Annotated in this window: 39 protein-coding genes, 5 tRNA genes and 2 rRNA genes; 40 read left to right on the top strand and 6 right to left on the bottom strand. The window is 31.7% G+C overall.

Annotation, left to right across the window (positions count from 1 at the left end; all coding sequences use genetic code 11):
- Positions 1-349: 349 nt before the first annotated feature.
- The 9 genes from rpoB to HLB29_RS08440 all read left to right on the top strand — a co-directional run bounded on the left by rpoB (position 350) and on the right by HLB29_RS08440 (position 15,836).
- Positions 350-4,051, top strand: a complete 3,702-nt coding sequence (rpoB, locus tag HLB29_RS08480) for a DNA-directed RNA polymerase subunit beta (protein WP_185624737.1) — start codon at positions 350-352, stop codon at positions 4,049-4,051.
- Between the two features lie 142 nt (positions 4,052-4,193).
- Positions 4,194-7,694: a DNA-directed RNA polymerase subunit beta' gene (gene rpoC / locus HLB29_RS08475; RefSeq protein ID WP_185624733.1), complete on the top strand. Its 3,501-nt coding sequence runs from the start codon at positions 4,194-4,196 to the stop codon at positions 7,692-7,694.
- Between the two features lie 98 nt (positions 7,695-7,792).
- Entirely contained in the window at positions 7,793-8,233 is a 441-nt protein-coding gene (locus tag HLB29_RS08470; RefSeq protein ID WP_185624732.1) for a GNAT family N-acetyltransferase, read from the top strand.
- Between the two features lie 62 nt (positions 8,234-8,295).
- Positions 8,296-9,426 (top strand): Mbeg1-like protein, encoded by a 1,131-nt coding sequence (locus HLB29_RS08465; protein ID WP_185624731.1) that lies wholly within the window; start codon positions 8,296-8,298, stop codon positions 9,424-9,426.
- A gap of 280 nt (positions 9,427-9,706) precedes the next feature.
- Positions 9,707-10,429, top strand: a complete 723-nt coding sequence (gene pyrF / locus HLB29_RS08460) for an orotidine-5'-phosphate decarboxylase (protein ID WP_185624730.1) — start codon at positions 9,707-9,709, stop codon at positions 10,427-10,429.
- Positions 10,430-10,438: 9 nt separating this feature from the next.
- Positions 10,439-11,464: a glutamine-hydrolyzing carbamoyl-phosphate synthase small subunit gene (carA, locus tag HLB29_RS08455; RefSeq protein WP_185624729.1), complete on the top strand. Its 1,026-nt coding sequence runs from the start codon at positions 10,439-10,441 to the stop codon at positions 11,462-11,464.
- Between the two features lie 56 nt (positions 11,465-11,520).
- Positions 11,521-14,736: a carbamoyl-phosphate synthase large subunit gene (gene carB / locus HLB29_RS08450; protein ID WP_185624728.1), complete on the top strand. Its 3,216-nt coding sequence runs from the start codon at positions 11,521-11,523 to the stop codon at positions 14,734-14,736.
- A gap of 229 nt (positions 14,737-14,965) precedes the next feature.
- Positions 14,966-15,304, top strand: a complete 339-nt coding sequence (locus HLB29_RS08445) for a PadR family transcriptional regulator (protein ID WP_185624727.1) — start codon at positions 14,966-14,968, stop codon at positions 15,302-15,304.
- A complete protein-coding gene (locus tag HLB29_RS08440) occupies positions 15,288-15,836 on the top strand; it encodes a DUF2812 domain-containing protein (RefSeq protein ID WP_185624726.1) in 549 nt (182 codons plus the stop codon). Before HLB29_RS08445 ends, HLB29_RS08440 begins: the two co-directional genes overlap by 17 nt.
- Before the next feature lie 184 nt (positions 15,837-16,020).
- Here HLB29_RS08440 and cysE read toward each other — a convergent pair whose 3' ends face one another.
- Positions 16,021-16,620 carry a serine O-acetyltransferase gene (gene cysE / locus HLB29_RS08435; protein WP_185624725.1) on the bottom strand — a complete coding sequence of 200 codons (600 nt, stop codon included), beginning with the start codon at positions 16,618-16,620 and terminating at the stop codon, positions 16,021-16,023.
- A gap of 40 nt (positions 16,621-16,660) precedes the next feature.
- Positions 16,661-17,548, bottom strand: a complete 888-nt coding sequence (cysK, locus tag HLB29_RS08430) for a cysteine synthase A (protein ID WP_185624724.1) — start codon at positions 17,546-17,548, stop codon at positions 16,661-16,663.
- 760 nt (positions 17,549-18,308) lie between these two features.
- Here cysK and HLB29_RS08425 point away from each other — a divergent pair.
- Positions 18,309-18,674 (top strand): DUF3021 family protein, encoded by a 366-nt coding sequence (locus tag HLB29_RS08425; protein WP_185624723.1) that lies wholly within the window; start codon positions 18,309-18,311, stop codon positions 18,672-18,674.
- Positions 18,675-18,754: 80 nt separating this feature from the next.
- Here the strand turns inward: HLB29_RS08425 and HLB29_RS08420 are convergent, their stop codons facing one another.
- Entirely contained in the window at positions 18,755-19,231 is a 477-nt protein-coding gene (locus HLB29_RS08420) for a glutathione peroxidase (RefSeq protein ID WP_185624722.1), read from the bottom strand.
- 313 nt (positions 19,232-19,544) lie between these two features.
- On the opposite strand from HLB29_RS08420, the gene HLB29_RS08415 reads away from it, so the two are divergent.
- Together HLB29_RS08415 and HLB29_RS08410 are read left to right on the top strand one after the other, a co-directional pair.
- The gene (locus tag HLB29_RS08415) at positions 19,545-20,030 is read left to right on the top strand and encodes a methyltransferase family protein (RefSeq protein WP_185624721.1); all 486 of its coding nucleotides are present in this window, start codon (positions 19,545-19,547) and stop codon (positions 20,028-20,030) included.
- A 95-nt stretch (positions 20,031-20,125) separates the two neighbouring features.
- On the top strand, positions 20,126-20,698 hold the full coding sequence (locus HLB29_RS08410; protein WP_330604451.1) for a hydrolase: 573 nt from the start codon (positions 20,126-20,128) through the stop codon (positions 20,696-20,698).
- 95 nt (positions 20,699-20,793) lie between these two features.
- On the opposite strand, the gene HLB29_RS08405 is transcribed toward HLB29_RS08410, so the two are convergent.
- The gene (locus tag HLB29_RS08405) at positions 20,794-21,315 is read right to left on the bottom strand and encodes a ferritin (RefSeq protein ID WP_185624720.1); all 522 of its coding nucleotides are present in this window, start codon (positions 21,313-21,315) and stop codon (positions 20,794-20,796) included.
- Positions 21,316-21,522: 207 nt separating this feature from the next.
- On the opposite strand from HLB29_RS08405, the gene HLB29_RS08400 reads away from it, so the two are divergent.
- The 17 genes from HLB29_RS08400 (at position 21,523) to HLB29_RS08320 (ending at position 37,446) form a co-directional block, all read left to right on the top strand.
- Entirely contained in the window at positions 21,523-22,395 is an 873-nt protein-coding gene (locus HLB29_RS08400) for a class I SAM-dependent methyltransferase (protein ID WP_185624719.1), read from the top strand.
- Positions 22,380-23,072 (top strand): RluA family pseudouridine synthase, encoded by a 693-nt coding sequence (locus HLB29_RS08395; protein WP_185624718.1) that lies wholly within the window; start codon positions 22,380-22,382, stop codon positions 23,070-23,072. Before HLB29_RS08400 ends, HLB29_RS08395 begins: the two co-directional genes overlap by 16 nt.
- A gap of 9 nt (positions 23,073-23,081) precedes the next feature.
- The gene (locus tag HLB29_RS08390; RefSeq protein ID WP_185624717.1) at positions 23,082-23,804 is read left to right on the top strand and encodes a peptide arginase family protein; all 723 of its coding nucleotides are present in this window, start codon (positions 23,082-23,084) and stop codon (positions 23,802-23,804) included.
- An 82-nt stretch (positions 23,805-23,886) separates the two neighbouring features.
- Complete coding sequence (locus HLB29_RS08385) at positions 23,887-24,381, top strand: SEC-C metal-binding domain-containing protein (protein WP_185624716.1); 495 nt, start codon at positions 23,887-23,889, stop codon at positions 24,379-24,381.
- A gap of 101 nt (positions 24,382-24,482) precedes the next feature.
- Entirely contained in the window at positions 24,483-24,737 is a 255-nt protein-coding gene (locus tag HLB29_RS08380; protein ID WP_185624715.1) for a Veg family protein, read from the top strand.
- A gap of 179 nt (positions 24,738-24,916) precedes the next feature.
- Positions 24,917-25,813: a 4-(cytidine 5'-diphospho)-2-C-methyl-D-erythritol kinase gene (ispE, locus tag HLB29_RS08375; protein ID WP_185624714.1), complete on the top strand. Its 897-nt coding sequence runs from the start codon at positions 24,917-24,919 to the stop codon at positions 25,811-25,813.
- A complete protein-coding gene (locus tag HLB29_RS08370) occupies positions 25,800-26,477 on the top strand; it encodes a GntR family transcriptional regulator (protein WP_185624713.1) in 678 nt (225 codons plus the stop codon). Before ispE ends, HLB29_RS08370 begins: the two co-directional genes overlap by 14 nt.
- Before the next feature lie 3 nt (positions 26,478-26,480).
- The gene (murI, locus tag HLB29_RS08365; RefSeq protein WP_185624712.1) at positions 26,481-27,287 is read left to right on the top strand and encodes a glutamate racemase; all 807 of its coding nucleotides are present in this window, start codon (positions 26,481-26,483) and stop codon (positions 27,285-27,287) included.
- Positions 27,288-27,335: 48 nt separating this feature from the next.
- The gene (locus tag HLB29_RS08360) at positions 27,336-27,749 is read left to right on the top strand and encodes a YwiB family protein (protein WP_185624735.1); all 414 of its coding nucleotides are present in this window, start codon (positions 27,336-27,338) and stop codon (positions 27,747-27,749) included.
- A 1-nt stretch (position 27,750) separates the two neighbouring features.
- The gene (gene tilS / locus HLB29_RS08355) at positions 27,751-29,130 is read left to right on the top strand and encodes a tRNA lysidine(34) synthetase TilS (RefSeq protein WP_185624711.1); all 1,380 of its coding nucleotides are present in this window, start codon (positions 27,751-27,753) and stop codon (positions 29,128-29,130) included.
- Between the two features lie 118 nt (positions 29,131-29,248).
- A complete protein-coding gene (gene ftsH / locus HLB29_RS08350) occupies positions 29,249-31,273 on the top strand; it encodes an ATP-dependent zinc metalloprotease FtsH (protein WP_185624710.1) in 2,025 nt (674 codons plus the stop codon).
- 163 nt (positions 31,274-31,436) lie between these two features.
- Positions 31,437-33,350 carry a BglG family transcription antiterminator gene (locus HLB29_RS08345; protein ID WP_185624709.1) on the top strand — a complete coding sequence of 638 codons (1,914 nt, stop codon included), beginning with the start codon at positions 31,437-31,439 and terminating at the stop codon, positions 33,348-33,350.
- An 11-nt stretch (positions 33,351-33,361) separates the two neighbouring features.
- The gene (locus HLB29_RS08340) at positions 33,362-33,799 is read left to right on the top strand and encodes a PTS sugar transporter subunit IIA (protein ID WP_185624708.1); all 438 of its coding nucleotides are present in this window, start codon (positions 33,362-33,364) and stop codon (positions 33,797-33,799) included.
- 11 nt (positions 33,800-33,810) lie between these two features.
- Positions 33,811-34,092: a PTS sugar transporter subunit IIB gene (locus tag HLB29_RS08335; RefSeq protein ID WP_185624707.1), complete on the top strand. Its 282-nt coding sequence runs from the start codon at positions 33,811-33,813 to the stop codon at positions 34,090-34,092.
- 25 nt (positions 34,093-34,117) lie between these two features.
- Positions 34,118-35,482: a PTS ascorbate transporter subunit IIC gene (locus HLB29_RS08330; protein WP_207719550.1), complete on the top strand. Its 1,365-nt coding sequence runs from the start codon at positions 34,118-34,120 to the stop codon at positions 35,480-35,482.
- 187 nt (positions 35,483-35,669) lie between these two features.
- Positions 35,670-36,512 carry a transketolase gene (locus tag HLB29_RS08325; RefSeq protein WP_207719549.1) on the top strand — a complete coding sequence of 281 codons (843 nt, stop codon included), beginning with the start codon at positions 35,670-35,672 and terminating at the stop codon, positions 36,510-36,512.
- Position 36,513: 1 nt separating this feature from the next.
- Complete coding sequence (locus tag HLB29_RS08320) at positions 36,514-37,446, top strand: transketolase family protein (protein ID WP_185624705.1); 933 nt, start codon at positions 36,514-36,516, stop codon at positions 37,444-37,446.
- A 154-nt stretch (positions 37,447-37,600) separates the two neighbouring features.
- Here HLB29_RS08320 and HLB29_RS08315 read toward each other — a convergent pair whose 3' ends face one another.
- Entirely contained in the window at positions 37,601-38,593 is a 993-nt protein-coding gene (locus HLB29_RS08315) for a biotin--[acetyl-CoA-carboxylase] ligase (protein ID WP_185624704.1), read from the bottom strand.
- A gap of 225 nt (positions 38,594-38,818) precedes the next feature.
- Between HLB29_RS08315 and HLB29_RS08310 the strand changes: the two genes are divergently transcribed.
- From HLB29_RS08310 to lysS, 4 genes are all read left to right on the top strand, one after another.
- Positions 38,819-39,613 (top strand): type III pantothenate kinase, encoded by a 795-nt coding sequence (locus tag HLB29_RS08310; protein WP_185624703.1) that lies wholly within the window; start codon positions 38,819-38,821, stop codon positions 39,611-39,613.
- Positions 39,603-40,559 (top strand): tRNA dihydrouridine synthase DusB, encoded by a 957-nt coding sequence (gene dusB / locus HLB29_RS08305; RefSeq protein WP_185624702.1) that lies wholly within the window; start codon positions 39,603-39,605, stop codon positions 40,557-40,559. The genes HLB29_RS08310 and dusB overlap by 11 nt, the downstream gene beginning before the upstream one ends.
- Positions 40,560-40,722: 163 nt before the next feature.
- Complete coding sequence (greA, locus tag HLB29_RS08300) at positions 40,723-41,208, top strand: transcription elongation factor GreA (RefSeq protein WP_185624701.1); 486 nt, start codon at positions 40,723-40,725, stop codon at positions 41,206-41,208.
- A 101-nt stretch (positions 41,209-41,309) separates the two neighbouring features.
- Complete coding sequence (gene lysS, locus HLB29_RS08295; protein ID WP_185624700.1) at positions 41,310-42,833, top strand: lysine--tRNA ligase; 1,524 nt, start codon at positions 41,310-41,312, stop codon at positions 42,831-42,833.
- Positions 42,834-43,043: 210 nt separating this feature from the next.
- On the opposite strand, the gene HLB29_RS08290 is transcribed toward lysS, so the two are convergent.
- The gene (locus tag HLB29_RS08290; RefSeq protein ID WP_185624699.1) at positions 43,044-44,225 is read right to left on the bottom strand and encodes a pyridoxal phosphate-dependent aminotransferase; all 1,182 of its coding nucleotides are present in this window, start codon (positions 44,223-44,225) and stop codon (positions 43,044-43,046) included.
- A 479-nt stretch (positions 44,226-44,704) separates the two neighbouring features.
- On the opposite strand from HLB29_RS08290, the gene rrf reads away from it, so the two are divergent.
- The 7 genes from rrf to HLB29_RS09645 all read left to right on the top strand — a co-directional run.
- Positions 44,705-44,822: ribosomal RNA gene (gene rrf / locus HLB29_RS08285) — 5S ribosomal RNA — on the top strand.
- A 5-nt stretch (positions 44,823-44,827) separates the two neighbouring features.
- Positions 44,828-44,917 (top strand) — tRNA-Leu (locus tag HLB29_RS08280).
- Between the two features lie 41 nt (positions 44,918-44,958).
- Positions 44,959-45,035: transfer RNA gene (locus HLB29_RS08275), tRNA-Ile, on the top strand.
- A gap of 9 nt (positions 45,036-45,044) precedes the next feature.
- A tRNA-Trp gene (locus HLB29_RS08270) sits at positions 45,045-45,120 on the top strand.
- A 21-nt stretch (positions 45,121-45,141) separates the two neighbouring features.
- Positions 45,142-45,218 (top strand) — tRNA-Ile (locus HLB29_RS08265).
- A 6-nt stretch (positions 45,219-45,224) separates the two neighbouring features.
- A tRNA-Phe gene (locus HLB29_RS08260) sits at positions 45,225-45,300 on the top strand.
- Between the two features lie 256 nt (positions 45,301-45,556).
- Positions 45,557-45,642, top strand: a 16S ribosomal RNA gene (locus HLB29_RS09645); the annotation flags it as partial.

Below are 45,642 nucleotides of genomic sequence, written 5' to 3'. Positions count from 1 at the left end.
AGTCCAAAATTAATCCTAAGGTGACATTATCATAAAATAACAACAATTGTAAAATAAAAGACTTGAAAAAGTACAAAAATTGTGCTAAAATAATATACTGCTTAAAATGTGTAAATATGCCTATTTTTAAAGAGAGATAGGTAAAAAAATATATCTTTAATAGCAATATTTTTGTAAATAGCGATAAATAAAGTGGGCTTGTGAAGGTAAATTTCTGTTGCATTTAATTACTCTAAAGCAAGGTGGATTTATTATCGTGAACTCATAAATTAACAAATGCAATAAAATTTAATTTAGTGAGGTGAAAATTGTGGTACCACATCCAGTCACGATTGGAAAAAGAGAAAGAATGAGCTTTTCCAAAATCAAGGAAATAGCTGATGTGCCCAATCTTATTGAAATTCAGGTGGATTCATATGATTGGTTTTTAAGAGAAGGCTTAAAAGAAGTGTTTACAGATATTTCACCAATAGAGGATTACACTGGTAATTTGATATTGGAATTTGTAGATTATTCATTAGATGAAAAGCCTAAATACGATATTGAAGAATGTAAAGAGAGAGATACTACTTATTGTGCTCCTTTAAAGGTAAAAGTTAGACTTATAAATAAGGAAACTGGCGAGATAAAGGAACAGGAAGTATTTATGGGTGATTTCCCTTTAATGACTGACAGAGGAACGTTTATTATAAATGGTGCAGAGAGGGTCATAGTATCACAGTTAGTAAGATCACCAGGTGTATATTATTCGGAAGAAAGAGATAAGACCGGAAATAGACTTATATCTTCTACGGTAATACCAAATAGAGGTGCCTGGTTGGAATATGAAACGGATTCTACAGGAGTAATATCTGTAAGAGTTGACAGAACCAGAAAACAGCCGGTTACAGTTCTTTTAAGAGCGTTGGGAATAGGTTCAGATGCTGAAATTATAGATTTATTAGGTGAAGATGAGAGACTAAGAGCGACATTAGAAAAAGATAATACTACTAATGTTGATGAAGGTTTAATAGAGATTTATAAGAAACTTAGACCTGGAGAACCTCCAACAGTTGAGAGCGCCTCATCATTGCTGAATTCTTTATTTTTCGATCCTAAGAGATATGATTTAGCAAAGGTTGGTAGGTATAAATTTAATAAAAAACTTGCCCTTTGTTATAGAATAATGGATAAAATTGCAGCTAGGGATGTTGTAAATGAAGAAACTGGTGAAGTTTTTGTAAAAGAAGATGAAAAAATTTCTTTAGAAGTAGCTAAAGCAATCCAGAATTCAGGCATAAATTCTGTATGGGTAAAAATAGATGAAGAAAGAGAAATAAAAGTAATAGGAAATAATTTCGTAGACATTAAATCTCATGTAGATTTTGATATTTCGGATTTGGATATAAAAGAAAATGTTCATTATCCTACTTTAAAAGAAATATTAGAAAGCTATCAGGATGAAAATGAAATAAAAGAAGTTATTAGAACAAATATTAAATCTTTAATTCCAAAGCACATTCTGTTAGATGACATAATTGCTTCTATAAGTTATGAATTTGGATTATTCTACATTATAGATGGTAAAGACAGAATAGGTAATGTAGATGATATTGACCATTTAGGAAACAGAAGAATAAGATGTGTAGGTGAATTGCTTCAAAATCAGGTACGTATAGGTTTTTCGAGAATGGAAAGAGTTATAAAAGAAAGAATGACTGTTCAAGATATGGAGACTATTACTCCTCAGGCTCTTGTAAATATAAGACCGGTATCTGCGGCTATAAAGGAGTTTTTTGGAAGCTCTCAGTTATCACAGTTCATGGATCAGACAAATCCACTTTCAGAGCTTACTCATAAAAGAAGATTATCTGCATTAGGACCGGGAGGACTTTCAAGAGAAAGGGCAGGATTTGAGGTACGTGACGTTCACCACTCACATTATGGTAGAATGTGTCCTATAGAAACTCCGGAAGGTCCAAATATAGGTCTTATAAATTCACTTTCTACTTATGCAAAGATAAATGAATATGGATTTATTGAATCTCCATACAGAAAGTATGACAAAGAAAAGAAAGTTGTTACAGATGAAATTCATTACTTGACAGCCGATGAAGAAGATTTGTATGTAAGAGCTCAGGCTAATGAGCCTTTAAATGATGATGGAAGTTTTATGAATAATAGAGTTATTTGTAGAACTGTTTTAGGTGCGGTTGAATTGGTTCCGGAGGATCGTGTAGATTATATGGATATATCTCCGAAACAGGTTGTATCTGTTGCTACTGCTATGATTCCTTTCCTTGAAAATGATGATGCCAATAGAGCTTTGATGGGATCAAACATGCAGCGTCAGGCTGTTCCTCTAGTTAGAAGAGAAGCTCCAATTATAGGGACAGGAATTGAATATAGAGCTGCTAAAGATTCCGGAGCTGTTGTTGTAGCTAAAAATAATGGTGTAGTTGACAGAGTATCAGCCGATGAAATTATCATAAAAAAAGACAATGGTGATAAAGATAGATATAGATTACTTAAGTTTAAGAGATCAAACTCCGGTACCTGCTTGAATCAAACACCTATTGTAAGTAAAGGTGAAGAAGTTAAAGTAGGAGATGTAATTGCAGATGGACCAGCTACTGATCTTGGAGAAATTGCTCTTGGAAGAAACTGTTTAATTGCTTTCATGACTTGGGAAGGCTATAACTATGAAGATGCGGTTCTGATTAATGAAAGACTTATAAAAGAAGACAGATTGTCTACTATCCATATTGAGGAGTATGAATGTGAAGCAAGAGATACTAAATTAGGACCGGAAGAAATTACCAGAGATATACCTAATGTTGGTGAAAATGCTATAAAAAATCTTGATGAAAGAGGTATCATAAGAATAGGTGCAGAGGTTGATTCCGGAGATATACTTGTTGGTAAAGTTACACCTAAGGGAGAAACTGAACTTACTGCAGAAGAAAGGCTTTTAAGAGCTATTTTTGGTGAAAAAGCCAGAGAGGTAAGAGATACTTCTTTAAAAGTGCCACATGGAGAATCCGGTATCATAGTAGATATAAAAATATTTACGAGAGAAAATGGAGATGATTTATCTCCAGGTGTAAACGAATTAGTAAGATGCTATATAGCTAAGAAGAGAAAAATAAAAGTCGGAGATAAAATGGCCGGCCGTCATGGTAATAAAGGGGTTATTTCCAGAGTGTTACCTGAGGAAGATATGCCATTTATGGAAGATGGAACTCCAATGGATATAGTACTTAATCCTCAGGGTATACCTTCTCGTATGAATATAGGTCAGGTACTTGAAGTTCACTTAGGACTTGCTGCTAAGAGACTTGGCTGGTATGTTGCTACTTCAGTATTTGATGGTGCAAATGAGTATGACATAATGGATGCTCTGGAATTAGCGGGATATCCAAGAGATGGTAAGTTAAAACTATTTGATGGACGTACTGGAGAAACTTTTGATAACAGAATTACTGTTGGTTATATGTATTACTTGAAGTTACATCATCTTGTTGACGACAAACTACACGCTAGAAGTACAGGACCGTACTCGTTAGTAACTCAGCAGCCTCTGGGAGGTAAAGCACAGTTTGGTGGCCAGAGATTTGGGGAAATGGAAGTTTGGGCTTTGGAAGCTTATGGTGCTTCACATATTCTTCAAGAAATATTGACGGTTAAATCGGATGATGTTAAAGGTAGAGTTGAAACTTATGAGGCTATAGTTAAGGGTGAAAATATACCTGAACCGGGAATGCCTGAATCATTTAGAGTATTAATGAAAGAACTTCAGTCTCTATGCCTGGATGTTAGTGCTTTAGATCAAGATGGTACACCAATAGATATAAAAGAATCTGTTGATGAAGAAGGTATTGAGGAATTCAAGATTGAACAGATTGTTCCTGAAGATATTGAAGATACTCATATGATAGAAGAAGTTGAAGATGACGAATTCAATGATAATGATGACAATTCATTTGATGAGGATGAAATAGAAAACTTTGAAGATGACATCGATGAGTTTGAAGATGAAGTAGACGATTATGATGAAGATGAAGAATATTAATAGTCTTACATAATAATTCTAATTAGAAAGTATATATCAAAGGCGAATTAAAGGGTAGAAGGAAAAAGCTCCTAGTTCTCATATATTTGAGAACTAGGAAAGCAGTTAATTATATAAGTATCAAAAGAAGGGAGAGAACTCCTTGTTTGAATTAAACAATTTTGAGTCGATAAAAATAGGATTGGCTTCTCCGGAAAGAATTAGACAGTGGTCTAGGGGAGAAGTAAAAAAACCAGAAACAATAAACTATAGAACATTAAAACCAGAAAAAGAAGGCCTATTTTGTGAAAAAATATTTGGACCTACAAAAGACTGGGAATGCCATTGTGGTAAATACAGAAGAGTAAGATATAAAGGTGTTGTTTGTGATAGATGTGGAGTTGAAGTCACAAAAGCCAAAGTAAGAAGAGAGAGAATGGGGCATATAGAACTTGCTGCTCCTATGTCTCATATATGGTATTTTAAAGGAATACCATCAAGAATGGGTCTTTTGTTGGATATGTCACCAAGATCTTTGGAAAAAGTACTTTATTTTGCATCTTATGTAGTAATAGAGCCGGGTGAAACAGGGTTGGCATATAAACAGGTACTTACTGAAAGAGAATACAGAGCCAATATTGAAAAATATGGACATAGTTTTGAAGTAGGAATCGGTGCCGAAGCCATCAAAAAGTTATTAGAGAAGATAGATTTAGATGCTCAGTCTGCTGAACTTAGAGCCGATTTAAAAGATGCAACAGGACAGAAAAGAGTAAGAACTATTAGAAGATTGGAAGTAGTGGAGGCATTTAAAAAATCAGGAAATAAGCCAGAATGGATGATATTAGAAGCTATTCCGGTAATTCCTCCTGATCTTAGACCTATGGTTCAGTTGGATGGAGGTAGATTTGCCACATCTGATTTGAATGATTTGTACAGAAGAGTAATAAATAGAAATAATAGATTGAAGAGACTTCTTGAATTAGGAGCTCCGGAAATCATTGTTAGAAATGAAAAAAGAATGCTTCAAGAAGCTGTAGATGCGCTTATTGATAATGGCAGAAGAGGTAGACCGGTTACAGGTCCGGGAAATAGACCTTTGAAATCATTATCTGATATGCTAAAAGGAAAGCAAGGGCGTTTTAGACAGAATCTGCTTGGTAAGAGAGTCGACTATTCAGGGCGTTCAGTTATTGTTGTTGGTCCGGAGTTGAAATTTTATCAATGCGGTCTTCCGAAGAAAATGGCATTAGAATTATTTAAGCCTTTTGTAATGGACAAATTGGTTAAAAAAGGATATGCGCATAATATTAAAAGTGCAAAAACAATAGTAGAAAAAGTTAAACCTGAAGTTTGGGATGTACTTGAAGAGGTTATAAAGAGTCATCCGGTATTGCTTAACCGTGCACCTACTCTACATAGATTAGGTATTCAGGCGTTTGAACCGGTATTGGTAGAAGGTAAAGCTATAAAACTTCATCCATTAGTTTGTACAGCGTATAATGCGGACTTTGATGGAGACCAGATGGCAGTCCATGTTCCATTGTCAGTAGAAGCACAGGCAGAGGCAAGATATTTGATGTTGTCTGTAAACAATATACTTGCTCCAAAAGACGGTGCTCCTATTACCACTCCTTCTCAGGATATGGTTCTTGGCTCATATTACTTGACAATAGAAGCTCAGGAAGGAGCAAAAGGAACGGGTTCAGTATTTAAGGATTATAATGAATTACTGTTATCATATTTCAATCATAAAGTCGAATTACATGCTCTTGTAAAGATGAGAAAGACTTTAGAAGATGGAAGAAGTCAGATGATAGAAAGTACTGTTGGTAGATTTATATTTAATGAAGGTATCCCTCAGGACTTAGGATTTGTAGATAGGGAAAAAGATCCATTTAGTTTAGAAGTGGACTTCCTGGCAGATAAGAAAAAGTTAGGAAAGATAATAGATAAATGCTTTAGAAAGCATGGAAATACAAAGACTGCTGAATTACTTGACTATGTTAAGGGAATGGGATATAAGTACTCAACTGTTGGTGGTATAACAGTTGCGGTTGCAGATATGGATATACCGGAAGCTAAGTATACTTATTTAAAAGAAGCCGAAGATTTGGTAGATAAGTATGAAAAGGCTTATAGAAGAGGTCTTATTTCAAATGAAGAAAGATATGAAAAAGTTATTGAGACTTGGACTATAACAACTGATAAGGTAACTGAAGCCCTTATGGATGGCTTGGACAGAATGAATAACATATTTATAATGGCACATTCAGGGGCCAGAGGTTCTAAAAACCAGATAAGACAGCTTGCAGGTATGCGTGGACTTATGGCCAATGCATCCGGTAAAACAGTCGAAATACCGGTTAAGTCTAATTTCCGTGAAGGTCTTTCAGTAATGGAATACTTTACATCTTCGCATGGTGCCAGAAAAGGACTTGCCGATACAGCTCTTCGTACTGCCGATTCGGGTTATCTAACAAGAAGACTTGTAGATGTCAGCCAAGACGTTATTGTAAGAGATGTAGACTGTGGTACTACTGAAACTACAGAAATATTTGCAATAAAAGATGGAAATGAAGTAATAGAAGAACTAAGAGACAGAATTATAGGTAGATATACTATAGATTCAATTGTTCATCCGGAAACAGGAGAAGTAATCGTAGAAGCAGATCAAATGATACTTGAAGATGATGCAGATAAGATAGTTGAAGCCGGAATTGAAAAAGTTCATATAAGAACTGTGCTTAATTGTAAGACAGAACATGGCGTTTGTGCTAAGTGTTATGGTAGAAACCTTGCGACAGGTAAACCTGTCAATATAGGTGAAGCAATAGGTATAATTGCTGCTCAGTCTATCGGTGAGCCCGGTACACAGCTTACAATGCGTACATTCCATACTGGTGGAGTAGCCGGTGGAGATATTACTCAGGGGCTTCCTAGAGTCGAAGAGCTTTTTGAAGCACGTAAACCAAAAGGGCTTGCTGTTATCAGTGAAATTTCCGGTACTGTAGAAATAGATGAAACAGGAAAGAGAAAAGAAGTGATAGTAACGCCACAGGATGGTGAAGCAGAAGTATATCAAATTCCTTATGGTTCTAGAATAAGAGTTAAAAACGGTGCTTTTGTTAAGGCAGGAGAACCACTTACACAAGGATCTATAAATCCTCATGATATAGTTAGAGTTAATGGTATAGGCGGAGTTCAAGACTATATTGTCAAAGAAGTACAGAGAGTCTATAGATTACAAGGTGTTGATATTAATGATAAGCACATAGAGGTTATAGTAAGACAGATGCTTTCAAAAGTTAAAGTTGAAGATCCTGGAGATACAGATTTATTACCTGGTGGTTATGAAGATGTTCTAAACTATAATAAGTGTAATGAAGAAGCTATTGAAAGAGGAGAAAGACCTGCCACAGCAAAGAGGGTGCTACTTGGTATTACTAAAGCTTCTCTTGCTACAGAATCATTCCTTTCAGCAGCTTCATTCCAAGAAACAACAAGAGTACTTACAGATGCTGCTATCAAAGGTAAAGAAGATCATTTGATAGGTTTGAAGGAAAATGTAATTCTTGGTAAACTAATACCAGCAGGTACGGGTATGAAGAAGTATAGAAATATAGCAATAGAAAAAGAAGTTGTAGAAGATGAACAATATTAATAAAAAATAAAAACTATAAGGCGCTGTAATTTTACGGCGTCTTATATTAATATTTTATATTTTATGAAAAGTCATAAATATTTATGAGGAGGTATAAAATGAATTTTAAGACATTTAGCAAAGAAAGGTATGATGAATTACTAGATATGATGTCAGAGTTTTATACATCTGATGCAGTAGCTCATCCAATACCATTTAAAACAATAAAAAAACTACTGGATGATATAATATCCCAAAATTATCTTGTTAAAGGGTTAGAAGTTTATTATGAGGGTAATTTGGTAGGATTTGGTATTACTACAAGTTACTATGCTTCTGAGGTAGCAGGTATAACTGTTCAACTAGAGGACTTATATATTCAAAAAGAATACAGAAGTAAAGGGATTGCTAAAAAATATTTTAACTATATAATGAATAACAATCCAGAAGCTGTTAGATTTAGGCTGGAGGTTTCTCCATCTAATACAAGAGCCATTGAACTATATAACAAAATGGGATTTGACAAGTTAGAATATAATCAAATGATATTTGATTTATAGAATTTTTATAAAATGTATTTGTAGACGTATTTCCGGTTTTATCTAATGAAAGGTTGATAATTATGGATAATATAATGGATTATTTAAATTGGCGAGGAGATTTGACATTTGAACAAGATGAAATTAACGAAGTAGATAATTTGATTTTTTGTGAATTGTCTTATTTAAATATAAATACTTCAGGAGGGTCGACTTTAGAAGAAGTAGCAAATAGATATTTTCAAAATGATACACTAAATGAAAAAGAAAGAAAATCGACAAGTCTTATAACAAGGATAGAGGGATTGTTGAGGAAGGCTTCTAATACAAATAGATTTAGAAAAGTCGTAGTATCTGATTTTATAAGTAAATTTGATGAAATAAAAGAAGTTCAGTTTTGTGCAATGTGTTTTAAATTCAAAGATGATTCTATATACATTGCATTTAGAGGAACCGATGATACTCTTGTGGGATTTAAGGAAGATTTTAATATGAGTTTTTCCACATCCATTTATGGACAAGAATATTCAGCCAAATATTTAAGAAGTATTATGAAAAAATACAAAAAAGAAAAAATATTTGTAGGTGGTCATTCAAAAGGTGGCAATTTTGCAGTTTATTCAGTTATGGGTTTAGATGATAAAAATATAAACAGAGTTGAAATAGTCTATAATAATGATGGTCCGGGATTTTCAAGTGAAGTGGTAATTTCATCCAAGTATAAAAAAACTGTAAAAAAAGTAAAAAAAATAATGCCTAAAAGTTCTGTTGTGGGAATTTTAATGAAGGATAATGAAAATAGAAAACTTATAAATGCAATAGGTTCAACAGGATTTATTCAACACGACGGATTTAATTGGGAAGTTAAGGGAAATAAATTTGTTGAAGAAAAAAGGTTAACAAAGGATATAGTTTTCATTGATAAAACATTGAAACACTGGCTAGAAAATACAAGTGATGAAGAAAAAGCTGCGTTTGTAGATGAGTTTTATGAATTAATAATAAAGACTACAAAAGCAAAAAGGATAAGTGAAATATCAAATAAAAGATTAAAAGTGGCTATTAAAATATTAATGGAAATGTCAGATTTAGAGCCTGAAAAGCGAGAACTTATGTTAAAAATGATTAGTCAATTTGTAAAGAGTGGTTCGCAAATAATAAAAAGTCAAGAAAGGAAAAAGAAAAATAGAAAAAGATTTTTGAGAGAATTATAGTAACTCGCTATTATATTCTATTGAAAAATAGAAAAAATTGTGATATTATATTCTACAGGTGTATGAGAAGGATTGTGCAGAGACGCAATGGTACACAAAAAATAAAATAGATTAAGTCTTTTAAGCTAGTCCAGAGAGACTGGTAAGGATATATAATAATTGAAGTTTTAGTTTTAGTAAAACTTTTATTGATGGTACAAAAATTACGTCCTTATACCTCTGGTATAAGGATTTTTTATGTTTTTATCAACACATCAGGCTTAATCAGAAGGAGCTTAAAATGGTAAGTGGTAAGGAAAAATTGATAGTAGCTATTGATACTGATGAATATGAAAAAGCGGTAGAGCTAATTGACTCACTTGAAAATAGTGTAGAGATATATAAGGTTGGCTTGGAAAATTATATTTCATCTAGAGGTAAAACAGTTGATTATTTGAAATCTAAAGGAAAAAAGATTTTTTTAGACCTAAAGTTTCATGATATTCCTAATACTATGAAATCTGCAGTAAAAGCTGCAGTAAAAGATGGTGTATGGTTAATGACAATACATGTTTCTGATATGGAGGGAATGAGACAATGTGCTCTTGCAGCAAAAGAGGAAGCTGAAAGATTGGGTATAGAAAGGCCTCTGATAGTTGGAGTTACAGTATTAACGTCTTTGAGTGATAGTGATTTGAGTGATATAGGATGTAGTCTTTCAACTGAAGAAACGGCAATAAAGAGAGCAAAACTAGCAAAAGAAGCGGGACTTGATGGAGTAGTTTGTTCAGCAAGAGAAGTCAGCAAAATAGTAAAAGCTTGTGGAGATGATTTTATTACTGTTTGCCCCGGCATTAGACCAAAAACTGCCGAAGTTGGAGATCAAAAAAGAGTGGTAACTCCAAGTGACGCAATAAAAAACGGTGCTACTGTTTTGGTGGTTGGCAGACCTATTACAAAAGCGGAAAAACCAAATAAGGCAGCGGATGAAATAGTGAAAGAAATAGAATCGGTGATTAAGTAGGAGGTTATAATGAAGGGCAGATTAATTTTAGAGGACGGAACAATATTTGAAGGCAAGGTATTCGGGCATATTGAAGATAGTGTAGGAGAAGTGGTATTTAATACTTCTATGGCAGGTTATCAGGAAATATTAACAGACCCGTCATACTATGGACAAATAGTTGCAATTACATATCCGTTAGTTGGAAACTATGGAATTAATTTGGAAGATAAAGAATCTTCTTCAGTAAAAGTAAGTGGGTTTATCATAAGAGAAAAAAGTGATATGCCTTCAAATTTTAGATGTGAAATGGATATAGATACATATTTAAAACAAAGTAAAGTAATTGGTTTAGAAGGGATAGATACTAGAGCACTTACAAAAATTATTAGAAATAAAGGGACGATGAAAGGTATAATAACTACCGAGCATTCAAAATTAAAAGATATTCAGTCAAAACTTGATTCCTATGATAATTCTGATGCAGTAAAAATAGTAAGTAGAAAAAAAATTGAGCATATTAAGGGAAAAGGTAAAAAGGTAGCTATAATAGATTTAGGTGTAAAGGACAGTATAATAAAGGGTTTTATAGATAGAGGCTGTGATGTAACAATTTTTCCGGTAGAAACACCTGTAGCTGAAATATTGTCAATTAATCCGGATTTAATATGCGTATCAAATGGACCGGGGAATCCCATGGATTTACAAGAAGAATCTAAAAAATTAAAAGAGTTTATTGGCAAAAAGCCTTTAATTGGTATCTCATTAGGTCATCAATTAATTGCAATGGCACTAGGAAGTAAAATTGACAAATTAAAATATGGACACAGGGGTGCTAATCATCCTGTTAAAAATTTCGATTTAGAAAAGATATTTATTACTTCTCAAAATCATAGTTATTATGTAAGTGAAACTCCAAAAGATTTAATGATAACAGATATACATTTAAACGATAAAACTATAGAAGGTATAAGACACAATAGTTTATCGATTTATAGTGTTCAGTATGATCCAAATGAATACGTATTTGATAAATTTATGGAACTTGCGGAGTAATTATAAAAAATTAGAGATTAAGTAATGATAATTTAATAGTTATAAGGAGATATAATATGCCAAAAATAAATAGTATAAAGAAAACATTAGTTTTAGGTTCCGGTCCTATAATAATCGGGCAGGCGGCAGAGTTTGACTATTCAGGAACGCAAGCTTGTCAATCTTTAAAAGAAGAAGGAATAGAGGTTGTACTTATAAATTCAAATCCTGCAACCATAATGACGGACCAAGAAATAGCTGATCATATATATATAGAGCCACTTACTTTGGATTTTATTGAAAAAATAATTGCAAAAGAAAGACCGGATAGTTTACTTGCAGGGATGGGTGGACAGACAGGTTTGAATTTGGCTGTGGAATTATATGATAAAGGAATACTGGATAAATATGGTGTAAAGATAATAGGTACTTCTGTAGAAGCTATTAAAAAAGGTGAAGATAGAGATACCTTTAGAGAGGTAATGAATAAAATCGGACAGCCTATTATAGAAAGTGATATCGTAACAACTTTAGAACAAGGTATGGTTTATGCAAAAGAAATAGGTTATCCGGTAGTAGTAAGACCGGCATATACTCTAGGAGGTACAGGAGGAGGTATAGCTGAAACAGAAGAAGAATTAAGAGAAATTCTTACTCATGGATTACAACTGAGCCCGGTTACCCAGTGTTTAATAGAAAAAAGTATAAAGGGATGGAAAGAAATTGAGTATGAGGTAATAAGAGACTCAAATGGAAATAGTATAGCCGTTTGTAATATGGAAAATATAGATCCGGTAGGAGTTCATACTGGAGATTCGATAGTTGTTGCACCTACACAGACATTATCGGGTATAGAATGCCAGATGCTTAGAAAGGCATCTCTGGATATATTGGAAGCAATTGGAGTTGAAGGAGGATGTAATGTTCAGTTTGCGTTAAATCCTAAAAGTTTTGAATATGCTGTAATAGAAATAAATCCAAGGGTTTCAAGATCTTCTGCATTAGCATCGAAAGCAACAGGTTATCCAATAGCAAAAGTAGCATCAAAAATCGCTTTAGGTTATACCCTTGATGAAATAAAAAATGCAGTGACAAAGACAACAGATGCTTGTTTTGAGCCTACTATTGACTATGTAGTGGTCAAGATACCTAAATGGCCTTTTGACAAGTTTAAACATGCAAATAGAAAGCTTGGAACAAAAATGATGGCTACTGGTGAAATAATGAGTATAGGTTCGAATTTTGAAGCGGCTTTTCTAAAGGGAATAAGATCTCTTGAGACGGGAAAATATTCGCTTGTGCATAAGGCTTCAGAGCTTAAGAGTCTTTCTGAATTAAAAGCGAGTATAGTAGTTCCGGATGATGAGAGAATATTCGATCTTGCTGAGATGATTAGAAGAGGATACAAAATAGAGATGATATCTCAAATAACAGGAATAGATGAATGGTTCCTGAACAAATTTAAATGGATAGTGGATCAAGAGGAAAAGCTTAAAGGTATGAGCATAGAAGATTTAAGTAAAGAGTATTTACTTGAACTAAAGAAAAAAGGCTTTTCAGACAAAGGAATGAGCGATTTGATGAAAATTGATCCCGAAGATTTATTGGAGCTTAGAACACTTTACAAAATTCAACCATCTTATAAAATGGTGGACACTTGTGGAGGAGAATTTGATGCATTATCTCCTTATTATTACTCAACTTATGAAGAGTATGATGAGGTAGAAGTAAGTGATAAAAAGAAGATAATTGTTCTTGGTTCCGGACCTATAAGAATAGGGCAAGGTATAGAATTTGATTACTGTTCAGTTCATTGTGTAAAATCATTAAGAAAACAAGGTGTGGAAACTATTATAATAAATAATAATCCAGAAACTGTTAGTACTGATTTCGATACTTCTGATAAACTGTATTTCGAACCACTTACAGAAGAAGAGGTTTACAATATAATACAAAAAGAAAAGCCGGACGGTGTAATATTGCAGTTTGGTGGTCAGACAGCCATAAAGCTGGCAAGATTCCTATCTGAAAAGAAAGTGAATATATATGGAACTGATTTTAAAGATATAGATGCAGCGGAAGATAGAGAAAAATTTGATGCTCTTTTGGAAAAATTAAATATAAACAGACCAAAAGGAAAAGGCGTTTGGTCTGTATCCGAGGGTGTTGAGGTTGCAAAAGAACTAGGTTATCCGGTATTAGTAAGGCCGTCTTATGTATTAGGTGGTCAGGGAATGGAAATAACTTATGATGAAGTGAGACTTACTCAGTATCTGGAAGATGCATTTGAAAGAGATTCCATGAATCCTGTACTTATAGATAAATATCTAACTGGTAGAGAAATAGAAGTAGATGCAATCTGTGACGGACAAGATATACTGATACCGGGAATAATGGAACACTTAGAAAGAGCGGGAGTTCATTCCGGAGACAGTATTACTATGTATCCTAGCCAGGGAATATCAGATAAAATTAAAGAAAAAATATATGAATATACTAAATTGATGGCATTAAATTTAAATGTAATAGGTATGGTAAATATTCAGTTTATAGAGTATAAAGATGAATTATATATCATAGAAGTAAATCCTAGAGCAAGCCGTACAGTGCCATATATTTCTAAGGTAAGTGGTGTACCTATAGTAGATCTTGCCACTAAGTGCATGTTAGGAGCAAAGCTTTCTGAATTGGGATATGGAACGGGTGTATATAAGACACCTAAGCATATATGTGTAAAAGTTCCCGTATTTTCTATGTCAAAACTATCTAAGGTAGAAGTGAGCTTAGGTCCTGAAATGAAATCAACCGGAGAGGTACTTGGGGTAGGAGAAACTCTCGAAGAAGCTCTTTATAAAGGTTTCTTAGCATCAGGGCAGAAGGTATCGGATGAAAACAAAATGGTTCTTGCGACAATTAATAATAATGATAAGTCAGAATTCATAGAAATTGCAAAGGATATGAGTGAACTTGGATATACTTTTGTAGCAACTCAAGGAACTGCTAAATCACTAAATGATGCAGGTGTAAAATGTGATGTAGTGAATAGAGTCGAAGAACCTAGACCGAATATACTTGATGTAATTAGAAATAAACAAGTTGACTTAGTAATAAATACTCCTACAAAGGGAAATGATTCGACTAGAGATGGGTTTAAGATAAGAAGAACAGCAATAGAATTTCAGACTGAAATAATGACATCACTGGATACATTAAAAGCTATGGTTGGAGTAAATAAGAAACATGTGAACTCCGATTTGATGAAGGTATATAGTTTGAAAGATATAAATGCTTAAATAGAATAATTAGTAAGGGGATTGGTGAGTTTTATCAGTCCTCTTATTTTATGAATGAAAGGGGTTGACTCAAAAGTCAGTTCTATGCAAAAAAGTATCCCGTATTTTTGAATAATAGGAACTTATCCCACCACCAATACATGCATTTACTTTGCTATTGACAACTATTACAGATTATGATATATTACATATACCGATATATCTAAATTCGTATTAGAAAGGAGAAGTCATGGGTAGAACAGCAAATAGCGGAGCTCTTACTGAATCTGTCTTTTACATTTTATTGCTACTTCATAAACCCGCTCATGGTTATGCTCTGATGAAAGACATTGCAGAAATGACAGCCGGTAGGGTAAATCTCGGAGCCGGTTCTCTCTATGGAGCATTCGACACTTTGCAAAAAAAAGGATGGATTAAGGCACTGGACGAGCATCCGAAGGATAGAAGGATTGAATATATCATCACAAGCACAGGAAAAGAGTTTTTTGAAAAAGAACTTATCCGTCTGGAAGAAATGTTGCAAAATGCAAAAAAAGTGAAGGAGGATACAAATGAAAACAAGTATTAAAAAGACTTTTTTGGACATCTACAAGGAAGAACAATGGTTGAATGAGCAAGGTGAAAATGGACTAATGCTTATAGGCTATCATAATGGAGAATATGAGTTTGAGGATGTTTCTCCAGTAAAGTATCAGTATAAGATAGATATACCTGATTATACAGGCAGAAAGAAAAAGGAATATCTTGATTTCTTAGAACAAACCGGTATTTCTGTAGTGGCACAGTATGGTGGGAGGGTGTATCTTAGGAAGAATGCAGCCGATGGTCCTCTGGATTTGTATACAGAAAAGAAGGAGGTCACAAAGCAAATGAACAAGCGATATTCCCATTTATTCATCACCGCTATATCTCAGTTTATGTTGGGGATTATTATGTTGATTCAAACACTGTACTACGTGCAGCCAAAAGGTGTTCCGTTTTGGATTACCATTGTTATCGATGTAGGCTTAATCATTTCCGGGATCATCTTCTTCATTTTGGGTGTTCGAAAGCATAGGAAATATTCTTTGCCAAAAGAAGAAAAAGATATTTGGGAATAGATTGCGATTTGTATAAAGATTATTTCAAGAGGCAAAGGTAAAAGTGCAGTAACCTCAGCTTCCTGTCACAATGGAGAAACTATAAAAAAGATTCTCAAAAATAAATTGGGAATCTTTTTATAGTTATTTATGATATTATTTCAATAAATTATATTAATATTTATAATTCACTTAGAATGATCTGTTATATATAATACATCTCATTTATAGCTCTTTTTTCATTTAAATCTATCATTTTCGAATCATAGTGAGTGTTTTTAATCTTTACGATTTTTCCCGGGATTCCAACCACAGTAGCACCATTTGGAATATCATTAAGAACAACACTATTGGCACCTATCTTAACTTCATTTCCCAACGTTATAGGACCAAGAACTTTAGCACCTGAGCCTATCACCACATCATCACCAACTGTTGGATGTCTTTTACCGGTATGGTTACCGGTACCACCAAGAGTGACACCTTGATATATTGTTACTCTATTTCCTATTTCAGTTGTTTCACCAATTACAACACCCATACCATGATCTATCATTATACTATGACCAATTTTGGCACCGGGATGTATTTCTATACCTGTAAAAAATCTAAAAATTTGAGAAATAAGCCTTGCCAAAAATTTAAGTCCAATATTGCTGAGAAAATGTGATATACTATGTCCAATTAATGCATGGACAGAGGGATATATTATAAATACTTTTAGTCTATTTAAAAATTTCAAATTTCCCCTACTAGAAGCAGGGTCATTTGCAATAATGTAATCTATATTTTTAATCAATTTCATCGATTTTCCTCGCTTTCTTATATGTCAATCATATGAATTATTAGAATATATTCATTGACATATACTTTTCTGCACCATCTGGAGCAACAGTTACAATTTTTTTGCCAGGAAATCTTTCAGCTAGTTTTTTAGCTGCAGCTATATTGGCACCAGATGATATACCAAGCATTATTCCTTCTTCATTTGAAACTCTTTTCATCATATCAAAAGCCTCGTCATCAGTTATTAATATCACCTCATCAATAATATTTAAATCTAGGTTCTTTGGTATAAAGTTTGCTCCAATTCCCTGAATTTTATGAGGACCGGCTATATTTTTATTAATTAGAGGAGAAGCTTCAGGTTCTACTCCAAAGATCTTGATGTTAGGATTTTTTTCTTTTAAATATTTACCTATACCTGATACAGTACCACCAGTACCGATACCGGCTACAAATATATCTAAATCATCTATATCTTCAAAAATTTCAGGCCCCGTCGTTTTATAATGAAAGTCAGGGTTGTCTTTATTATTAAATTGACCTAGGGATTTATAGTTTCCAGTGGAAAGAAGTTCGTTCATTTTATCAATTGTACCCTGCATACCTTTTGATGCCTCAGTAAGAATAAGTTCCGCACCAAAAGCTCTTATTAGAGCCCTTCTTTCCTGGCTCATTGATTCAGGCATTATAATTGTCACGTCATAACCTCTACTTTTTCCAATCATTGCAGTTGCTATACCGGTATTTCCACTTGTTGCTTCCACTATTCTGTCTCCTGAAATAAGTTTTCCTCTTTCTTCCATTCCTAATATCATTCCAAGTACGGCACGATCCTTGATTGAGCCACCAGGATTTTTATTTTCCAGCTTTACAAATATATTTTTGTCTATTTTTGAAATATTGACTATTGGTGTCTTTCCTATTAATTCGATTACATTTTTTTTCATGATATTTTCTCCTTTTTGTCTACTGTTATTATATTTTTTGATATATATTTATATACTAGGTATTTCTGAATATATAAATATTGAATTTCTTATTATATTTTTTTATATTATTATTTGGATAGTTTGTGAATAAAAATGAGTATTTACATAATACTTTCAAATATTGATATTAAATGGTTATCAAATAATAATTAATCAAAAAAATCTACATCAAATAGAGGTTTTTTGCATGTAAAAACCACGTATAAAAATATTTTTTGAAATAAGTTGAAAATATAAAGAATACTCAATAATTAGCTAAGATTGCTATAAATCTACCGTTTATTTTAATTGCTATTACTTTGGTAGATTATGCAAAAAAGATTATCTACAACAACAGCAACAACAAGAGATTCCCCCGAAAGCGGCGTTTATGAATTTTTTTGTTGATTTGAACTTATTCATACTAACATCTCCTTATTATTGTCATTTCTCGAATTAAATTTTAATTCCGATAAAAATACTAGGAATTAATTAAATATAATTTTATAACATCACTTTGTGATTGTCAATATATAAGAGAAAAATATGTTATTATTTTATATCAAAAAGTGACAAAGTCCAAAATTAATCCTAAGGTGACATTATCATAATAACAACACTAAACTCCACAAAAACTTGACACTATCGATTATAGGTGATAGACTAAAAAGGTCTATAAGAGCGGTATAACTATAAGAAATAAATAAGTAATAAACTGGAATTTATGGAGGAGATAAAAATGTTAAAAGAAGCAGTAGTCAGAGGAGTATTTCCTTTTATCATAATGACTGCAATATCATTAATAATGAAATATCAGAAAATGGATGCCTTTCAAGTGAGGAGCACATTCATCGTTGGTATTATAGTGACAGTGGTTGCATCCGCTTCAGTAATATATGATATCGAAAACTGGTCTTTATTTAAGCAGTCAATTGTGCATTTTTTGATTATGTTAATAACAGTATTTCCATGCTTAATAGTTAGTGGCTGGTTTGAGTTAAATACTCCTATAGATTATCTAAAAGTATTATTAATATTTATGTTGGTTGGTATTATATTGTGGGTAATTGCATACTTTATTTTTGGCAAGTTGCTATCTAAATAAATCCCAGTTTGTTTATATAAAGAGTGTACGGAAAATTTAGTATTTTTTCTAAAATTTCTATCTCTAATATTTAATTTTATTTATATAAGTTGTTTTATATATTTTTCAATGTCTTTAGGTTTTGTAGTTGGAGAAAATCTTTTTACTACATTACCATTTCTGTCTATTAAAAATTTGGTAAAATTCCATTTGATTGATTTGGAACCCATTGCTCCTTTTTGTTCATTCTTCAGAAATTCAAAAAGTTCTAGAGCATTATCTCCATTTACATCAACTTTTTCAAACATAGGAAAGGTAACACCATAATTTATAGAACAGAAGTTCTTAATGGACTCACTATTCTTGACTTCTTGATTGGCAAACTGACTTGATGGAAATCCCAACACAGTAAAGCCCTGATTTTTATATTTATTGTACAAATTTTGAAGACCCTCAAACTGAGGAGTAAAACCACATTTGCTAGCTGTATTTACCACAAGAATAACATTATCTCTGAACATTTCCATATAAACGATATTTCCGTTTATATCTTTTGCTTTATAATCATAAAAAGTCATAATAACACCTCCTTACGCTATCATATCACAATTAAAACTACACTGTCATCAATAAAGTTACATTAAGATGTATCTATATTAAAATTTGGTGAATAGCAGAATATATGGGAAATAATAAAAATCAAAAATAATATTGAATTCTATTTTTAGTTTAGATAAAATGTTAATTAATAAAAAAATAGTATCTTAATATTTAAAGGTAAATTTTATTTTGTGGAGACTAATTTAAGAAAAAAACAATAACAGAATTTTGGGATTATATTATGTTTACAAAGTATAGTTATAGGTGACAATAGGGACAAGGTGATTTAAGATGAATAATAAAGAACATTTGCCGATAATGGGAATAGGACCTTTAATTGTAATTCCACAATTGCTAATTACTACAATAGCTATAATAATTTCTAGAAAAGGATTTTTCGGCTTTGCAAAATTAAATATGACCAAGCTACCATTTATGATTGTTGGAATTTTATTAATCATTTCCGGTGTTATTATTTGGTGTTTTGCAAATTTTAAAACAAGAATAGATAAGTATATTAAAGAAAATAAGTTGGCTACTACCGGTATATATTCTATTGTAAGAAATCCAATTTATAGTTCGTTTTTATTAATATGTACCGGTTTCATTATGGTGGAAAATAATATGATTTTATTTTTAATACCAATTATTTGCTGGATTTATATGACGTTAATTTTGAAAAATACGGAGGAAAAATGGCTTCAAAATCTTTATGGTAGTGAATATATAGATTATTGTAAAAGAGTTAATAGATGTATTCCGTGGTTTCCAAAATGATTTTTTATAATGCATAAAAAATCAAATAAGATATTAACTTATTCTGATAAATATCGTATAATATAGAAAATATCGATTGGAAAGGAAGAATGAGTATGGATAATTTGATAAAATATGATGATGCATTGGAAATTTTGAAAAAATATAATAAAGAATCATTTCACATACAACATGGTGAAACTGTGGGATATGTCATGAAATATTTTGCACTTAAATATGATCCTGAGAACGCTGATTTTTGGCAAATAGTGGGTCTATTACATGATTTAGATTTTGAAATGTATCCCGATCAACATTGTGTAAAACAAGTTGAGATAATGAGACAGGAAGGCCTTTCCGAAGAGATTATAAATTCTACTATTAGTCATGGATATGGCTTAACAGGTTCTACTGTTAAACCTGAAAAGCAGATGGAAAAAATACTTTTTGCATCTGATGAATTAACGGGGATAATAGGTGCAGCTGCATTGATGCGTCCATCAAAAAGTACTTTAGATATGGAATTAAAATCTTTAAAAAAGAAATTTAAGGATAAGAAATTCGCGGCCGGATGTTCAAGGGATGTGATAAGGCAAGGTGCAGAAAATTTGGGATGGGAATTAGATGAGCTCTTAAGCGAGACACTTGAGGCTATGAAAGATATGGAAAGAAAATTTAAGAATATATAGAAATAGGCGTTGATGATAATGAAATTTGTGTTAGTACAACATAAAATTTATCAAATATCATCAGCGCCTTTGTTTTCAGATAGTATAAATATTAATTAGGCTTGTTCAGAAGCTTTTATTGATGGGACATAGGTTCTAGTCGCCAATTCATCATCTATCATATACATATTGGCTAAACTATCACTGGCTCTTTTGATTTTTTTCACCAGATTACTGAAACTTTCTTCCTCTTCGACTTGTTCATCAATAAACCATCTTAAGAAACTCATTGTGGCATGTTCTTTTTCATCTAGAGCAATATCTGCAAGATTATAGATTCTTTTTGTAACCATTTGTTCGTGCTTTAATCCTTCTTCAAATACGTCCAGTATATTATCATAGCTGACTCTAGGTTTTTTTATTGCTTCTAATTCAACTCTTCCACCTTTTTGAAATACGTAGTTATAAATTATTCTAGCGTGATCCAATTCTTCCTGGGCTTGAACCTTAAAAAAGTTTGCGGCTCCGGGGAAGTCCATTTCCTCAGCATAAGCTGACATTGCAAGATAAGTATATGCTGAATAGTATTCAAAATTGATTTGATCATTTAATGCTTTTTCCAAATTTTTGCTTAACATAGTTACTCCTCCTTATATTTAGTAAGTTGAATTTTGAAATAATATATACATAAAAATTATTAATAATACTATTATTATATCATTTATTTTATTATCAATGTATATAAAAGCAATCGAATTATGGTATAGTTTAAAAAATCATGTTAATATATTAAAATATGAGATAGAATAAGTAATATAAGTGAAATTGAGAATATGGAGGTAGCTATGCTAATTTTAGCAGATAAATGGAAAGATTATGAGTTGATTGATATGGGGAGTGGAGAAAAACTTGAAAGATGGGGAGAGTACGTTTTGAGGAGACCTGATCCTCAAGTTATCTGGCCAATTCAAAGAGAATGGTCTTTGTGGAAAAATCCTCATGGTCATTATCATAGAAGTAACAGGGGTGGTGGTAATTGGGAAGTAAAAAAGAAATATCCGGAACAATGGATAATTAATTATGGACCTCTAAAATTTAAAATAAAACCTACAGGATTTAAACATACTGGTCTATTTCCTGAACAAGCTGCAAATTGGGATTGGATAATTGAGAAAATTAAGTCTTCAAGAAAACCGATAAAGGTATTGAATTTATTTGCATATACAGGTGGAGCAACTGTTGCCTGTGCATATGCAGGAGCTGAAGTTTGTCATGTGGATGCTGCGAAAGGGATGGTAAATTGGGCAAAAGAGAATATTGAACTTTCCGGACTAAAGGATAAAAAAGTAAGATTTATTGTCGATGATGTATTTAAATTTGTTGAAAGAGAAGTTAGAAGAGGTAATAAATATGATGCGATTATAATGGATCCTCCTTCATATGGAAGAGGTCCAAAGGGAGAAATTTGGAAGATAGAGGATAAACTATATGAATTTTTAGTATTATGTATGAAGGTGATTTCTGACAAACCATTATTTATTCTGATAAATTCATATACTACCGGTTTTTCTCCAATTGTTTTGGAAAATATATTAGAATCTACTGTAGGAAGAAAGGTAAAAAGTGGCAAAGTTTATGCCGGAGAAATAGGAATACCTTCATCTAGAAATGGTATGGTATTGCCTTGTGGAATCTTTGGGCGATGGGAAGGAAAATAAATATGAAACTGAGAGTAATATATGAGGACAATCACCTTTTGGTAGTTGAAAAAATACCGAATATTTTATCTCAAGCCGATAATACTAACGATATAGATATGCTTAGTATATGCAAAAATTATATTAAGGAAAAATATAATAAACCCGGAAATGTTTATTTAGGGTTAGTACATAGATTGGATAGACCTGTCGGTGGAGTAATGGTTTTTGCAAAAACTTCAAAGGCAGCATCAAGATTGTCAGACCAAGTTAGAACTAGAAAGATGAAAAAAACATACAGAGCAGTAGTTAATGGTGTATGTGATAAATCCGGAGTATATATGGATTATTTGATAAAAAATAAGAGGACTAATATGGTTAGAGTGGTCGATAAAAACAATAAAGAGTCAAAGCAAGCAAAATTATCTTATTCATTGATATCAACTCAAAAATATAAAGATAATTTTTACTCTTTAGTCGAAATAAATCTTCATACAGGGAGGCCGCATCAGATTAGAGTTCAATTTTCTTCTAGAGGGCATGCCTTATTTGGTGATCAAAGATATTCAAATTATGCGAAAATTGGAGAACAAATTGCACTGTGGTCTACAAAACTTGAATTAATTCATCCGACTACAAAAGAAGAAATGTGTTTTGTAACCGAAATGCCAAATACTTTTCCATGGAATTTATTTTAGGAGTAATATATGAGTTATGGTGGATTTTATATAGAAAAACCTGTAGGAAATAATATGTTTTCTTTTGAAAAAAGGAAAGTAAAAAAAATATACGTTCCTCAGTTAGTTAGAGCAAATTTTAATGATATAGAAATTGGAGAAATACCTAATTTTGTTGAGATAGAGGATGGATTAGAAAAAGCTTGCATGGGTTTAAAAAATATGTATGAAATAGTTGATAGTGATATTTATAAAGGGAAAAAAATATACGTTTTTGACAATCACAATCATTCTTTTTTCTTTTGGTGTAAGTTATTAAATGAAGGTATATTTGAAAAAGGAATTACTCTTGTTCATGTGGATCAACATAAAGATATGAGGGAACCTCTAAATTTCGACGTTGATATTTTTGATTTAGAGGATGTAAAAAGATATACAAATGAAGTGCTAAATGTAGGAAACTTTATAAAACCTGCGATTTATCATGATATTTTTTCAAATTTAGTAATGGTAGATTCAAGTTATGGAATGGAACTAGAAATTCCAGGTAATTATGTTTTAGATTTAGATTTGGATTTTTTTTCAAAAGATATGGACTATATAGATTTTGAATATAAATTATATAGAGTAAGGGAGTATATAGAAAATGCGGATATAATTACCATTGCGACAAGTCCTTATTTTATAGAGCAAGACAGAGCTATTAAGGTACTTAAAATGTTATTTAGAGTGGAAAAAATAGACAAACTATGATAATATATAGAGTGTTATTTTGGAATATAATTTATTTTAAATATTAGAATTGTAAACTTGAGCGAATTTGGAGGTAATAAAAATGTTATTTGAAAAATGGAGAAATTTAAGTGAAAACCACGTAAATGAGGAGGCCGAAGTCAAATTTTGGGAAGAATTTTTAAGAGCGGAAACTTCAATATATAATGAGATATTAAATGAAAAAACTCAAATTATAGCAGGAAAAGTATGCGATCTTGCCAAAGCATACAACACTATTCCGGAATATTTTATGGGATTTTTGGATGGTATAAATGAAAGTATTGAAATGGCTCAAGAATTGGAAAAAATTGAGGAAGATACTCAGATAAATATAAAAATAGACTGGGAAAAACTATATTTTAATATGGTGAACGTTGAAGCTCATTGGCTATATGGTTTAAAAGGATGGGAAGATATATTACCGGAAGATTATAGAAAAAGAGTAATAAAAGAGTTTAATAAAACTAAAATTGTTGTCAAGGAAGAAAGAATAGGAAGAAATGATCCATGTCCTTGTGGAAGTGGTAAAAAATATAAAAAATGTTGTGGAAAATAATTGACAAAATCCATAGGTTGGTATAAAATAATATGTTATACTTGACATACTGTTCTTTTTATGATATAATAAATATTGTATTGTAAAGGACGGTGATAATCATGGCAACAACCGCTACACTAGATAATATAAGGCATGCTTTGGAACAGTATGTAGGAAATAAGATACTACTTAAGGCAGACCGAGGAAGAAAACAAATTGTGACTAAAAAAGGAGTACTTGAAACACTTTATCCAAGTGTATTTGTAGTAAGAATTGGAGAAGAAAATAATTTTGAGAGAATATCTTACAGTTACTCCGATCTTTTAACGGAAACAGTGAAGATAAAAGTGTATAGGAATAGTAAAGTTAGTTAATTGAAATATTTAGAACCTAGGGGTGTAAATCTCTAGGCTTTTTTATGTTTATATATGGTATAATAAATATTGTATACTTATATAAAGTTATATCATAATGAAATATTTATAATGAGTATAGGATTAATTAAAAATTTGTGTATATTATAATATATAAGTACATCATAGTGGAGGACTTTATGGATATTATAAAGTTGAGAGCGAGAGCAAAAATAAATTTGTCAATAGATATTTTAGGGATTTTTGATGATGGATATCATAATGTAGAGATGATTATGCAATCTATTGACCTCTCGGATTATGTAGTGATAAGAAAAAAAGATGAAGGTTTTAAGATGTATACATCTAGTTCTGATCTTCCCGTAGATAAAAGAAATATTATTTTTAAAACATGGGAATATATGAAAAAGAAATATGATATAGTTGGCGGAATAGAAGTATTTTTAGAAAAAAATATACCAATTGCAGCCGGGATGGCTGGTGGAAGTGCTGATTCTGCAGCTATGTTTATCGGTCTAAATGAATTGTTTGGATTAAATATAAGTCGAGACCAGTTAATTGAGGATTCAAAAGAATTGGGTTCTGATATTGCTTTTTGCATAAATGGAGGAACTTATTTGGCTACAGGAAAAGGTACTGATTTGAAACAAATTGATAATTTGGATGAAAATTTAGAAATACTTATATGTAAACCAAATACTTTTGTATCAACAAAAAGAGTATACAAAAAATTTGATAGTATGTATGGTGATATGAGGGTGGATAAAAGACCGAATAATAAAGGGATTATGTCAGCTTTAAAGACAAAGGATGTCCAAAAAATGACAAATTCGATGTATAATGTTCTAGAACCAGTCACTAAGATTTGGTGTAGAAATATAGCATCTATAGAAAAAATTATGTTGGATAAAGGTGCTTTAATCTCGATGATGAGTGGAAGTGGACCTACTGTTTTTGGAATTTTTGAAGATGGAAAGAATATAAAAAAATGTAGTGATATTTTAAGGAAAAAATATAGTCAGACTTTCATTACGAAAGCATCAAATAAGGGGGTTGAAATTTGTGGGATTAAGTAATCTAAATTTAGATAGCTATAAACCGTTGAGAGACGTTGTTTTTGAAAATATCAGAGGTGCAATAATGGATGGGACTCTGAAACCAGGTGAAAGATTGATGGAAATTCAACTTGCCGAATTATTGGGAGTGAGTAGAACGCCAATAAGAGAAGCCATTAGAAAATTAGAGCTGGAAGGCTTGGTTGTAATGTTGCCTAGAAAAGGTGCATATGTAGCAAATATAAGCAAAAAAGATTTGATTGACATTTTGGAGGTTAGAATTGGTCTAGAAGGAATGGCTGCTTTTTATGCAGCTGAAAGAATATCTGATGAAGGTGTAAAAAAACTTGAAAAAATATCTGAAGAATTAAAAGAATATGTCTGTAAGAATGATGTTAAAAATATGTTAATTAAGGATGAAGAGTTCCATAATTGTATATTTGAATTTACGGGAAATTCCAGATTAAAAAGTATGATGCTTTCAGTTTGGGAAACAGTCTACAGATTTAGATTGAAATATATGTCAGATTATAGTTCTGCCGTTAATATAGTGGATGAACATAAAAAAATAATCGATGCATTAAAAAAAGGAAAGGCAGATCTTGCTGAAAAGCTTGCTAAAGAACATATTGAAAAAGCAGAGCAGTTCATGATTGAAAAATTGATGCAAGATGAGACGGTGTAGATTATGGATAAAAGACCGATAGGGGTATTTGATTCCGGGTTAGGAGGTCTTACGGTTTTAAAGGAAATTAATAAGTATCTTCCTAATGAAAATACAATATATTTTGGAGATACTGCAAGAGTTCCATATGGACCTAGATCTAAAGAAACGATAATTAAGTATACATTTCAAGCTATTAATTTTCTAAATACAAAAGATGTAAAGGCGATAGTAATTGCATGTAATACTGCTACAGCAAGAGCTTTAGTTGAAGCAAAAGAAAAATACGATTTACCAATTATAGGCGTTGTGGAAGCAGGTGCCAGGACTGCAGTGTATTCAACAAAAAATAAAAAAGTTGGAATAATAGGTACAACGGGTACTATTAATTCAAAGGCATATAACAAGGCCATAAAATCTATGGATAGTAAAATAAAAGTTATAGGTAAAGCTTGTCCAATTTTTGTCCCTTTAGTAGAAGAAGGGTGGGCTAATAAAGAAATATCATCAATGGCAGCCCATATGTATTTAGATTCTCTGGTGGAAAAGGGAATAGATTCACTAATATTAGGATGTACACATTATCCTATATTAAAAAGGACTATAGGTGAAGCTGTAGGAGAAGATATTAAATTAATTAATCCGGCGAGAGAGACGGCGCTCGATTTAAAGAATATTCTTGAAAAAAGGAATATAATAAATACATCAGAAAAAAAAGGAAACTGTATATACTATGTTTCTGATATAAACGATCAGTTTTCAAAAGTTGCTGGTGAATTTTTGAAAAGAAAAATAACCAATTTAGAAAAAATTGAAATACATAGATATTAAAATTTAGTTAGGAAAGGGATAATAATTCATAGGAGTTATAGTGTGGACATGGAAGTAAAGGTTAGAATTAAAACTTCACAGTGCTTAGATAACGGAGAAGTTCAGACTATAGAAAGTTTTTATAGAGGAGAACAAATAGAAAAAAATGGTAGTATTTATATTACATTTTTAGAGTATGATACTATTAAAGATTCCAAAACTACTATTAAGATAAGTGATGAAGAAGTTTTGATACTGAAGTCCGGTGAAGTCAAAACCAGGATGAAATTTAAAGAGGGTGTAAAATTTAGATCGACATATTCAACTCCATATGGGAATTTTGATATGAGCATCTATACTTACAAAATATCCAAAAAAATTACAAATAAAAATATAAAAGTAAATCTGGATTATAAGATTAAAATAAGTGGTCTTATGGATGCTAACAATAGGATTGAATTAAGGGTTATTCCGGAGGTTTAATATGTTGTGTGAAAAAGTTCTTGAAACTATTTCAAAATATAATTTGATAAATAGAGGAGAAACTGTTGTTGCTGCTGTATCAGGAGGACCTGACTCAATATGTCTTCTTCATATACTTCATAAAATTTCCCAAAATTTAGATATAAAATTATATGTAGCACATCTTAATCATCAAATCAGGGGATTAGATGCATACTTAGATTCTTTATATGTTATGAAATTTTGTGAAAAGTTGGGGGTTACTTGTTTTATTCGTTCAATTGATGTGCCTGCTTTTTGCGAAGAAAATAAGCTGGGTATAGAAGAGGGCGCCAGAAAATTACGATATGAAATGTTTGATGAAATAAAAAATAAAGTAGGAGCTGATAAGGTGGCTATAGGACATAATAAAAGTGATCAGGCTGAAACTATTATTATGAGAATAATGCGTGGTACAGGTCTTCAGGGCTTAAGAGGAATAGAATATAAGCGTGAAGATGGTGTAATAAGACCTATTTTGGATTTAAGTCGTGAAGAAATAGAAAAATATTGTGAAGAGCACAATTTATCTCCCAGAATTGATAAAACAAATTTGGATGATATTTATTCAAGAAATAAAATTAGATTAAAAATGATTCCTTATATGAAAAAAGAATTTAATGATAATGTAGTGGATAATATAGTAAGGATGAGTTCCAACTTGAAAGTGGATTCCGACTATATAAATGAACAAGTGGAAAATGCATTTTCTTATTCGGTAAAAAAATATGAAGATGGTGTATATATTTTTACTGAATATATGGATAAATTTCATCTTGCAATTCAAAACAGGCTTATCTTTAAGTCCATTAAAGAAATACTAGGGGATATAAAATTAATAGATAAAAAACATATAGAAGATGTGCTAAGTCTTGTTTCAAAAGACAAAAAAGGAAAAAAGATAAATTTACCTAGAGGAGTTTTTGCCTATAGGTTTGATGATTATATACTTTTAACAGATAAAGAAATAAAGGATAAAGATATTTCCTATGAGTATGAAGTTACTCCGGGAGAAGCTATTTATATACCCGAAATAAAAAAGAGATTCGTATCTGAAATAGTGGATGTAAAGAATTTTGATAAAAACAATTTCAAAAAGGGTATACAATATATTGATTTATCGAAAATTAGAAATAATCTTACGTTGAGAAATAAACGTCAAGGTGATAAAATAAGATTATTGGGAGGAACTAAAAAGCTAAAAGAATTATTTATTGGTTTGAAGATTCCCAAAGAAAATAGAAACCTGGTTCCTGTTTTAGTGAATCAGGATGAAATAGTGTCTGTTTGTGGATATAGAATAAATGTAGATTATAAAATAGGTGATTCTACAAGCGAGATATTAAAATTTTATTTGGAATAGTATTTACACGATTTATAGATTAAATTTATAAGATGGTTTGTAATATATAAATCAGCTTATAAAAACAAGAAATTGTATTTATTCATAGCGTGTATCTTTAGGATTGGAGGGATATTTATTGCGTAAAACTTTGAGGGGTGCTGGGATATATTTAGTGATGCTACTAATCATTGTATTTATAGTTCAGTACACTGGAGGAAAAACTCAAGAAGTTAAGGATTTAGAGTTTTCAAAGATGTATCAAGAATTAAGAGAAGGAAATATATCAAATGTAAAGATAGTAGATGATACAAGAATTGAAGGAACTTTAAAAGATGGAAAAACGAAATTTAAATCTTATATACCTAATGAAGTAAAGGGAGATAAGTTATCTAAAGAAATATTAGAAAGCATAGAAAAAAACAAATTATTGGTAAATGCAGAACCGAAACCAAAACCACCATGGTTATTAGAAATATTACCTACATTATTAGTTTTAGGCTTTATGGTTGTAGCTTTTTTTATGTTGATGAATCAGTCACAGGGTGGCGGAGGAAAGGTAATGAATTTTGCCAAATCTAAAGCTAAAGTTCACAAAAACTCCGATAAGGATAAAGTAGAATTTAAAGATGTAGCTGGCTTAAAAGAGGAAAAAGAGGAATTACAGGAAGTGGTAGATTTCTTAAAAAATCCAAAGAAATATATAGATTTGGGTGCGAGAATACCTAAGGGTATTCTTATGGTTGGACCTCCAGGTACCGGAAAAACTTATTTGTCTAGAGCGGTAGCTGGAGAAGCCGGTGTACCATTTTTCAGCATAAGTGGTTCCGATTTTGTTGAAATGTTTGTCGGAGTTGGTGCTTCAAGAGTAAGAGATTTGTTTGAACAGGCAAAGAAAGAATCTCCGGCGATAATATTTATAGATGAAATTGATGCAGTAGGTAGAAAAAGAGGTGCCGGACTAGGTGGTGGACATGATGAAAGGGAGCAAACTCTAAATCAGTTGTTAGTTGAAATGGATGGTTTTGGTGTAAATCAGGGAATAATTATAATGGCTGCTACTAATAGACCGGATATACTTGATCCAGCTCTTTTAAGACCGGGTCGTTTTGATAGACAAGTGGTTGTTGGAGTACCTGATGTTAAGGGCAGGGAAGAGATATTTAAGGTTCATTCTAGAAATAAACCTCTTGGCGAAGATATCGATTTATCTGTTCTTGCAAAGAGTACACCTGGATTTACTCCTGCAGACATTGAAAACGTAATGAACGAGGCAGCCATATTAACTGCTAGGAAAAGGGAAAAGAAAATAACAATGGAGAATATAGAAGAGTCTATTACCAAGGTAATAGTAGGTGTGGCTAAAAAATCCAGAGTTATAAGTGAGAAAGAGAGAATACTTACCGCATATCACGAAGGAGGACACGCAGTATGTGCTCATATATTGGATTTAATGGATCCTGTTCATCAGGTAACTATAATACCAAGAGGTATGGCTGGCGGGTTCACTCTACAGCTTCCTACAGAGGACAAATATTACGCTACTAAGGGCGAGATGATGCAAGAACTAATAGTATTGCTTGCGGGTAGAGTATCCGAAGAAATAAACCTTGATGATATATCTACAGGTGCATCCAATGACTTAGACAGAGTAACTAAGCTTGCCAGAGGAATGGTAGCAAAATATGGTATGAGTGAAAAGCTTGGACCGCTTACCTTTGATTCAAATGATGAGGTGTTTATTGGAAATAGCTTTGGTCATACTAGAGAGTATTCTGAAGAAGTTGCAGCTGAAATAGATGAAGAAGTAAGAAGAATTGTGGCAGATGCCTATTCTAAAACAAAAAAGATTTTGCAGGAAAATCAAGAAAGACTTGACTATATTGCAAAAGCTCTTCTTGAATATGAAACTTTAAATGAATCACAGTTTAAAGAGGCTTTTGAAATGAAATTGCCTATACCGGAATCTAAAGGTGAAAAGGAATTATTTAAAGCCAAAGAAGAATTTGAAGCAGAATCTAATTTAACAGATTCAAATAATGAAAATAATAAAGACTCTGAAACAAATGATAATATCGAAGTTGTTGAAGAAGTTGAATCGGATAAAGATATAATGGAATCTTTATCAGCCGACATTGATGAATCTGATAATGAAAGACAATAAAATATATTAGTATAACAAAAAAGCTCATTGAAATGAGCTTTTTTTGTTATATAATTTTCCACTTTATACCAGGCTTATTGTGGAAAATGTGTATATGGATATATAGGTGTTTGAAGGTTACAATATGAATAAGATGTATGTATTTGAAAGGGGATGAAAAGAAATGTATGAAACGCGGATAAAAAAAATATTCGATATACTTACTGAAGATATGACCTTTTATACATCTGAAGAAATCGGAAATATTTTGAAATGTAGTTCTAGAACGGTTAGGGATGAAATAAAGAATCTAAATATAATACTTGCCAATCATGGTGCAGAAGTAAAAACTGTATCAGGTAAAGGGTGTATATTTGAGATAAGTGATAAAAAGAAGTTTGAAATATTCATAAAATCAGAATGGCATAAATATGCTTTTGATAAAGAAGATTTTAATAATCCCCAGGCACGGATAGAATATATTTTAAAAGTATTGTTATTTAGTGATGTCTATTTAAAGGTAGATGATATATGTAATGAGTTATTAATAAGTAGATCTCAATTTAATAAAGATTTAAAAGTTGTAAAATCTATTCTGAAAAAATATAATTTGCAAATAAAAAGTAAACCTTATTCGGGGATAAAAATTTGTGGAAGTGAGTTAAACAAAAGAATAGCTATTGCAAATTGCTTATATAAAAATAAAATTAAAGAAGAAAATTTTTTTGATTTATCAGATGAGAATAATGAAAAGCTTTTAAATAGTATTAGAAATATTGTAATTCAATCCTTTTTAGATAATAAATACGAGATAACGGATATAGCTTTGAATAATTTAGTTATTCATCTTTATATAGCTATAAAAAGAATAAAATCCGGAGATCGAATGAATGTTGAAAAAAGTGAATTAATAAGGCTTAAAAGCAAAGAAGAATATATAATTGCAGTAAAAATAACAGAAAATTTATCGGAATTATTCGATGTGCAATTTCCGGAGTCAGAGATAGCATATATATCAATTCACTTATTAGGTAAAAAGATAAGCAACGAATCAAATGTTAATAGTATTCCTGCAGAGGTTGAAATTTTAATAATTGAGATGTTGGAAAAAATAAAAAAAGAGATTTATATAGATCTTACCGGAGATTTGGATTTGAGAATATCTTTGGGATTGCATATAACTCCTTTAATTGATAGGCTTCAGTATGGATTAGAATTAGGTAATCCTGTTTTAGAAGATATAAGAAAAGATGTATTGGCTTTCGATGCGGCAACGATAGCTGTGGATGTATTAAATAAGAAATATAATGTTGTTGTATCTGAAAATGAAATTGGATATATAGCACTACATCTAAGTGTGGCTATCAGTAGAACAAATGAAAAGACAAATAGAAAAAATATTTTAATAATTTGTGGTTCAGGAATTGGTACGGCAAATATGATGAAGTACAGATTTTTGAGGGAGTTTGAACGTTATATTGATAAACTCGAAACATGTGATTATATAAATGCTCAAAAGATCGATTTGGATAAATATGATTTAATTGTCACAAGTATTCCGATTACTAAAGAAACTAAAACAACAATAATTGAAGTAGGGTCTTTTTTGAAAAAAGAGGATATGTTACAGATTAAACCATTTATGGAAAATAATATAGGGAGATTGGAATTAAAAAACCTATTTTCGGAAAAACTATTTTTTACTAAATTAAAACTAAACAATTACTTTGAAGTATTAAAGTATTTATCAGATAGGATAAATGAAAATATAAAATTGAATGGCGATTTATATGAATCCATGTTAGAAAGGGAAAAGTTATCCATTACAGCATTTGAAAATGGTGTTGCAATGCCTCATCCTGTGAAACCGTTAACCAATAAAACTTTTATTACTGTAGCAATCTTAGATAAACCAATGAAAGTTAATAACAAAATAGTAGATTTAATAATATTATTGAATATAAGGGAAAAGGAAGATTCAAAAGAAGTGGAGGAATTTTATTATAAATTAGGTGCTTTTATGTGTGATGATGAAAAGATATTGAAAGCAAAAAAGTCAAAAAATTTGGACGAATTTTTAGAGATATTCGCTTATTAAGGAGGAAAAATATGACAGATATATTTTTAGAGGAAAATATACAGATAACGGATGAAATTTTAGGGTGGAGAGAGGCTATTAGAAAGTGTGCCCAACCGTTATTAGAAGGCAAGTATATAGAGGAAAAATATATTGACTCTATGATAAAAGTAGCCGAAGAAATGGGACCATTTTTCGATTTTGGAAAAAATATTGCCGTACCACATTCCAGACCGGAGAATGGAGTTAATAAAAAAGGGGTCTCACTTTTAAAAGTTAATAAACCGGTAAAACTTTTAGATTTGGAAGATCATCCTATTGATATTTTTATTGTTTTGGCTGCAGAAGATAATACTAGTCATTTGAATATATTAAGTGTTCTGGCTAATACTTTAGTAGAAGATAGTAAAGTTGAGAAATTAAAAAAATCTACTACTAAAGAGGAAATAATAGATATTTTTAAAAGTTAGGAGGAATTATTATGAAATTTTTAGCAATTTGTGGATCAGGACTGGGATCCAGCTTTATGGTTCAGATGAACATAGAGAAGATTTTAAAAGAGTTAGGGATAAAAAATGTGGATGTTGAGCACGCTGATATAAGTAGTGCTTCAAGTGGAGCAGCAGATGTATTTTTTATGGCTAAGGATGTTGCAGATGGTGTTCATTTGGCAGACAGAGTTGTGATTCTTGACAGTATTATAGACATGAATGAATTAAGAGAAAAAGTGACAAATGTATGCAAGGAATTAAATCTTGTATAGTAATTATGTAAGTTAGGAGGATCTTATGAACGTATTTATGACAGTTTTATTAGATATAGCAAAATCGCCGGCTTTTTTGGTATCATTAATAGCATTAATTGGCCTTCTTGTTCAGAAAAAATCTGCAGCGGATATTGTTAAAGGTACAATTAAGACTTTTGTAGGTTTTTTAGTTTTATCTGCAGGTGCAGGCGTAGTATCAGGTTCTCTTGAACCGTTTGGCGGAATGTTTGAGGCTGCATTTAATGTTAAGGGAGTTGTTCCAAATAACGAAGCAATTGTATCAATGGCTTTGCAGCAATTTGGTACAATAACGGCATTAGTGATGTTTTTCGGAATGTTGGCAAATATTTTAATTGCCAGATTTTCGAAAATGAAGCATATATTTTTAACGGGTCATCATACATTATATATGGCTTGTATGTATGCAGTCATATTCTCAGTGGCCGGATTTAAAGGAGTATCTCTTATCCTGGTTGGTGCTTTAGCATTAGGGGCAACAATGACTCTTTCACCATTTATATTGCAACCGTTTATGAGAAGGATGACAGGTGGAGACGGTGTCGGACTTGGGCATTTTGGCGGTGTCGGATATTGGTTAGCCGGTTCAATCGGGAAATTGGTTAGAGGGAAAAAGGAAAAAGTAGTGTCTACTGAGGATATTAATTTTCCTAAGGGCCTGGCTTTTTTAAGAGATTCTACGGTTTCAATAGCCTTAACTATGATGGTTATATATGTAATAATAGCAATTGTAGCCGGACCGCAATATGTTGCAAAAAATTATCCTGATGGTGGTAATTTTATAATATTTGCTTTGACAAAAGGCGGAGAATTTGCAGCAGGAGTATATATAATTCTTCAAGGTGTAAGATTAATTCTTAATGAGATTGTACCTGCATTCAAAGGTATTTCAGAAAAAGTGGTTCCGGATGCAATACCTGCTCTTGATTGCCCTATAGTTTTCACTTTCGCTCCAAACGCAGTATTAATAGGTTTCTTTTCGAGCTTCGTTGGCGGAATTGTAAGTATGATAGCTATGGGAGTTTTGGGAACAGTAGTAATACTTCCTGGTGTAGTACCTCACTTTTTCTGTGGTGCAACAGCAGGTGTATTTGGCAACGCTGAAGGCGGACTAAAAGGAAGTATTATAGGTTCTTTTATGCATGGAATATTGATAAGTTTCTTGCCTATATTCCTAATGCCTGTTCTTGGAGATTTAGGATTTGCAAATTCTACATTTTCAGATGCAGACTTCGGAATAGGAGGTATATTCTTTGGAACTCTTGCAAATAAAGGAGCTCAGGGTGCTGTAATTGCAGGTCTTGTGATATTATATGTACTTATATTTGGATATACTTTTTTCAAGAAGAAAGGTTCGGATGTAGAATAAGTATGGTTAAATAGAAATTTAATATAAATATTGGAAAGGAGGCTGGCTCAGAAGTCAATAAGTTTTTATCAAAAAATTAGGAGTATTGAGGAATAGATATTTCTATATTGATAAATATAAAAATGACTTTTGGGTCAGTCATTTTTATTTAAGTTTAAAGAGCAATTAATTAATTTGGGAGGAAATGATGAATAGAGATTTAAAAGCAACCGCTGATTTAATCAGATACTATACATTAAAAGAATTAGGCAGATTAGGATACGGTCACTATGGTGGTGCTTTATCTATAGTTGAAGTGTTGGCGGTTTTATATGGCAGTGAAATGAAATTTGATTCTAATAACCCGGAATCAGAAGATAGGGATTACTTTATACTTTCTAAGGGACATGCCGGTCCTGCCTATTACGCTGCACTTGCAGTTAGTGGATTTTTTCCGATAGATAATTTATTTACATTAAATGATAATGGGACAGATTTACCATCTCACCCAGATCGAAATAAAATCAAGGGTGTAGATATGACGACAGGTTCTCTGGGGCAGGGGATTTCTGTAGCAGCCGGACTCGCTTATTATTTAAAGTATAAAAATATGACAAATAGAGTATATTGCATAGTTGGTGATGGTGAATTAAATGAGGGGCAATGTTGGGAGGCATTTATGTTTATTGCACATCATAATTTGAACAACCTTGTAGTTATAATAGATGATAATAAAAAGCAATTAGATGGATATACTAAAGATATTTGTAATTTGTTTAGTCTCGAAGATAAATTCAGAGCGTTTGGATTTAATGTGGAAAAACTGAATGGAAATGATATTGAAAGTATTAAATCGGGATTTGATTCTGCTAGAAAAATTAAAGATAAACCTACAAGCATAATTCTCGATACAGTAAAAGGAGCAGGGGTGAAATTTATTGAGGATACTATGTCGAACCATCATATGAGATTAGATAAAGAAGCGACTGGAAAGATAAATGAAACAATTTTAGATTTGGAAAAAAGTCTACAGGAAAGGGGCCTATTATAATATGTATTCAGAATTAGAAATGAGAAAATCTTATGCTAAAACAGTTGAAAAATTATTTAAAAAAGATTCAAATATTTTTGCGTTAGAAGCGGATTTAAGTTCTTCAATGTCAACTTCCGGATTGAAAGAGATAATGGGGAAAAACTATATAAATTTAGGTATTATGGAAGCAAACATGATAGGTGTAGCATCCGGTATTAATTTGGCAGGAGGGTATTGTTTTGTGCATTCATTTGGCCAGTTTTTGACAAGGAGGGCGATGGATCAAATATTTATATCGTTGGGATATTCCAAGCTAAGTGCTTGTTTGGTGGGATCAGATGCAGGTGTAACTGCCGAACATAACGGTGGGACACATATGACCTTTGAAGATGTGGGGATACTTAGAATAATACCAAATATAGAAATATATGATGTTTGTGATCCTGTGCAATTTAATAAAGTACTGGAATACGCTTATGAAAGCAAAAAATTAATATATATTAGAACGGCTAGAAAAAAACAGGAGTTTGCTATTTACAGTGAAGAAACTAAATTTGAAAACACCGGTGCCAATATATTAAAAAAAGGAAAAAGTATCACTATACTAGCTTGTGGTATAGAGGTAAAAGAGGCTTTAGAAGCAGCTGATAAGCTTGAAAAGCATGGTATTTATGCCGAAGTCATAGATGTATATAGAATAAAGCCTTTAAATGAAGAAGTGATATTAAAGTCCGCACAAAAAACCGGGAGAGTTATAACCTGTGAAAATCACTCTATTAATAATGGTTTGGGATCTTCCGTTGCCGAGCTTTTAAGTGAGAAATATCCTATTAAAGTAAAAAGAATAGGTATAAATAATAGATTTGGTCAGGTTGGAAAACAAGACTATTTAATGAAAGAGTACAACTTGACTGCCGATGATATTGCAGGAGAAGCAATTAAATTGATTTAGAGAAAAACAACGTTTATTAAGTATCATAATATATGAAAATTAAGGAGTATCATCAAGTCAAAGTTTATGGCTTTTGAGAAAACTCCTTAATTTTCTGTATTTTTATGTACAACCGCTTTACTTATGGGAAGTTGTATAAAATGAGTCTGTGAAACTATACATAGGAATCTAAACCTCTAATAGATATTTCACCTGAAAAAATCGTTTCTAAAATTCCAAAACTATTTCTGATGACTAAATTACCGTGTTCATCAATATTTTCGGCAAAAACAATTTTTTTCTCACCATTTTTTAATATATATATATCTTTTCCTAAAACTGCGGAATAATCTCTAAGTATTTTTAGAACCTCATCATTGTCATCACATATGAATTTATCGTAATAATATTCAAAAGTCTCAAAAAATAATTTCAAAAATTGTTCTTTATTTAAATTATATCCTTCTTTTTTTATTGAAGTAGCCACATTGGAAATACTTTTTTCGAATTCTGAATTATATAGATTTATACCTATGCCTACTATTATATACGATATTTTGTCTATTTCAGCATTCATTTCCGTAAGTATGCCGGCTATTTTTTTATTATTAAGGATAATATCATTTGGCCATTTTATTTCGGTTTTTACAGATAGTTTTTCTAGTGTTTTTAAAAGTGAAGCTCCGGCTACTTGTGTTAGGAAACTGGATTTAATGATGGGTATGTTTGGTTTTAATATAATGCTGAAGTAAACTCCATCATTTTCTTTTGAAATCCATTTTTTGCCAGTTCTTCCTTTTCCATCTGTCTGTTCATTTGATATTATAACAGTGCCTTCAGGAGATTTTTCAGCTATATTATTTGCATATATATTTGTTGAATCTATGGTATCGAAAGAATATATTTTTTGTGCTATATATTTGGTATTTAAATTATATTTAATTTCATATGATGATAAAGTAGATTCCTTTTTCTTTCCTTCAAGTCTATATCCCGCTCCATTTTTTGATGTGATATTAAAACCTTCTTTTTGAAGTGTTTTGATGCCCTTCCATACAGAAGCTCTGGATAATCCTAATTGCTGAGAAATATATTCTCCTGAAATGTATTTGTCAGAATTATCCTTTAGAATATTTATGATAAATTCTTTTGTATTTTTTGTATTCATAATAAAAATAAAAATCCTTTCTCATTAGTTTTTATTCTGTATTAATTAAATAATTTCAATCGTATTTATTTAATTAATTAGAAAAAATTTATATATTTGATTATTATTATATCACAAAAATAATTGGTTTATGAATAATTGTATATAGCTTGATAATCTATGTTTGGGGTGATAAAATAATATTTGTTATTATAAAAATGGTTATTTTGAAAGAAAGGTAAATATATGTTATTAGTAATAGATGTTGGAAATACAAATATGGTATTAGGTGTTTATGATGATAAAACACTTATTAGAGATTGGAGAATAAATACCGACCTAAATAAAACTTCAGATGAATATGGAGTTCTTATAAAAAATTTATTTGATGCAAGTGATATTGGTTTAGGGACAATAGACTCTATAATAGTATCTTCTGTTGTGCCTGCTGTAATGCATTCACTTGAAAATTTTTGTAAAAAATATTGTAATATATCTCCATTGATTGTGGGACCGGGTATAAAAACAGGTCTTAATATCAAATATTATGATCCCAAAATGGTGGGTGCTGATAGAATAATTAATGCTGTCGCGGCAATAGCAAAATATGGAGCTCCGTTAATTATAATAGATTTTGGAACTGCTACTACATATTGTGCAATTTCTCGAAAGGGTGATTATTTAGGTGGGGCAATTTCTCCTGGAGTAAAAATATCAAGTGAGGCATTATTCCAAAATGCATCCAAATTGCCTAGAGTAGAATTGATAAAACCGGATACAATAATATGTAAAGATACTGTATCATCTATGCAAGCCGGAATTATTTATGGTTATGCCGGACAAGTAGAAAAAATAGTGAAAAATATGAAATATGAGCTAGGGGATGATAATGTTACGGTTATAGCTACAGGTGGGCTTGCGAATCTGATATCCTCTGAGACGGATGCAATAGATGTAGTGGACTCGAATTTATCACTTGAAGGATTGAGACAAATTTATGAAAAAAATCAAATAGAAAAGAGAGTTATTCATGAAGTTTAGGGATTTTGAAGTAGAAAATGAAGTTTTTCTAGCTCCTATGGCCGGTGTTACGGATTTACCTTTTAGACTTATTTGTAAGGAATTGGACTGTGGTCTTCTATATACGGAGATGATCAATGCAAAAGCACTTTGTTACGATGATCAAAATACAAAAAAAATGCTCAATATATTAACTGAAGAACATCCTGTAGCTATACAGATTTTTGGTAGTGAGCCGGAATTTATGGGAAAAGCTGCTGAGATTTTAAATGATTATCCTAATGAGATACTTGATATAAATATGGGATGTCCTGCTCCTAAGGTGGTAAAAAATGGTGATGGTTCTGCTTTAATGCGAAATCCGGAATTAGTTAAAAGAGTTTTGGATAGTGTAGTGTCTAAATCTAAGAAGCCCGTGACATTGAAAATAAGAAAGGGCTGGGACAATAATAGTGTGAATGCGCTTGAAATTGCTAAAATAGCTCAGGAAATGGGAATAGATGCAATAACTATTCATGGAAGAACCAGAGAACAATATTATTCGGGTAAAGCGGATTGGGAAATAATAAGAAGAGTGAAATCGGAGCTAAATATACCGGTGATAGGTAATGGTGATGTATGTAGTATAGATGATGCTATAAATATAAAAAAAATTACCAATTGTGATGCGATAATGATAGGGAGAGGTGCACAGGGCAATCCTTGGATATTTAGAAATATTAATCATTATTTTAAGTCAGGTGAAATTTTAGAACTTCCAAGCATATCTGAAAAAATAGAAGTGGCAATCAGACATATGGAGTATTCAGTAAAAGAACATGGTGAATATGTTGCTGTTAGAGAAATGAGAAAACATATTGGCTGGTATTTGAAAGGAATCAGAAATTCTGCTAGATTAAGAGATGAAATTAATAAGATGGAAGATTACAGGGAAGTAATAAAGGTTCTTAAAAATATTGACAAGTAGCATATTTTAGCATATAATATATCGGATATATTGTAAATTGTGTCAAAAATTGGCACAATTTATGTTTTAATTGGCAATACTTAGCTATAGACTGATTGAAATTAAGGTATTAGAAATTAATATTAATAAAATATAAAATGAAATTGAGTATGGAGGACTTAACATGGAGGAAAATAATAGCAAAGAAATAATCCTTACGCAGGAGGGATTCGATAAATTGGAAGATGAGTTGGAACTTTTAAAAACAACTAGAAGAAAAGAAGTTGCTGAAAGATTAAAAGAGGCTATATCTTTTGGTGATTTATCTGAGAATGCGGAATATGATGAGGCGAAAAAAGAACAAGCAGCATTGGAAGAAAGAATAATGGTGTTGGAAAATATGATAAGAAACGCCGTTATAATAGATGAAAATAGTGTTGATTTAAATATAGTTACTATAGGTTCAATAGTTAAAATATTTGATGAGGAATTCGGAGAAGAGATAGAATATACTATTGTTGGAAGTGCAGAGGCTGATCCATATGAATTTAAAATTTCTAATGAATCTCCGGTAGGTAGAGCATTATTAAACAGAAAAGTAGGAGATAAAGTAGAAGTAAATGTACCGGACGGCATAATTACTTTAGAGGTTCTTGAGATAAAAAGATAAATAATAAAAAGTAAATATAATAATATTTATAGACAGATTTAGATTTAATATAAAAATACGATAAATAGTAATCGAAATTAAAAATAATTAAGGAGGAAATAATGCAAAATAATAAGCCGGAAAATCAGGTAGAAAATCTTAGTGAAGTTCTAATGGTAAGAAGAGAAAAACTTAAGAACTTGCAGGAGATGGGAGAAGATCCTTTTAAAATAAGTAAGTATAATGTTACTCATCATTCAGATGAGATTAAAAATAATTATGATAAATTAGAAGGTAAGCACGTAAGTATTGCCGGACGAATTATGTCTAAAAGAATAATGGGAAAGGCTTCTTTCATGCATCTACAAGATCAAAATGGTAGAATTCAGGTATATGTAAAAAGAGATGATGTAGGAGTAGACGATTATAAAAAGTTTAAGACTTTTGATATGGGTGATATAGTTGGTGTTGAAGGTTTTGTATTTAAGACTAAAACTGAAGAAGTTTCTATTCATGCCGAAAAGATATTACTTATGTCAAAATCACTTCAAGTTCTTCCTGAAAAATATCATGGTTTAAAAGATGTTGATTTAAGATACAGACAAAGATATGTAGATCTTATTGTAAACCCGGAAGTAAAAGAAGCATTTTTAACAAGAACAAAAGCATTAAAGGCTCTTAGAAACTATTTGGACAATCTTGGATTTTTGGAAGTTGAAACTCCTATATTGAATACTATAGCAGGCGGAGCTAATGCAAGACCATTTATTACACACCATAATACTCTTGATATACCAATGTATTTGAGAATAGCCAATGAATTATATTTAAAGAGATTAATAGTTGGTGGATTTGATAAAGTATATGAAATGGGTAGAATGTTTAGAAATGAAGGTATGGATATGAAACATAATCCTGAATATACGGCAATAGAGTTATATCAGGCTTATGCGGATTATGAAGATATGATGGAAATAACTGAAAATGTAATTTCACACATGGCTGAGGTCGCAACTGGAAGTATGAAAATTAATTATCAGGGGACTGAAATAGATTTTACACCTCCTTGGAAAAGAATGACGATGGAAGAATGTGTAAAAGAATATTCGGGTGTAGATTTCTCAGTAATAAATACAGATGAAGAAGCACTTGCAATTGCAAAAGAAAAAGGTATTGAAATAACTCCGGGTATGAGACGTGGAGAGGTAATTAACGCATTTTTTGAAGAGTTTGGCGAAGATAAATTAATACAGCCAACATTTATTACACATCATCCGGTGGAAGTATCCCCTCTTGCAAAGAGAAACGCTGAAGATCCTAGAAAAACAGATAGATTTGAAGCCTTTGCGAATAAATGGGAGCTTGCTAATGCATTTTCAGAATTAAACGATCCCATTGATCAAAAGGGAAGATTTGAAGATCAGGTAAGAAAAAGAGAATTAGGTGATGACGAAGCCTGTGAAATGGATGAAGATTTCATCAATGCGTTAGAGGTAGGACTACCTCCAACAGGAGGCTTAGGTATAGGTATAGACAGAGTAATAATGCTTCTTACAAATTCACCATCAATAAGAGATGTATTATTATTCCCAACGATGAAACCTTTGAATACTCAAGTTGAGGGAGATGAAGAAACGGAACTTTAAGAAAACGGTATAATAGAAATTTTAATAGGAAATATTATAAAAAATATTGGCTATTATCAATGGATCGTTTTGCACTAACTTTATAAAAGTATAGTCGCATTTTATAAATTGATAATAGCCAATTTCTATTTTTATATATAATTTATAGACAAAATCTGAACTGATATTTCAATTTAAAAATTACTTTTTTATTCTTATTCGTTGGTAATATTAAATGAACTTGTTTATATATTTTTCAAGTCTATTTATTCCCTCTAAAAATTCGTCCTCATGGCAAGCATATGAAATTCTTATATATTCATCAATACCGAAAGCTTCACCGGGAACTACAGCGACTTTTTCTTCTTCTAAAAAGTTTTGGCAAAACTCAACAGAAAAACTATTTTTGTACTTGTATTTTTCCTTTACTTTAGATAAATCTATAAAAATATAAAAGGCTCCGGATGGCTCTACATAAGAAATATTTTTTATTTTATCAAGTCTTTTTGTAATAAGCTCACATCTTTTTTTATAAGTCTGAACCATATGATTCATATCTTCTTCACATTCCCTTAATGCGCCAAGGCCAATATATTGAGATGTAAGTGAAGGGTGTGAAACAATATGACTTTGTATAGTAGACATAGCTTTTGCGATTTCTGTGTTTGAGGCTGTATATCCTAATCTCATACCTGTCATAGCCACGGATTTGGCAAAACCGTTAATAGTTATTGTTATATTTTTAATATTCTCGCTTAGGGAAGCTATAGAGACAAAAGAATCATTAAATCTAATTTTTTCATAAATTTCATCGGCTATTATATAGATTCCTTTTTCTAGACAAAATTCTGCTATTTCCATTAGTTCATCTCTTGTATAAACTGCACCGGTTGGATTAGACGGATTTGTAATAACTATCATTTTTGTTTTATCGGTTACTACTTTTGCCAAGTCTGATTTCGTAACTTTGAAATTATTTTCTTTTTTAGTAGGAACTTCTATTGGTATCGCATTGGTGATTTTTATTATTTCTGAATAACTAACCCAATATGGAAGAGGGAGTAGAATCTCATCTCCCGGATCAGTTACTGCAAGAATTGTATTTGTTATTGAATTTTTTGCACCACTTGATAAAACTATTTGATCCGGTGTATATGAAATTTCATTTTCCTTATTTAGCTTTTCGCAAATGGCTTCTCTTAATTCAAGTATTCCGGCAACCAGATCATATTTTGTTTTATTATCATCAAGTGATTTTTTTCCGTATTCCTTTGCTTTTTCAGGAATTGTGAAGTCAGGTTCACCTATGCTAAGGTTTATAACATTTATTCTGTTTGATTTCATTTCCTTTACCTTTGAACTTATGGCTACAGTAACTGAAGGTGTGACATTTTTTAATCTTGAAGATAGCATAATTTCCTCCTTAGAATTCTATTAATTGTTATTTATTATTGCTATATAGTTTTTATTTAATTAAATGCATCTTTCGTTTAATTAAAATCTTGCTTTAAAATTTATTTTATAACAATTGTGAGAATTTGTATAGCTTAATAATGAATTAAATACGAATATTTTTTAAAAAAATATATTGTTTTTTGGATTATATTAAATAAAGCACGAACATTTGAGTGGGTTTTGGGATAATCAAAAGTAATTAAAGAAAAATATAAAAAAATAATTAAAAAAATATTGACACAGAAATGCAATGGTGATATAGTATATCTTGTCCTTAACAAGTAGGAGATAAATAATAATTTATTTGCGGAAAGCAATATGGATTTATTAAAAATTATAGCTATTGAATTTTAGTTATTTACTAAAAAATATTTTTTGAGAAAAAAGTCATAAAAATATTGACGTGTTTTTTAAAAGATGCTATAATATACAAGCTGTCGAATGATGACAGAAAATTNGGATACACCTGTTCCCATTCCGAACACAGAAGTTAAGCTCTTTAGCGCTGAAGGTACTTGGCGGGAAGCTGCCCGGGAGAATAGGACGTAGCTACGTGAAGTGCCGAAGTGGCGGAACTGGCAGACGCACAGGACTTAAAATCCTGCGAAACTTATACTTTCGTACCGGTTCGATTCCGGTCTTCGGCACCACATAGTAGATAATAGATACTCTAGAATGATACCAACATTGTGGACCATTAGCTCAGTTGGTTAGAGCGCCCGGCTCATAACCGGTAGGTCCGGGGTTCGAGTCCCTGATGGTCCACCATTTAACCATAGGGGTGTAGCTCAGTTGGTAGAGCGTCGGTCTCCAAAACCGTGCGCCGGGGGTTCGAGTCCCTCCACCCCTGCCATTTAATGAAATAATAAAATAAGGGCCTATAGCTCAGGTGGTTAGAGCGCACGCCTGATAAGCGTGAGGTCGCTGGTTCGAGTCCAGCTAGGCCCACCAATTTAAGCCTAGATAGCTCAGTCGGTAGAGCAGGGGACTGAAAATCCCCGTGTCGGTGGTTCGATTCCGCCTCTAGGCACCATAGAAATGAACTTTGAAAATTGAACAGCAGGTTAATTCAATAAGCTTTTTAAGCAAATTGATTAATCGTTTAAATAATAATAAGACTATGTAAGTTTTGTTAGAAATTTAAACCACAAACAAACCAAGCCAGATATTTCAAATGGGATAATAGCTGAGCAGATAAACTTTTTTTAAATATGAAGGAAGCTTTCTTTAAAAGCTGACTGAATATCATAAAAATTGACCTATACCCTAAAAGGTAAAAAAGGGGAATTTTTTTAGAGAGTTTGATCCTGGCTCAGGATGAACGCTGGCGGCGTGCCTAACACATGCAAGTCGAGCGCGGTTGTGCTTAGTATTG

Source organism: Peptostreptococcus canis (genome assembly GCF_014229965.1).
Lineage (GTDB): Bacteria > Bacillota > Clostridia > Peptostreptococcales > Peptostreptococcaceae > Peptostreptococcus > Peptostreptococcus canis.
This window is presented reverse-complemented; position numbering and strand designations above follow the sequence as displayed.

Excerpts from the sequence above, each read along its gene's own strand:
- dusB (WP_185624702.1), top strand. The coding sequence starts at position 39,603 with ATGAAGTTTAGGGATTTTGAAGTAGAAAATGAAGTTTTTCTAGCTCCT.
- HLB29_RS08420 (WP_185624722.1), bottom strand. The coding sequence starts at position 19,231 with ATGACTTTTTATGATTATAAAGCAAAAGATATAAACGGAAATATCGTT.
- cysK (WP_185624724.1), bottom strand. The coding sequence starts at position 17,548 with ATGAAAAAAAATGTAATCGAATTAATAGGAAAGACACCAATAGTCAAT.
- lysS (WP_185624700.1), top strand. The coding sequence starts at position 41,310 with ATGCAAAATAATAAGCCGGAAAATCAGGTAGAAAATCTTAGTGAAGTT.
- HLB29_RS08410 (WP_330604451.1), top strand. The coding sequence starts at position 20,126 with ATGGATAATTTGATAAAATATGATGATGCATTGGAAATTTTGAAAAAA.
- rpoB (WP_185624737.1), top strand. The coding sequence starts at position 350 with ATGAGCTTTTCCAAAATCAAGGAAATAGCTGATGTGCCCAATCTTATT.
- HLB29_RS08310 (WP_185624703.1), top strand. The coding sequence starts at position 38,819 with ATGTTATTAGTAATAGATGTTGGAAATACAAATATGGTATTAGGTGTT.
- HLB29_RS08405 (WP_185624720.1), bottom strand. The coding sequence starts at position 21,315 with ATGTTAAGCAAAAATTTGGAAAAAGCATTAAATGATCAAATCAATTTT.
- HLB29_RS08290 (WP_185624699.1), bottom strand. The coding sequence starts at position 44,225 with ATGCTATCTTCAAGATTAAAAAATGTCACACCTTCAGTTACTGTAGCC.
- ispE (WP_185624714.1), top strand. The coding sequence starts at position 24,917 with ATGGATATTATAAAGTTGAGAGCGAGAGCAAAAATAAATTTGTCAATA.
- HLB29_RS08380 (WP_185624715.1), top strand. The coding sequence starts at position 24,483 with ATGGCAACAACCGCTACACTAGATAATATAAGGCATGCTTTGGAACAG.
- HLB29_RS08415 (WP_185624721.1), top strand. The coding sequence starts at position 19,545 with ATGAATAATAAAGAACATTTGCCGATAATGGGAATAGGACCTTTAATT.
- pyrF (WP_185624730.1), top strand. The coding sequence starts at position 9,707 with ATGGTAAGTGGTAAGGAAAAATTGATAGTAGCTATTGATACTGATGAA.
- HLB29_RS08390 (WP_185624717.1), top strand. The coding sequence starts at position 23,082 with ATGAGTTATGGTGGATTTTATATAGAAAAACCTGTAGGAAATAATATG.
- HLB29_RS08425 (WP_185624723.1), top strand. The coding sequence starts at position 18,309 with ATGTTAAAAGAAGCAGTAGTCAGAGGAGTATTTCCTTTTATCATAATG.
- HLB29_RS08360 (WP_185624735.1), top strand. The coding sequence starts at position 27,336 with ATGGAAGTAAAGGTTAGAATTAAAACTTCACAGTGCTTAGATAACGGA.
- HLB29_RS08315 (WP_185624704.1), bottom strand. The coding sequence starts at position 38,593 with ATGAATACAAAAAATACAAAAGAATTTATCATAAATATTCTAAAGGAT.
- HLB29_RS08465 (WP_185624731.1), top strand. The coding sequence starts at position 8,296 with ATGGATAATATAATGGATTATTTAAATTGGCGAGGAGATTTGACATTT.
- murI (WP_185624712.1), top strand. The coding sequence starts at position 26,481 with ATGGATAAAAGACCGATAGGGGTATTTGATTCCGGGTTAGGAGGTCTT.
- carA (WP_185624729.1), top strand. The coding sequence starts at position 10,439 with ATGAAGGGCAGATTAATTTTAGAGGACGGAACAATATTTGAAGGCAAG.
- HLB29_RS08385 (WP_185624716.1), top strand. The coding sequence starts at position 23,887 with ATGTTATTTGAAAAATGGAGAAATTTAAGTGAAAACCACGTAAATGAG.
- HLB29_RS08325 (WP_207719549.1), top strand. The coding sequence starts at position 35,670 with ATGAATAGAGATTTAAAAGCAACCGCTGATTTAATCAGATACTATACA.
- HLB29_RS08400 (WP_185624719.1), top strand. The coding sequence starts at position 21,523 with ATGCTAATTTTAGCAGATAAATGGAAAGATTATGAGTTGATTGATATG.
- HLB29_RS08335 (WP_185624707.1), top strand. The coding sequence starts at position 33,811 with ATGAAATTTTTAGCAATTTGTGGATCAGGACTGGGATCCAGCTTTATG.
- HLB29_RS08320 (WP_185624705.1), top strand. The coding sequence starts at position 36,514 with ATGTATTCAGAATTAGAAATGAGAAAATCTTATGCTAAAACAGTTGAA.
- HLB29_RS08330 (WP_207719550.1), top strand. The coding sequence starts at position 34,118 with ATGAACGTATTTATGACAGTTTTATTAGATATAGCAAAATCGCCGGCT.
- HLB29_RS08345 (WP_185624709.1), top strand. The coding sequence starts at position 31,437 with ATGTATGAAACGCGGATAAAAAAAATATTCGATATACTTACTGAAGAT.
- tilS (WP_185624711.1), top strand. The coding sequence starts at position 27,751 with ATGTTGTGTGAAAAAGTTCTTGAAACTATTTCAAAATATAATTTGATA.
- cysE (WP_185624725.1), bottom strand. The coding sequence starts at position 16,620 with ATGAAATTGATTAAAAATATAGATTACATTATTGCAAATGACCCTGCT.
- HLB29_RS08395 (WP_185624718.1), top strand. The coding sequence starts at position 22,380 with ATGGGAAGGAAAATAAATATGAAACTGAGAGTAATATATGAGGACAAT.
- HLB29_RS08445 (WP_185624727.1), top strand. The coding sequence starts at position 14,966 with ATGGGTAGAACAGCAAATAGCGGAGCTCTTACTGAATCTGTCTTTTAC.
- HLB29_RS08470 (WP_185624732.1), top strand. The coding sequence starts at position 7,793 with ATGAATTTTAAGACATTTAGCAAAGAAAGGTATGATGAATTACTAGAT.
- carB (WP_185624728.1), top strand. The coding sequence starts at position 11,521 with ATGCCAAAAATAAATAGTATAAAGAAAACATTAGTTTTAGGTTCCGGT.
- greA (WP_185624701.1), top strand. The coding sequence starts at position 40,723 with ATGGAGGAAAATAATAGCAAAGAAATAATCCTTACGCAGGAGGGATTC.
- HLB29_RS08440 (WP_185624726.1), top strand. The coding sequence starts at position 15,288 with ATGAAAACAAGTATTAAAAAGACTTTTTTGGACATCTACAAGGAAGAA.
- HLB29_RS08340 (WP_185624708.1), top strand. The coding sequence starts at position 33,362 with ATGACAGATATATTTTTAGAGGAAAATATACAGATAACGGATGAAATT.